52 protein-coding genes, 1 tRNA gene and 4 pseudogenes (1 of these 57 only partly in view) are annotated in these 55389 nt (G+C 70.5%); 30 read left to right on the forward strand and 27 right to left on the reverse strand.

Annotated elements, in window-relative coordinates:
• Positions 1 to 107 precede the first annotated feature (107 nt).
• A complete protein-coding gene (locus tag ACWD3C_RS28760) occupies positions 108 to 3545 on the forward strand; it encodes a S41 family peptidase (RefSeq protein WP_451148910.1) in 3438 nt (1145 codons plus the stop codon).
• A gap of 103 nt (positions 3546 to 3648) precedes the next feature.
• Here ACWD3C_RS28760 and ACWD3C_RS28765 read toward each other — a convergent pair whose 3' ends face one another.
• The 4 genes from ACWD3C_RS28765 to ACWD3C_RS28780 form a co-directional block, all read right to left on the reverse strand.
• Positions 3649 to 3951 (reverse strand): hypothetical protein, encoded by a 303-nt coding sequence (locus ACWD3C_RS28765; protein WP_451148912.1) that lies wholly within the window; start codon positions 3949 to 3951, stop codon positions 3649 to 3651.
• A gap of 127 nt (positions 3952 to 4078) precedes the next feature.
• The gene (locus ACWD3C_RS28770; protein WP_451148914.1) at positions 4079 to 4969 is read right to left on the reverse strand and encodes an SDR family oxidoreductase; all 891 of its coding nucleotides are present in this window, start codon (positions 4967 to 4969) and stop codon (positions 4079 to 4081) included.
• Positions 4966 to 5901, reverse strand: coding sequence for an alpha/beta fold hydrolase (locus tag ACWD3C_RS28775; RefSeq protein WP_451148916.1), 936 nt, complete (start codon positions 5899 to 5901; stop codon positions 4966 to 4968). The genes ACWD3C_RS28770 and ACWD3C_RS28775 overlap by 4 nt, the downstream gene beginning before the upstream one ends.
• Positions 5898 to 7460 (reverse strand): flavin-containing monooxygenase, encoded by a 1563-nt coding sequence (locus ACWD3C_RS28780; RefSeq protein ID WP_451148918.1) that lies wholly within the window; start codon positions 7458 to 7460, stop codon positions 5898 to 5900. The genes ACWD3C_RS28775 and ACWD3C_RS28780 overlap by 4 nt, the downstream gene beginning before the upstream one ends.
• 174 nt (positions 7461 to 7634) lie before the next feature.
• Between ACWD3C_RS28780 and ACWD3C_RS28785 the strand changes: the two genes are divergently transcribed.
• Complete coding sequence (locus tag ACWD3C_RS28785) at positions 7635 to 8264, forward strand: MerR family transcriptional regulator (RefSeq protein WP_451149037.1); 630 nt, start codon at positions 7635 to 7637, stop codon at positions 8262 to 8264.
• Positions 8265 to 8286: 22 nt separating this feature from the next.
• On the opposite strand, the gene ACWD3C_RS28790 is transcribed toward ACWD3C_RS28785, so the two are convergent.
• A complete protein-coding gene (locus ACWD3C_RS28790; RefSeq protein WP_451148920.1) occupies positions 8287 to 9090 on the reverse strand; it encodes an exodeoxyribonuclease III in 804 nt (267 codons plus the stop codon).
• Positions 9091 to 9176: 86 nt separating this feature from the next.
• Between ACWD3C_RS28790 and ACWD3C_RS28795 the strand changes: the two genes are divergently transcribed.
• Entirely contained in the window at positions 9177 to 9653 is a 477-nt protein-coding gene (locus ACWD3C_RS28795) for a GNAT family N-acetyltransferase (protein ID WP_451148922.1), read from the forward strand.
• 21 nt (positions 9654 to 9674) lie between these two features.
• Here the strand turns inward: ACWD3C_RS28795 and ACWD3C_RS28800 are convergent, their stop codons facing one another.
• From ACWD3C_RS28800 to ACWD3C_RS28810, 3 genes are all read right to left on the reverse strand, one after another.
• Positions 9675 to 11189, reverse strand: coding sequence for a family 43 glycosylhydrolase (locus ACWD3C_RS28800; protein WP_451148924.1), 1515 nt, complete (start codon positions 11187 to 11189; stop codon positions 9675 to 9677).
• Positions 11190 to 11770: 581 nt separating this feature from the next.
• On the reverse strand, positions 11771 to 12760 hold the full coding sequence (locus ACWD3C_RS28805) for an NAD(P)-dependent alcohol dehydrogenase (protein ID WP_451148926.1): 990 nt from the start codon (positions 12758 to 12760) through the stop codon (positions 11771 to 11773).
• A 283-nt stretch (positions 12761 to 13043) separates the two neighbouring features.
• Positions 13044 to 13745: a TetR/AcrR family transcriptional regulator C-terminal domain-containing protein gene (locus tag ACWD3C_RS28810; protein WP_451148928.1), complete on the reverse strand. Its 702-nt coding sequence runs from the start codon at positions 13743 to 13745 to the stop codon at positions 13044 to 13046.
• Positions 13746 to 13927: 182 nt separating this feature from the next.
• Between ACWD3C_RS28810 and ACWD3C_RS28815 the strand changes: the two genes are divergently transcribed.
• The 6 genes and pseudogenes from ACWD3C_RS28815 to ACWD3C_RS28840 all read left to right on the forward strand — a co-directional run bounded on the left by ACWD3C_RS28815 (position 13928) and on the right by ACWD3C_RS28840 (position 16536).
• Entirely contained in the window at positions 13928 to 14290 is a 363-nt protein-coding gene (locus ACWD3C_RS28815) for a hypothetical protein (protein WP_451148930.1), read from the forward strand.
• 117 nt (positions 14291 to 14407) lie between these two features.
• Positions 14408 to 14824 (forward strand): annotated as a pseudogene (locus ACWD3C_RS28820) (nucleotidyltransferase domain-containing protein); the annotation flags it as partial.
• A gap of 228 nt (positions 14825 to 15052) precedes the next feature.
• Positions 15053 to 15238, forward strand: a pseudogene (locus ACWD3C_RS28825) (site-specific integrase); the annotation flags it as partial.
• A pseudogene (locus tag ACWD3C_RS28830) lies at positions 15235 to 15471 on the forward strand (helix-turn-helix domain-containing protein); the annotation flags it as partial. The pseudogenes ACWD3C_RS28825 and ACWD3C_RS28830, both read left to right, overlap by 4 nt.
• 583 nt (positions 15472 to 16054) lie before the next feature.
• Positions 16055 to 16180, forward strand: coding sequence for a hypothetical protein (locus ACWD3C_RS28835; RefSeq protein WP_451148932.1), 126 nt, complete (start codon positions 16055 to 16057; stop codon positions 16178 to 16180).
• Positions 16177 to 16536 carry a hypothetical protein gene (locus ACWD3C_RS28840; RefSeq protein ID WP_451148934.1) on the forward strand — a complete coding sequence of 120 codons (360 nt, stop codon included), beginning with the start codon at positions 16177 to 16179 and terminating at the stop codon, positions 16534 to 16536. The genes ACWD3C_RS28835 and ACWD3C_RS28840 overlap by 4 nt, the downstream gene beginning before the upstream one ends.
• A gap of 97 nt (positions 16537 to 16633) precedes the next feature.
• On the opposite strand, the gene ACWD3C_RS28845 is transcribed toward ACWD3C_RS28840, so the two are convergent.
• The gene (locus ACWD3C_RS28845) at positions 16634 to 17293 is read right to left on the reverse strand and encodes a TetR/AcrR family transcriptional regulator (RefSeq protein ID WP_451148936.1); all 660 of its coding nucleotides are present in this window, start codon (positions 17291 to 17293) and stop codon (positions 16634 to 16636) included.
• Between the two features lie 156 nt (positions 17294 to 17449).
• Here ACWD3C_RS28845 and abc-f point away from each other — a divergent pair, with 156 nt between their 5' ends.
• The 4 genes from abc-f (at position 17450) to ACWD3C_RS28865 (ending at position 21527) form a co-directional block, all read left to right on the forward strand.
• Complete coding sequence (abc-f, locus tag ACWD3C_RS28850; RefSeq protein ID WP_451148938.1) at positions 17450 to 19069, forward strand: ribosomal protection-like ABC-F family protein; 1620 nt, start codon at positions 17450 to 17452, stop codon at positions 19067 to 19069.
• 46 nt (positions 19070 to 19115) lie between these two features.
• Positions 19116 to 19808 (forward strand): CatB-related O-acetyltransferase, encoded by a 693-nt coding sequence (locus ACWD3C_RS28855; RefSeq protein WP_451148940.1) that lies wholly within the window; start codon positions 19116 to 19118, stop codon positions 19806 to 19808.
• Between the two features lie 243 nt (positions 19809 to 20051).
• The gene (locus ACWD3C_RS28860) at positions 20052 to 21350 is read left to right on the forward strand and encodes an erythromycin esterase family protein (protein ID WP_451148942.1); all 1299 of its coding nucleotides are present in this window, start codon (positions 20052 to 20054) and stop codon (positions 21348 to 21350) included.
• A gap of 21 nt (positions 21351 to 21371) precedes the next feature.
• A complete protein-coding gene (locus ACWD3C_RS28865; protein WP_451149049.1) occupies positions 21372 to 21527 on the forward strand; it encodes a hypothetical protein in 156 nt (51 codons plus the stop codon).
• Between the two features lie 214 nt (positions 21528 to 21741).
• On the opposite strand, the gene ACWD3C_RS28870 is transcribed toward ACWD3C_RS28865, so the two are convergent.
• The gene (locus ACWD3C_RS28870; protein ID WP_451149051.1) at positions 21742 to 21897 is read right to left on the reverse strand and encodes a hypothetical protein; all 156 of its coding nucleotides are present in this window, start codon (positions 21895 to 21897) and stop codon (positions 21742 to 21744) included.
• 21 nt (positions 21898 to 21918) lie between these two features.
• Here ACWD3C_RS28870 and ACWD3C_RS28875 point away from each other — a divergent pair, with 21 nt between their 5' ends.
• Positions 21919 to 22047 (forward strand): hypothetical protein, encoded by a 129-nt coding sequence (locus ACWD3C_RS28875; protein ID WP_451149053.1) that lies wholly within the window; start codon positions 21919 to 21921, stop codon positions 22045 to 22047.
• A 445-nt stretch (positions 22048 to 22492) separates the two neighbouring features.
• On the opposite strand, the pseudogene ACWD3C_RS28880 reads toward ACWD3C_RS28875, so the two are convergent.
• A pseudogene (locus tag ACWD3C_RS28880) lies at positions 22493 to 22606 on the reverse strand (hypothetical protein); the annotation flags it as partial.
• A 555-nt stretch (positions 22607 to 23161) separates the two neighbouring features.
• On the opposite strand from ACWD3C_RS28880, the gene ACWD3C_RS28885 reads away from it, so the two are divergent.
• The 4 genes from ACWD3C_RS28885 (at position 23162) to ACWD3C_RS28900 (ending at position 27059) form a co-directional block, all read left to right on the forward strand.
• The gene (locus ACWD3C_RS28885) at positions 23162 to 23332 is read left to right on the forward strand and encodes a hypothetical protein (RefSeq protein WP_451148944.1); all 171 of its coding nucleotides are present in this window, start codon (positions 23162 to 23164) and stop codon (positions 23330 to 23332) included.
• A 328-nt stretch (positions 23333 to 23660) separates the two neighbouring features.
• Positions 23661 to 24167 carry a hypothetical protein gene (locus tag ACWD3C_RS28890; protein WP_451148946.1) on the forward strand — a complete coding sequence of 169 codons (507 nt, stop codon included), beginning with the start codon at positions 23661 to 23663 and terminating at the stop codon, positions 24165 to 24167.
• 154 nt (positions 24168 to 24321) lie between these two features.
• Entirely contained in the window at positions 24322 to 25245 is a 924-nt protein-coding gene (locus ACWD3C_RS28895; protein ID WP_451148948.1) for a hypothetical protein, read from the forward strand.
• Positions 25242 to 27059, forward strand: coding sequence for a hypothetical protein (locus ACWD3C_RS28900; protein ID WP_451148950.1), 1818 nt, complete (start codon positions 25242 to 25244; stop codon positions 27057 to 27059). Before ACWD3C_RS28895 ends, ACWD3C_RS28900 begins: the two co-directional genes overlap by 4 nt.
• 229 nt (positions 27060 to 27288) lie before the next feature.
• On the opposite strand, the gene ACWD3C_RS28905 is transcribed toward ACWD3C_RS28900, so the two are convergent.
• The 7 genes from ACWD3C_RS28905 to galU form a co-directional block, all read right to left on the reverse strand.
• Positions 27289 to 27362 (reverse strand) — tRNA-Ala (locus ACWD3C_RS28905).
• A gap of 123 nt (positions 27363 to 27485) precedes the next feature.
• Complete coding sequence (gene sepX / locus ACWD3C_RS28910; RefSeq protein ID WP_451148952.1) at positions 27486 to 28766, reverse strand: divisome protein SepX/GlpR; 1281 nt, start codon at positions 28764 to 28766, stop codon at positions 27486 to 27488.
• A 196-nt stretch (positions 28767 to 28962) separates the two neighbouring features.
• Positions 28963 to 29652, reverse strand: coding sequence for a GNAT family N-acetyltransferase (locus ACWD3C_RS28915; protein ID WP_451148954.1), 690 nt, complete (start codon positions 29650 to 29652; stop codon positions 28963 to 28965).
• A 20-nt stretch (positions 29653 to 29672) separates the two neighbouring features.
• The gene (locus ACWD3C_RS28920) at positions 29673 to 30269 is read right to left on the reverse strand and encodes a MogA/MoaB family molybdenum cofactor biosynthesis protein (protein WP_451149039.1); all 597 of its coding nucleotides are present in this window, start codon (positions 30267 to 30269) and stop codon (positions 29673 to 29675) included.
• 14 nt (positions 30270 to 30283) lie between these two features.
• Entirely contained in the window at positions 30284 to 30763 is a 480-nt protein-coding gene (gene moaC, locus ACWD3C_RS28925; protein WP_356593449.1) for a cyclic pyranopterin monophosphate synthase MoaC, read from the reverse strand.
• A 109-nt stretch (positions 30764 to 30872) separates the two neighbouring features.
• A complete protein-coding gene (gene glp, locus ACWD3C_RS28930) occupies positions 30873 to 32195 on the reverse strand; it encodes a molybdotransferase-like divisome protein Glp (RefSeq protein WP_451148957.1) in 1323 nt (440 codons plus the stop codon).
• Positions 32192 to 33103, reverse strand: coding sequence for a UTP--glucose-1-phosphate uridylyltransferase GalU (gene galU / locus ACWD3C_RS28935; protein ID WP_451148959.1), 912 nt, complete (start codon positions 33101 to 33103; stop codon positions 32192 to 32194). Before galU ends, glp begins: the two co-directional genes overlap by 4 nt.
• Positions 33104 to 33219: 116 nt before the next feature.
• Here galU and ACWD3C_RS28940 point away from each other — a divergent pair, with 116 nt between their 5' ends.
• On the forward strand, positions 33220 to 33825 hold the full coding sequence (locus ACWD3C_RS28940) for a 5-formyltetrahydrofolate cyclo-ligase (protein WP_451148963.1): 606 nt from the start codon (positions 33220 to 33222) through the stop codon (positions 33823 to 33825).
• Between the two features lie 103 nt (positions 33826 to 33928).
• On the opposite strand, the gene ACWD3C_RS28945 is transcribed toward ACWD3C_RS28940, so the two are convergent.
• Complete coding sequence (locus ACWD3C_RS28945; RefSeq protein ID WP_451148965.1) at positions 33929 to 36706, reverse strand: penicillin acylase family protein; 2778 nt, start codon at positions 36704 to 36706, stop codon at positions 33929 to 33931.
• Positions 36707 to 36908: 202 nt separating this feature from the next.
• On the opposite strand from ACWD3C_RS28945, the gene ACWD3C_RS28950 reads away from it, so the two are divergent.
• From ACWD3C_RS28950 to mscL, 6 genes are all read left to right on the forward strand, one after another.
• A complete protein-coding gene (locus ACWD3C_RS28950; RefSeq protein WP_451148967.1) occupies positions 36909 to 38438 on the forward strand; it encodes a potassium/proton antiporter in 1530 nt (509 codons plus the stop codon).
• Positions 38439 to 38820: 382 nt separating this feature from the next.
• Positions 38821 to 40050: an MFS transporter gene (locus ACWD3C_RS28955; RefSeq protein ID WP_451149041.1), complete on the forward strand. Its 1230-nt coding sequence runs from the start codon at positions 38821 to 38823 to the stop codon at positions 40048 to 40050.
• Between the two features lie 199 nt (positions 40051 to 40249).
• On the forward strand, positions 40250 to 40582 hold the full coding sequence (locus ACWD3C_RS28960) for an FmdB family zinc ribbon protein (protein ID WP_451148969.1): 333 nt from the start codon (positions 40250 to 40252) through the stop codon (positions 40580 to 40582).
• A gap of 74 nt (positions 40583 to 40656) precedes the next feature.
• On the forward strand, positions 40657 to 41490 hold the full coding sequence (locus ACWD3C_RS28965; RefSeq protein WP_451148971.1) for an S-methyl-5'-thioadenosine phosphorylase: 834 nt from the start codon (positions 40657 to 40659) through the stop codon (positions 41488 to 41490).
• Positions 41491 to 41673: 183 nt separating this feature from the next.
• Positions 41674 to 42282: a hypothetical protein gene (locus ACWD3C_RS28970; protein ID WP_451149043.1), complete on the forward strand. Its 609-nt coding sequence runs from the start codon at positions 41674 to 41676 to the stop codon at positions 42280 to 42282.
• A 120-nt stretch (positions 42283 to 42402) separates the two neighbouring features.
• Positions 42403 to 42873, forward strand: a complete 471-nt coding sequence (mscL, locus tag ACWD3C_RS28975) for a large conductance mechanosensitive channel protein MscL (RefSeq protein ID WP_451148973.1) — start codon at positions 42403 to 42405, stop codon at positions 42871 to 42873.
• A 133-nt stretch (positions 42874 to 43006) separates the two neighbouring features.
• Here the strand turns inward: mscL and ACWD3C_RS28980 are convergent, their stop codons facing one another.
• Positions 43007 to 43192, reverse strand: a complete 186-nt coding sequence (locus ACWD3C_RS28980) for a hypothetical protein (protein WP_451148975.1) — start codon at positions 43190 to 43192, stop codon at positions 43007 to 43009.
• Between the two features lie 113 nt (positions 43193 to 43305).
• On the opposite strand from ACWD3C_RS28980, the gene ACWD3C_RS28985 reads away from it, so the two are divergent.
• Positions 43306 to 43734, forward strand: coding sequence for a GNAT family N-acetyltransferase (locus tag ACWD3C_RS28985; protein ID WP_451148977.1), 429 nt, complete (start codon positions 43306 to 43308; stop codon positions 43732 to 43734).
• 137 nt (positions 43735 to 43871) lie between these two features.
• On the opposite strand, the gene ACWD3C_RS28990 is transcribed toward ACWD3C_RS28985, so the two are convergent.
• Entirely contained in the window at positions 43872 to 44003 is a 132-nt protein-coding gene (locus tag ACWD3C_RS28990; protein WP_451148979.1) for a hypothetical protein, read from the reverse strand.
• Positions 44004 to 44093: 90 nt separating this feature from the next.
• Here ACWD3C_RS28990 and ACWD3C_RS28995 point away from each other — a divergent pair, with 90 nt between their 5' ends.
• Together ACWD3C_RS28995 and ACWD3C_RS29000 are read left to right on the forward strand one after the other, a co-directional pair.
• Entirely contained in the window at positions 44094 to 45149 is a 1056-nt protein-coding gene (locus ACWD3C_RS28995) for a P1 family peptidase (RefSeq protein WP_451149045.1), read from the forward strand.
• Positions 45150 to 45425: 276 nt separating this feature from the next.
• On the forward strand, positions 45426 to 46184 hold the full coding sequence (locus tag ACWD3C_RS29000; RefSeq protein ID WP_451148981.1) for a DUF6227 family protein: 759 nt from the start codon (positions 45426 to 45428) through the stop codon (positions 46182 to 46184).
• Positions 46185 to 46413: 229 nt separating this feature from the next.
• Here the strand turns inward: ACWD3C_RS29000 and ACWD3C_RS29005 are convergent, their stop codons facing one another.
• The 5 genes from ACWD3C_RS29005 to ACWD3C_RS29025 form a co-directional block, all read right to left on the reverse strand.
• On the reverse strand, positions 46414 to 46668 hold the full coding sequence (locus ACWD3C_RS29005; RefSeq protein ID WP_451148983.1) for a hypothetical protein: 255 nt from the start codon (positions 46666 to 46668) through the stop codon (positions 46414 to 46416).
• 173 nt (positions 46669 to 46841) lie between these two features.
• Entirely contained in the window at positions 46842 to 48854 is a 2013-nt protein-coding gene (locus tag ACWD3C_RS29010; protein ID WP_451148985.1) for a PTS fructose transporter subunit IIABC, read from the reverse strand.
• 229 nt (positions 48855 to 49083) lie between these two features.
• The gene (gene pfkB / locus ACWD3C_RS29015) at positions 49084 to 50031 is read right to left on the reverse strand and encodes a 1-phosphofructokinase (RefSeq protein ID WP_451148987.1); all 948 of its coding nucleotides are present in this window, start codon (positions 50029 to 50031) and stop codon (positions 49084 to 49086) included.
• Positions 50028 to 50789: a DeoR/GlpR family DNA-binding transcription regulator gene (locus tag ACWD3C_RS29020; RefSeq protein ID WP_451148989.1), complete on the reverse strand. Its 762-nt coding sequence runs from the start codon at positions 50787 to 50789 to the stop codon at positions 50028 to 50030. The genes pfkB and ACWD3C_RS29020 overlap by 4 nt, the downstream gene beginning before the upstream one ends.
• Before the next feature lie 229 nt (positions 50790 to 51018).
• Complete coding sequence (locus ACWD3C_RS29025; protein ID WP_451148991.1) at positions 51019 to 52533, reverse strand: MFS transporter; 1515 nt, start codon at positions 52531 to 52533, stop codon at positions 51019 to 51021.
• 62 nt (positions 52534 to 52595) lie between these two features.
• On the opposite strand from ACWD3C_RS29025, the gene ACWD3C_RS29030 reads away from it, so the two are divergent.
• A complete protein-coding gene (locus ACWD3C_RS29030; protein WP_451148993.1) occupies positions 52596 to 53594 on the forward strand; it encodes a helix-turn-helix transcriptional regulator in 999 nt (332 codons plus the stop codon).
• A gap of 542 nt (positions 53595 to 54136) precedes the next feature.
• On the opposite strand, the gene ACWD3C_RS29035 is transcribed toward ACWD3C_RS29030, so the two are convergent.
• A complete protein-coding gene (locus ACWD3C_RS29035) occupies positions 54137 to 55135 on the reverse strand; it encodes a sigma-70 family RNA polymerase sigma factor (protein WP_451148995.1) in 999 nt (332 codons plus the stop codon).
• A 170-nt stretch (positions 55136 to 55305) separates the two neighbouring features.
• On the opposite strand from ACWD3C_RS29035, the gene ACWD3C_RS29040 reads away from it, so the two are divergent.
• Positions 55306 to 55389, forward strand: partial view of an N-acetyltransferase family protein gene (locus ACWD3C_RS29040; protein ID WP_451149047.1) — the 5' end (the start) only. The gene runs 435 nt beyond the window's last position; 84 of the gene's 519 nt are visible here — the first part of the coding sequence; the start codon lies at positions 55306 to 55308; the stop codon falls past the right edge of the window.

A 55389-nucleotide genomic window follows, 5' to 3' on the forward strand; every position in this document is an offset into this window, starting at 1 on the left:
AGGCCGACCCACAGCAACCCCCACCCACCCGCAACCGGCCCACCCACCCCCAGCAGGTCCGGGGGCGCAGCCCCCAGGCGGGGTCGAAGGGGCGGAGCCCCTGGAGGATGGGACGGGTAGGGGCGGCGGGGGCGGAACAAACACGACAAGTTGCCGCAGGCGCCCCCGCGGCAAAGCATGAAGAGGTGACCGACGCAAGCGAGCAGGACAAGGCCCCCGGATACCTCCGCTTCCCTCACCTCAGCGGCGAGCGCCTCTGCTTCGTGGCCGAGGACGACCTGTGGGTAGCACCACTGGACGGCACAGGCAGGGCCTGGCGGCTCACCGTGGACCGTACGAAGGTGGGACACCCACGGTTCTCCCCGGACGGACGGCAGATCGCGTACACGAGCTGGCGGAGTGTCGTACCGGAGATCCACCTGGCACCGGTGGAGGGCGGACAGCCCGGCCGCCGGCTCACCTACTGGGGCAGCGCGGACACGCAGGTAAGGAGCTGGACCCCCGAGGGCGACATCCTCGCCGTCGCCTCCCACGGCCAGCCCTTCTCCTACTTCACCTGGGCGTACAAGGTCCCCACGGACGGCGCCCCCGGCGGCCGCCTGCCCTGGGGCCCCGTCTCCGACATCCAGGTCGCTGACATCGAGGGCGAACGCAGAACCCTCCTGCTCACCGGCACCCCGCCCCACGAACCCGCCGCCTGGAAGCGGTACCGGGGCGGCGCCATGGGCCGGCTGTGGCTGCACGGCGAGCGGCTGCTCCCGGACCTCGACGGCCACCTCCACTCCCCCATGTTCGTCGGCGGCCGTATCGCCTTCCTCTCCGACCACGAGGGCATCGGCAACCTCTACTCCTGCGCCCACGACGGCTCCGACCTGCGCCGCCACACCGACCACGACGCCTTCTACGCCCGGCACGCCGCGAGCGACGGCACCCGCGTCGTGTACCAGTGCGCCGGCGACCTCTGGATCGTCGACGACCTCTCCCCCGACTCCCTCCCCCGCCGCCTCGACGTACGACTCGGCGGCCCGCGCGCCGGACGGCGCCCGTATCAGGTCCCCGCCGCCCAGCACGTCGACGGCATCTCCGTCGACGAGACGGGCCGCGCCAGCGCCGTCGTCGTACGCGGAAGTCTGTACTGGCTCACCCACCGCGACGGCCCCGCCCGCACGATCGCCGACACCCATGGCGTACGCGTCCGGCTGCCCGAGATGCTCGGCCCCGGCGGACAGGTCGCGTACGTGACCGACGCCGAGGGCGAGGACGCGATCGAGATCGCCTACCTCCCCCGCGCCACCGGCCACCGCGAACCCCGCCGGCTCGCCTCCGGCGGCCTGGGCCGCGTACTGGAACTGGTGTCGGACCCCGAGGGCGAACGCCTCGCCCTCGCCTCGAACGACGGACGCCTGCTCCTCCTCACTGTGTCCGATGAAGCGGCTGCCGCCGCGGGGACGGAGGACGGAGCGGGTGAGGTGACGGAGCTGATCACGTCCATCAACGGCCCGGTACGCGACCTCGCCTTCTCCCCGGACGGGACCTGGCTGACCTGGTCCCACCCGGGCATCGGCCGCTCGCTCCGCCAGATCAAGATGGCGCGCATCGAAGGACCGGGGGCCCGTTATATCGTCGACGTCACCAACGGCCGCTTCGAGGACGAGAACCCGGTGTTCACGCGGGACGGCCGCTACCTCGCCTTCCTCTCCTGGCGCGGCTTCGACCCGGTGTACGACGTCCACACCGGCGACCTCTCCTTCCCCCTGGGCTGCCGCCCCTACCTGGTCCCCCTCTCCTCCGCGAGTCCGTCCCCCTTCGCCCTGAACCCCGACGGCCGCCCCGTCGCCGGTGGCATGGACCCGGCGGAGTCCACCGGCGAGGACGACACGGACGGCACGGTGACCGTCGAGGTCGAGGGCCTGGCGAGCCGGGTCACGCCCTTCCCGGTCGCGGCGTCCAAGTACTCGGCGCTGTACCCGGTCGCGGGCGGCGGCCTGGTCTGGCTGCGCTGGCCGATCTCGGGCGCCCTCGGCGAGACCTTCGCGAACCCGGCCGACACCAGCGGGCGCCCGACCCTCGAATACTTCAACATCAGCAAGGCGAAGAAGTCCGAACTCGTCGAGGACCTGGACTGGTTCGCGGTGAGCGGCGACGGCACCCGTCTCGTGGTCGTCGACGAGGGCGACCTGCGCGCGGTCCCGTCCACGGAGTCCGGCGACGCCGACACCACGGTCTGGATCGACCTGCGCCGTATCTTCCACGAGGTGGACCCCCCGGCGGAGTGGCGCCAGTCGTACGCGGAGGCGGGCCGCCTGATCCGCGCGTACTTCTGGGAACCCCACATGTGCGGCATCGACTGGGACTCGGTCCTGGAGCAGTACCGCCCGCTCGTCGAACGGATCACATCTCCCGACGAGTTCGCCGACCTCCTGCGGGAGGTGCTCGGCGAACTCGGCACCTCCCACGCCTACGTGGCGCCCGCGCGCCGCAACGAGGGCCCACCCCACTACCAGCGCCGACAGGGCCTCCTGGGCGCCAACTTCGTCCGCAGGGACGACAGTTGGATGGTCTCCCGCATCCTCGCCGGCGACTCGTCCGACTCCAGGGCGCGATCACCGCTCGCCGGAACCGGTATCCGCGAGGGAGCGGTCCTCACCCACGTCGACGGCCGCCCGGTGGACCCCGTGACGGGCCCGTACCCCCTCCTGGCCGGCGCGGGCGGCACGACGGTCGAGCTGACCTTTGCCCGACCCGTCGCCCACCACCACCCTTCCAAGGAAGGCCCTTCGGGCCCCTCTGATTCGGAGGGCGAGGGCCGCGCGCGCCGCGTCGCCGTGGTCCCCCTCATCGACGAGCGCCCCCTCCGCTACCAGGACTGGGTCGCCAAACGCCGCGAGGTCGTCCGCGAGCTGAGCGGCGGCCGCTGCGGCTACCTCCACATCCCCGACATGGGCGGCTCCGGCTGGGCCCAGTTCAACCGCGACCTCCGCATGGAGGTCTCCCGCCCCGCCCTGATCGTCGACGTACGCGGCAACGCGGGCGGCCACATCAGCGAACTGGTCGTGGAGAAGCTCACCCGCACCATCCTCGGCTGGGACCTGACGAGGAACGCCCAGCCGGTGTCGTACGCCTCCAACGCCCCCCGCGGCCCCGTCGTCGCCCTCGCCGACGAGGCGACCTCCTCCGACGGCGACATGATCACCGCCGCCTTCAAGCTCCTCCAACTCGGCCCCGTCGTCGGCCAGCGCACCTGGGGCGGCGTCGTCGGCATGACCGGCCGCCACCGACTCGGCGACGGCACCGTCATCACGGTCCCCATGAACGCCGCCTGGTTCGACGCGTACGGCTGGACCATCGAGAACCGGGGCGTCACCCCCGACCTGGAAATCCTCCGCACCCCCCTCGACTGGGCCGAGGGCCGCCACGCCCAACTCGACGACGCGGTCCGCCTGGCGCTCGACCTGCTGACCACCCACCCGGCCACGGCTCCCCCGGACTACGGCAACGTCCCGACCCGCACCCGCCCGAAGCTGCCTCCGAGGACGACGGACTGAACACAAGAGAAGGACTGAACCGGACTGGACGCGAGAAAACGCAAGAGTGGGGCGCCCTCACGAACAAGGGCACCCCACTCAACGCTCAAGCCGAGCGCGGCAACTACATGTCGTAGTCCTGGTCGAACCGGTCCTGCTCCTCCTGCTGCGCACGCTCGGTCTCCCGGTCCTGCCGCCCGCGCTCGCCGCGCTCACCGCGCTCACCGCGCTCACCGCGCTCACCGCGCTCGCCACGCTCACCGCGCTCACCGCGCTGGCCACGCTCGCTGCGTTCACCGCGTTCACCGCGTTCACCGCGTTCACGCATCGGCTGAGAACGCTCGTCCGCGTCCTCCCCGGACTGGCCGAGCCTGTCCTTGGCCTGCTGCTTCAGCTGCTCGGCCTTGTCCTGGAACTGGTCCTTCATGCCCATGTGGTTTCACTCCCGTTGTGGGTGAGGGGATCGGGACTCGACCAGGCTGACACGGCAGGACAAAGAACGCATTTCGACCGTTCACGCTCAGTTACAGCACTCGATTACGCACGTCACGCACTCAGTCACGCACAGCGCTCCGCGCCCGCTCATCGGCCGCCCCACCCGCACCCACGAGCCCCTTCGGCACGCCGCCGAGCCGTGAGGCGAACCGCCGTACCTCCCGCTGCCCCACCGTCCCGATGAGCCCCGGCAGATACCCCCGTACGCCCTGCATCCCGCGCAGCCACCACTGCCCGTACACGTGGCTCGCCCGCCGTTCGATCCCGGCGACGAGACGATCGACAGCGGGCCCCAGCGGATAGGTCTTGTTGGCGGGCCAGGGCAACCGCTGCCTCAACTCCCGCATGACGTCGTGCTGATCGGCCCCGCGCACCATGTCCGTGTCGGTCCACGACAGATACGCGACCCCGACGCCCACGCCCCGGTACCCGACCTCGGCCCGCAGACTGTGCGCGTACGCCTCGACGCCCGACTTGGACGCGCAGTAGGCCGTCATCATCGGCGCCGGAGTGATGGCGGCCAGCGAGGCGACCTGGAGCAGGTACCCCCGGCTCTCCAGCAGCCGGGGCAGAAAGGCCCGCGCGGTCACCGCCGACCCGATGAGGTTCACCTCGATCACCCGCCGCCAGGCCTCCGGATCGGAGTCCGCAAAGGGCCCTCCGGTCGCGACCCCCGCGTTGGCGACGACGATGTCGACCATGCCGAAGCGCTCCGCCACCTCCTCGGCGACCCGGCCCATGGCCTGGTGGTCGGTGACGTCGGCGCACCAGTAGCCGCTCTCGCCGTACAGCCGATCCGAGACCCGCTTCAGCTCATCCGGCTCAAGCCCGACGAGCGCGACCTTGGCACCCCGCACGGAGAGCTTGCGCGCAAGCAGCTCACCCACACCCCGCGCGGCCCCAGTAACAACCGCGACCCGCCCCTCCAGACTGCCCCGGCCCCGGCTCATGCGCCCGCCTCCTTCAACTCACCCTGCGTGGACGTCAGATGAGCCGTGGAAAGCTCGCGAATCCGGGCCGTGACCAGCTCGGGTGCCTCCACGGGCGACATGTGCCCGACCCCCGCCAGCTCGGTGACCCCGACGCACTGGGGCAGCGTGGCGACCAGCGCCCGGGTGAGCACCGGCGGGGTCATCCGGTCCGCCGTACCGACCACCACGGCCGTGGGCACCGCCAACTCCCGTACCCCATGGTCGAGATCGAGCAGATCGAGCACCCGCGACCAGGCATGCCGCACCCGCCGCGGACACGCGTGCACGATCCGCGCGCACGCCTCGACCATCACCGGGGACGAACCGGGGCCCATGGTGGCGTACTTGAGGATGCGGCGCGCGACCGGCGTGACGGGCCCGAGCGGTGCGCGGGAGCCGAGGAGCTTCCTGGTCAGCCAGGTCCGCAGCCGCCCGGCACGCAGGGGCACGACGAGCGCCTCGGTGACCAGTCGCGAACTGCCCGTGCTGCACAGCAACACCGCCGCCGCGTGCTCCCGGAACCGGCCCCTCTCCGAGGCCGCCATCAGCGTCATCCCGCCCATGGAGTGCCCCGCCAGCACGGCCCGCTCCCCCGGCCCGAGCGTGGCCGCGAGCACCGCCTCCAGATCGTCGGCGAGGGCATCCGTACTGCACACCTCGGACGCGGGACTACGCCCATGTCCCCGCTGGTCGTACGCGATCACCCGGTGGTCGGCGGCCAGGTCCCGTATCTGCGCCGCCCAGAAAGCCGTCGAACAGGTCCAGCCGTGCGCGAGGACGACCGCCGGGGCGTCCTGCGGACCGTGCACCTCCACATGCACGCGGGCGCCGTCGGCGGAGACCGCGGTCAACTCCCGTACGGGGATGGGCGGGGCGTAGGGCCCATGCTTCACGTGCATCAGTCGGCTCACGCTCCGGCCTCCACCTTCTTCGTCGTCGTACGGTGCTTCGCGCGGGCCTCGGCTGCCCGCAGGACGTCGTACTCGCCGAGGTCGACCCGCCGCGTGGCGCTGCGGAACTCGGTCGTCGTCCCCGGCCAGAGGGTCGTGTTGCGGCCGCCGGCATCCAGGTACCAGCTGGTACAGCCACCCGTGCTCCAGACGGTGCGCTTCATCCGCTCCTGGACCTTCCGGTTCCACGAGGCGACGGCGCCGCGCCGGGCGTCGAGGGCGGTACCGGGGCCCAGGACGTTCAGTTGCCGTACGTAATCCGCCATGTAGTTGAGCTGCGACTCGATCATCAGGATCATGCTGGAGTTCCCGAGCCCGGTATTGGGCCCGATGATCGCCATCCAGTTGGGGAACCCGGCGGCCGTCGCGCCGCGCAGCGACCGCATTCCCTCCGACCACGTCTGTGCGAGCGTCCTGCCCTCCGCGTTCACGACCCGTTCGGCGATGGGCATGTCGGTGACGTGGAAGCCGGTGCCGAAGATGACGGCGTCGGCCTCGGCCGTGCTGCCGTCGGCGGCGACGAGGGTGGAGCCGTCGATCCGGGCGAGCCCGGAGGCGACGACGTCGACGTTGGGGCGGGTGAGCGCCGGATAGTAGGTGTTCGACAGCAGGATGCGCTTGCAGCCGATGCGGTAGTCGGGCGTGAGCTTGGCGCGCAGGGCCGGGTCCTTGACGGCGCGGGCCATGTTCCGCTTGGCCAACTGCTCGACGAGGCCGAGTTCGCCGGGGTGCTTGGTAAAAGCCTGGACCTGCAACTCCCGGATGCCCCACAGGAGTCCGCGCCGGGCGGCGGCCGTGAACGGCAACTGGCGGTGCAGCCACCGTTCGGCTCCGCTGATGGCGCGGTCGACGCGGGGCATGACCCACGGCGGGGTGCGCTGGAAGAGGGTGAGCCGGCCGGCCTCGGGCTGGATCTCCGGCACGATCTGGATCGCCGACGCTCCCGTGCCGATCATCACGACGCGCTTGCCACGCAGGTCGTAGTCGTGGTCCCAGCGGGCGGAGTGGAAGACCTTGCCGGGGAAGGAGTCGAGGCCGGGGACGTCCGGGAGCCTGGGGTCGGAGAGCGGCCCGGTGGCCGAGACGACCATGTCGGCGGACAGATTCCCGCCGCTGGTCTCGATCTCCCAGCGCAGCTTCTCCGCGTCCCACGTCATCATCTTCACTTCGGAGTTGAAGCGGATGTGGGGCCGGAGCCGGAAGACGGACGCCACGTGCTCCAGATAGGCGCGGATGTGCTCCTGCCCGGAGAACGTGCGCGGCCAGTCGGGGTTGGGGGCGAACGAGAACGAGTAGAGGTGGGACGGCACATCACAGGCGCACCCGGGGTAACTGTTGTCCCGCCAGGTGCCGCCCACACTGTCGGCCCGCTCCAGGACGACGAAGTCGGTGACGCCCTCGCGACGCAGCCGTACGGCGGCGCCGAGACCGCCGAAGCCCGAGCCGATCACCGCGACCCGTACATGTTCGCGCACGTCCTGGTGCCCCTCGTGCCCCTCGTGCCCCTCGCGTTCGGCCATACCGACGCCTCCCTTGCCGCCCGACCGTGCCAGTGAACACTGGCGCAATGGGAGAGTAGGGCAGGGCCGTACTGATGGGTAAGGGGCTGGACGAGGAAAGTTACCCGAGGTACGACGTAGGGTTCCGACGTGGCCGAGGGATCAGGAGAGCGAGGCGGGCGGCGCGAGTACCGCATGGCGGAGCTGGCCAAGGAGGCCGGCATCACCGTGCGCACCCTGCGCTTCTACCGAGAGCGCAGGCTGATCCCACCGCCACGCCGGGAGGGCCGTATCGCCTGGTACGACGACACCCATCTGGCCCGGCTGCGGACCATCTCCGCCCTGCTGGAGCGCGGCCACACGCTCAGCGGTATCGCCGAGCTCGCCGAGGCCTTCGACCACGGCCGCCATGTGGGCGAACTCCTCGGCCTCGGCGCCCCCACCGAGGAGGTCCCGGTCCGCCTCACCCCCGAGGAACTCGCCGACGTCTTCGAGGGCCAGTCCACCCCCGAGAACCTCGCCGCCGCGCTCGACCTCGGCTATCTCGCCACCGACGGCAACGAACTCGTCCACATCAGCCGACGGCTCCTCGACGCCTCGGCCGCCCTCGTCCGCGAGGGCATCCCGCTCGCCGAGGTCCTCGCCACGGCCCACCGCGTCCGCGAACACGCCAACGCCCTCGCCGCCCTCTTCGCCGACCTCGTCCTCCTCACCGACGGCAACCGCACGACCGAGGACCTGCGGCGGTTGCGGCCACTGGCGAAGAGCGTGGTGGAGGCGGAGTTGTCGATGGCGTTGGACCGGAAGTTGCGGGAGCGGCGGTAGCGAACGCTTCGCCCGATTCACATCACGTCTCGAAGACCACGGTCACAGGGGCATGGTCCGACCAGCGCTCTTCATAGCTGGCGGCGCGTTCCACATACGCCTTGACCGCACGTTCGGCGAGTCCCGGAGTCGCGACGGCGAGGTCGATTCTCCAGCCCGAATCGTTCTCGAAGGCCCGCCCCCGATACGACCACCACGTGTACGGACCTTCGACGTCCGGATGCAGGCCGCGTACGACATCGACGTACCCGCCCTCCGTCGCGTCGAGGACGCGCCCGAGCCACTCCCGCTCCTCCGGCAGGAACCCGGAGTTCTTCTTGTTGCCCCGCCAGTTCCTGAGGTCGGCCTCGCGGTGGGCGATGTTCCAGTCACCGCACACGACCACCTCGCGCCCCCCGGCGGCGGCCCGCTCCCGCAGGTCCTTCAGGTACGCGAGGAACTCCCCCATGAAGCGCACCTTCTCGTCCTGCCGCTCCGTGCCGACCTCACCGGAGGGCAGGTAGAGGCTGGCGACGGTGACACCCGGCAGGTCGGCCTCGACGTACCGCCCACTGCCGTCGAACTCGGCCGACCCGAAGCCGACCTGGACGCGCTCGGGCGCACGCCGCGTATAGAGGGACACCCCCGCGCGCCCCTTGGCGGCGGCGGGCGCGTGCACGACATGCCAGCCGTCCGGCTCCCGGACCCCCTCCGGCAGCTGCTGGGGCTCGGCCCGCACCTCCTGCAGGCACAGCACGTCCGCGGAGGTCCCCGCGAGCCACTCCACGAAGCCCTTCTTCGCGGCGGCCCGGAGTCCGTTCACATTCACAGAGGTCACAGTGAGCACCCCGGCACGATACCGGCACCAGGAATACTGAAAGGGCCACACCCACCGCCTACGACCGGCCGCCGCATAGACGTACGATGTTCCGCATGGATATACGTCGCGTCCCCTTCGACCACCCCGACGCCGTCAAGCTCAACGACCAGGTCCAGGCCGAGTACGCCGCGCGCTACAACGACGACGGTGACGCCACCGTCGTCGAGCCGGCGGACTTCGCGCCGCCGCGGGGCCTGTACCTGATCGCGTACGACGAGCGGGACAGACCCGTCGCGACGGGCGGCTGGCGTGCCCAGGAGAAGAACGACGAGGGATACGCGGACGGCGATGCCGAGATCAAGCGGATGTACGTGATCGAGGAGGCGCGCGGCCGGGGTCTGGCCCGCCGCATCCTGGCCGCCCTGGAGGAGGACGCCCGCGCGGCGGGCCGTACCCGCATGGTGCTGGAGACCGGCCAGAAGCAGCCCGAGGCGGTCACCCTGTACACCTCCAGCGGCTACGAACCCTGCGCGAAGTTCGGCCACTACCGCTTCCACGAGCTCAGCCTGTGCTTCGCGAAGCCGCTGTAGGGGCTTCTTACCAGGTGCTTATTACGTGGTGGGCCTCAGCTGCCACTGCTGGCAGTTGTTGTTGAGCCAGGACCACTGGCGTACGTCGGTGCCGTCGGCGGCGGAGCAGTTGGCCACGTCGGCGACCTTGCCGCTGTTGGCGTTGACGAGCCGTACGTAGTCACCGGTGGCCGTATAGACGAGGCGGAAGCGCTGGCAGCTGTTGTTCAGCCACGACCACTGCTGGATGTTGGCGCCGTCGGCGGTGTCGCAGTTGGAGACGTCGAGCGCCTTGCCGGTGGCGACGGAGACGAGGCGGCTGGTGTCGTTGGCGAGGTCCTCGATCCGCCACTTCTGGTTGGCGCCGCCGTTGCACGTCCACTGCACGACATCGGTGCCGTCGGCCGAGTTGCCGCCCACCACGTCCAGGCACTTGCCGCTGTTGCGGTTGACCAGGGTGTACGCGGTCGGGGTGGCCGCCGTCTCGCCGGAGGGACCGGCCAGGGTGACGCCGGTCGCCACCGGGGAGCCGAAGTTCGGGGTGCCGTCGGCGTTCCAGGTGAACTTCTGGGCGCGGGTGGTGCGGGAGTTTCCGCAGCCGTCGGAGGCCGACGAGTTCCCGTGGTAGACGATCCAGCTCTCGGTGCCGTCGGGTGAGGTGAAGAACCCGTTGTGGCCGGGCCCGTACACCCCGGCGGCGTCATTCCGCTGGAAGACCGGCGTCTGCTTCTTCGTCCAGGCGGCCGGGTCGAGCGGATCGCCGCCGGTCAGCTCCAGCAGGCCGAGCTTGTAGTCGGGTGTCTGGCAGTAGCTCGCCGAGAAGGTCAGGAACGTACGGCCGTTCCGGTACAGCGGCTCGGGCGCTTCGTTGACCGGCGCCCCCATGGTCTCCCAGCTCAGCGTGGGCTTGGAGATGACGGTGAAGGTGGAGCCGGCGAGCGTGTACGGGTTGCTCAGCGGCGCGATCACGAGACTCTGCCGGCTGTCGCCGATGGACGCGCTGCCGAGCAGGTACAGGCGGTTGTTGTGCTTGAGCACGCTGGCGTCGATGAGCCAGCCGTTGGTGTTGAGGTTGGAGCCGGTGAGGATGTTCCGGTAGGTGTACGGCCCCATGGGGTCGGACCCGGCGCTCTCCAGCACATGCGTCCGCTGGGTGTCGCAGCAGGCGGCCCCGGCCTGCGCGGCCGAGTAGTAGAGGTACCACCTGCCGTTGAGGAAGTGCATCTCCGGCGCCCAGATGTTCGCGTTCCGGCCCGGGGTCGTGTCCGACCACACCTGCACGCTGGCGGCGGTGGCCAGGCCCGCGAGGGTGGGGGACTTCCGCATGAGCAGTTCGTTCGTGAACGTCGTCGAGATCAGGTAGTAGTTCCCGTCGTGGTACTCCAGCCAGGGGTCGGCGCCCTTCTGCGCCTTGACCGGGTTGGTGTACGGCCGTCCTTCGGCGGCGACGGCCTCCTGGCCGGGCCGGGCGAGGAGCGAGCCGAGGAGGGCGAGCAGGGCGGCACTGAGCAGAAGCCAGTGGAAGTGAGGGTGTCTGGGGGTGCGGGTGCGGAACACGGTAAGTCCCTTCCGGCAGCAGTGAGTTCGAGATGTCGAACACTGTGCGTAACTTCGGCCAGAAGGTAGGGGCGAGGCCGCAGGGGCGTCAATGGATACGACGGATACAACGGATACGACGCGAGGGATACGGCCAAGTTGCCCGGCCTGACGGACTATGACCGGTTGTTGAGGCAGGCGAGCACGGCAGGCACGGCGAGCAGCCGGCGGTGCCCGCTGTCGCTGGGCGGCAGCCGAGCTTCAGCGTGTTCTTGCGAGGAACCCCGGGCGTTCACGCCCGGGAGGAATCGCATCCTCGGGTGGGGGTCGAGGGGTGAGTCGCGGCGGCAGGTGAGGATCCCCGAGGGGATGCCCGTGCTCGTCGACGACGACTTGTGCTTCGAGGATGGTCCGCGCCACGTGCGACGGCGGTGGTGAACCGGTGGCTGCGCGAGTTCCCGGCCGGCGGGGCGCCGGCGCCGAGCTCGTGGGAGAACTACGCGCGGGCGGTCAAGGAGTGGATGGAGTTCCTGGCCGAGCACGGGTGGGGCTGTTCGACTCGTGTGAGCGGTTGAAGGCGGGGCTGAGCCGGTACAGCGCGCTCACGGCACGGTGACCACGGCCTTGCCGCGGGCGTGGCCCTGCTCCACATGGCGCACGCCCTCGGCCGCGTCGGTCAGGGGGTAGGTCCGGTCGACCACCGGGGTGAGCTTGCCGGCCTCGATGAGGGCGGTGACGGCGAGCAGGTCCTCGTGGGTCGGCCCGGCCGGGGCCGCCGGGAGGATCATGCGGAGCTGCTGCCGGACGAACGCGTTGACCGCGATCAGCCGCAGCATGGAGCCGATCGCCCCGAACACGTGGCCGGGCGAGCCGCCACCGTTGGCCACCAGGGTCCCTGTCGGGGTGAGCGCCTGGCGCAGCCGGCTCAGCGGGCGGTTGCCCACGTTGTCCAGGATCACGTCGTAGTGCACGCGCCCGTCGGTGAAGTCCTCCCGGGTGTAGTCGACGACGTGGGCGGCGCCCAGTGAGCGCACCAGCTCGACGTTGCGGGCGCTGCACACCCCGGTGACCTCCGCGTCCAGGGCCGCGGCGATCTGTACGGCGAACGTGCCCACGCCACCGGCGGCCCCGTTGACCAGCACCCGCTGACCGGCCTGCGCCTGGCCCACGGTCCGGATGCCACGCAGGGCGGTCACCGCCCCCATCGGCACGGCTGCGGCCTGCTCGAAGGTCAGGGTCGCGGGCTTGGGCACCAGCAGGTCCGCGGTGGTGCGCGCGTACTCGGCGAAGGAGCCCGGGCAGAAGCCCAGGACCTCGTCGCCGGGCTGGAGCCCGCGCACGTCGGCGCCGACCGCCTCCACCTGTCCGGCCGCGTCGATCCCGGCCACCCGGGACTTCGGCCGGGTCAGTCCCACGCCTCCCATCAGCCGCGCCACGTACGGGTCGCCGCGCATCATGTGCCAGTCGTAGGGGTTGAGCGCGGCGGCGTGTACCCGCACCAGCACCTGATCGGCCCCGACCTCGGGCCGGTCGGCATCCACCAGTTGCAGGATGTCCGGCGGGCCGAACCGCTCCTGAACGATCGCCTTCATCGGGTCTCCCCATCACCTCGTGATCGATTGCCGCTCGCTGTCTTCTCCGGGTACGGCACCGACCGACCAGCAGATCACTGAAGGTGTACGGCGTACACCCTTAATGCGCAACGTAGGTGTACGCCGTACACCTGTCAAGGGTGAAGAGGCACGAGTTCGAGACGCGGGGCTCGCGGCTCGCGGCTCGCGGCTCGCGGCTCGCGAGAACGAGTGGGCTCTGGGTGACGGTGACGGCGACGACTGAAGACCTCAGACCGGTGCCGCCGACCCCTTCACCGGTGGGTCAGATCGTGCCCCGGAGCCGCTCAAGGCCGTCCAGTGTCAGGTCCAGAGCGAACTCGAACTCGAACTGGTCGTCGCAGCCCGAGCCGACGACGGACTCGTTGTCGTGGGCGACCGCCATGGCCAGTTCGGTGATGTGGGGGTAGCGCGCGGCCATCTCCTCGGGCGGCATCGCGTCCGGATCCGGCTCGCGGTCGGAGTTGTCCTCGAACAGCTCCTGGGAGAAGCCCAGCAGGCGGCTGCCCATCACGTGCATCGCGTGATGGACCAGGTCGATCGAGAACCCCCCGGCCCGGAAGATCCCGATCATCGAGTCCAGGTACTCCATCACCACAGGGGTGGGGGCGGTCCGCGCCTTGCTCCGCGACTCGATGACCCCGGACGCCCACGGGTGACGCAGCAGCATGCGGCGGGCCGACAGCACCCGTCGGCGGATGGCGGTCTTCCAGTCGACGTCGCCGGCCGGCGGATCGATCTCACCGACGAGGACATCGATCATGCCGTCCAGCAGCTCGTTCTTGTTGGCCACATGCTTGTACAGCGCCATGGGTACGACGCCGAGCGCCTGCGCGATCTTGCGCATGCTGAGCGCGTCGACCCCGCCTTCGTCGGCCAGGGCGACGGCGGCGTCCAGAACCCGCCTTTTACTCAGGGGTGCGCGGGGCTGCGCGGCGGCGTCGGCCTGCGTGGCTATCTCCACCATCCCCTCTCGTACTGGGCAAGGCCCGGAGCCGGCCACCCTTCCTCTTGACGGGTGTACGGCGTCCACCTACTGTATTCCCACCATTAGGTGTACGCCGTACACCCTTCCTTCGTCCGTGTTCGAGACCACCGGAACGATCGGATTGCCTGATGCCGGAAACCGGAAAGGCTGGCGCGCGAGCCATGGTAGCTCCCGACCTCCACGACGAAGCCACCGCGGCGTACGAGGCCCGTAAGGAACTGGGCCCGGAGTACGAGCGCGCCGTGCTGGAGTCCTTCGTCGCCAGCGCCACGGAATCGATCGACCAGCGGGTGGACGCCCGGCTGGCACAGCAAGGGATCGACGGGGCCCCGCAGAAGCAGCAGGGGCAGCAGCCCGACAACTCGCATCTGGCGGTGCCGGTCTTCTCCCTGCTCTTCGGGGTCGGCGGCTCGATCTGGCTGACGGCCGGTGCGGGCGCGGACTCGGATACCGTGTTCGCCATGTGGCTGGGGATCGTCCTGGTCAACCTCGTCTCCGCGCTGCTGTTCAGGAAAGCGCGGTGAAGCGGAGCCCCATCCGGGGCCCGCGCGGCACTTGGACATGGCTGCGCGCCCGCGGCGCTGGACGCCGACAACCAGTTGTCCCGGGTCACGGGCCTGAGCGCTGCACACGTCCTTGACGTGGCATCTGTTCCGACGAAGGCAGGCACGACCGCCTGGGCCGACGGCGGTTGGGGCATCGACGCCCTCCTCGGAGAGGCCACACGAGAGCATTCAGACCTTGATCTCGTCGTGTTCCTCCCCGACCTGCCAGCAATACGGGCCCGCCTCGACGAAGCGGGCTACCGCACCACCCTGAGGGACTGACGCCCCACCGCACTCGCCTTCGCCGATGGCCACGGTCGCGAGATCGACCTGCATCCCGTCGTGCCGACACCGGACGACGGCGGAGGCCGAGCGCTACCGGACGGCGAGAACTTCCACTGTCCGTCGCCTGCAGCCGGCGCCATCGAGGGCCCGGCAGTCGGTTGCGTCGACGTGGTAACCCAAATGCGCTGTCACCTGGACTACGAGCCATCCATGAAAGACCAGCAGGACATGCTGCGGCTGAGTGAGCGGTTCAGCGTCGAGCTCCCCCGCTTTATCACGACGGCGTCCACGGCTGAAAAGGGGCAATTCAGTCAAACGTGTTCTCCATCACGGAATGACTGGTCGGAATACAACACGTCCGATCATCGGCTTCGCAAACACCTCCCACAACGACTCGCCTGTTCAATAGCCACACGCTCCCGACTGCACACGCTCACTGCGGACACAAGCCGGACCTGCGCGACCCACAACTACGAGCGTGGGATGACGTTGTGGGAGGTGCAGAAGGTCCTCGGACACGACTGGGCAACGACGACCTTGCGGTACATGGCGGCCGCGCACGCCGATCCGGAGCTGGCCAACCTCGCCGCGAGTTCCCGGGCGGCTCAGCGACTGGTGACGGACAAGGGGAGCCTGCGGTGAAGTGGAACCTGCGCATAGTGGCCGCCCAGCAGGACCTGTGGCGGCCGACCGAGGTGCTGGCGGCCTTCAAGGAGGTGGGGTTCACTCCGTCACTGAGCAAGGTCGCCGCCATGTGGGGCGGCAAGCCGGTCACCGTCCGGCTGGACGATCTCGACATGATCTGCTCTGCCCTGGACTGCACGGTCGGCGACCTGCTCCAGGCCGAGCCGGTGGCCGACGCGCGGGCGGTGCCGGCACGCGAGCTGCCATGAGGTGGCTCCGCGCACTTGCGAGTGCAGGCGAGTGCTCGCCGTCAGGTGACCGGAGCCACGAAATCGTCATGTCCGAACGCTTCTTGCGTTCGACCAGGCGCGAATCGAGGCTGTCGTATCACCTGTTTCTTTCGTTTCTGACAGTTCGAGGCCACAGGGAGGCTCCGGCGGCGGCGCCGAGCCGGGCGACGGTGGCGACGTCGGGCCAGGACGTCCGGCCAGCAGGTCGGCGATAGCCTGCCGGTTCACCCCGGAGGTAACGCGCGGCATGCCCGCCACACCGCCCCGCTACCCGCACCCAGACCTCCCGCGCAGTCCAGAAACGCCGAGATCCCGTCCGATCGAAGTGATCGGACGGGATCTCGTGAACTGTCTACGAGTTGACTCGTGAACGGCGCTGCGTGGGGCGTTCACGAGTGGGGCTGACGTGCACCGATGAGGGCTCGTGAAGATCGTTCCCCGATCAGCTGGAGATCGTTCCCCAGCTGGGGGGACACAACGGGTTGCCGGCGGACGTGCACTCGCGAGGTACTCAAGGCCGCTCGCGCTGCACCGCGCCTCTCTTTTGGGCGATGGCGCCGAGGAGAGTTTCACCGCCGAGGTCTACTCCGACCCCGAACTACTGGCGGCGCTGACCAGGGACCACGGCGAGGACTACGGCCCGGTACCGGACCCGCGGGATGCCGCATGACCGCGGGTCGCGGCGACCTCGCCGCGCCACCGGCGCCAGACGGCCACTGGGAAGTCCGCTTTGCGGACGCGGCCTCGGCCAAAGGGTGGGAGAGCCTCGCCCAGCAGGCCCGGGAGAACACCTACCGCGCCTGGATCACCATGCGCACGAACCCCAGACCGTCCACCGAGACACCCCGGCACCACCGGCTCAAGGGCAGTCTGGCGCACGGCACGCACCGCGGACAGACCTGCGAGCAGTGGCAGATCGAGGTGACCGGCGGCGGCCGCGTCCGGTACCTCCTGGACACCGCCCGCGACACCTGCTGGATCACCTTCGCAGGCACCGGGCACCCGCGAGCCACAGACCGACGCTGAGCCGACACAGCCACGGGTCGTCTACGGCGCGGAGACCACCGCCTATGAAACGAACCGTGCGAGCCTTCGAAGGAGTGCGGAACTGGTGAAGTCCCACTCAGTTTTCGCCCGCTGACGGAGGCTCGGCGAATGCGCCAGCGGCTGCGGCGAGGGCGGCGGTTCTGGCTGCATGGCCGGGCAGGTGCGGGTCGGGGTGCGTGCGGAGGAGTACCAGCTGGTGGTACAGCGGCGCGGTGGCGGTGATGAGCAGTCGCCGAGCGGCGGTGTGCGGCGGGAGTTCGCCGCGCCGGACAGCTCGGCTGACGATGATCTCGCAGCGGGCGTACCGATCCTCCCAGAGCCGCTGTTGGGCGTGGGCGGCTTCCTCGGAGCGGAACGAGGCGGCGATCAGAGCTGCGACGATCGGCGGCTGTGCAGTCAGGGCTGCCTGGATCTCCTGGTTCAGTGCTGCCAGGTCGCCTTCCAGTGAGCCGGTGTCCGGTGGCTGCCATTCGTCGTCGCTCGCCGCGTCGAGAACGTCGGCGAGCAAGCCGCCGACATCCCCCCAGCGCCGGTACACCGTTGTGCGGTGCACGCCCGCGCGGGCGGCGACGGCGTCCATGCTGAGCCCGTCATAACCGTGTTCGCCGAGCTCCGCGCGGACCGCGTCGAGCACCTGCGTACGAGTACGGGCGGTGCGGCCTCCAGGTCGGCGTCGCGTCGGCGTCGGCGTCGGCGTCGGCCGGGTGCCTTCCGGTCCTGGGGCTTCGGGAGTCATCGCTGGTAATCCGTTTGCTCAGAGGGACGGCGTTATGGCAGCATCTTAATGCATCAGTTGTCGCATTAGTGGAGTGATCGATGCTCTTCCGAAGTGTTCGCCCGGCCCTGCGGCCCTTGGCTGCCGCCTCGTCCTCGAATGCTTTGGAGTTCCCGCATGCCTACACAGATCACCGCGCTCGCCGTCAGCAAGTCCTTCAACGGCAGGCTCGTCCTTGACTCGGTGAGCTGCTCGCTCGCCGCGGGCGAGCGCACCGGGATCATCGGTGAGAACGGATCCGGCAAGACCACCTTGCTGCGCCTGCTCGCCGGGCGTGAACGGCCCGATCAGGGCGAGGTCGTCGTCCAGGCCGCCAACGGCGTCGGCTATCTCGCCCAGGACGAGCGGCTCGCCCCGCAGGCGACCGTCCAGCAGATCATCGACCGGGCGCTGAGCGATCTACGCGCCGTCGAGCAGCGAATGCGCCGTCTGGAGGCCGCGATGGCCGATGGCGACGAGTCGGGCATGGCCGAGTACGGCGAACTGATGACGGTCTTCGAGCTGCGCGGCGGCTACGACGCCGACGCCCGTGTGGAACGTGCCCTGCACGGCCTCGGCCTGGGGCTGGTGAACCGTGACCGTACCGTTGGCAGTCTGTCCGGCGGAGAACAGGTCCGGTTACGGCTGGCGGCCGTCCTGGCGGCCGCGCCGGAGGTGCTGCTGCTGGACGAGCCGACCAACCATCTCGACGAGGGTGCCCTGAGCTGGCTGGAAGAGCACCTGCGCACCAGGCGGGGCACCACGGTGACGGTCTCCCACGACCGCGTCTTCCTCGAACATGTCGCCACCAGCCTGCTGGAGGTGGACGCCGACCGGCACCGCGTCGTCCGGTATGGCAACGGCTACACCGGCTACCTCGCCGAGAAGACGGCTGCCCGGCAACGCTGGGGCCAGGCGCACGACCAGTGGCGGGCCGACGTCGACCGGCTCCGCGATGCCGCCGCGACCACCGCCCGCCAGGTGGCCCCCGGCCGTCCGATGAAGGACGGCAACAAGATGGCCTACGACCGGGCGGGCGGCCGAGTGCAGCAGTCGCTGGCCAGCCGAGTGCGCAACGCCGAGGAACGGCTGCGCCGCCTGCTTGCCGACCCGGTCCCGCCCCCGCCGGAGCCGCTGCGCTTCACTCCCGTACTGCGGGCCCGCCGCCTGCAGGGCGTTGTACTCGACGCCGCAGACATCGCCGTCACCGACCGGCTCGACCGCACGAGTCTCACCGTCACGGCGGGCGAACGCCTGTTGATCACGGGGCCGAACGGAGCGGGCAAGAGCACCCTGCTCGGCGTCCTGGCCGGAGAAGTCGCCCCCGACGGCGGGAGCGTCACCCGCCGCGGCAGGATCGGCTACCTCCCCCAAGAGCCGCACCCCGGGGAACCGGAGGAGACCGTGCTGGCCGCCTTCGCCCGTGGACGGGCGGGGGAGGCCGCCGGGTACACCGAACGGCTGCTGTCCCTCGGTCTGTTCGACCACGACCAGCTCACGGTGCAGGTCGGCCGGCTGTCCACCGGGCAGTTGCAGCGTCTCGCCCTGGCGCGATTGCTCAGCGAGCCATTAGACGTCCTGTTGCTCGACGAACCCACCAACCATCTGTCGCCCGCCCTCGTCGAGGAGCTGGAAACCGCTCTGACTGGGTACAACGGCGCCATCGTCATCGTCAGTCATGATCGCCGGCTGCGTCGGCGCTGGCGGGGCGCCCACCTGGCCATGCGCGCGACTTCGACGTCCGCCACCAAGTGCTGAGGTCCTCCAGACCCGCAGACATCCCTTCAGAAGGAAGCAATTCGTGATGCCACCTGTTCCCGCCGACCCGACCGTGGTCCATCCGATGCCCGAGCAGCCGCGGGTGGTACTGCTGAAGCCACTGGTCACCTCGCCGCTGATCGAGGTCGGGGAGTTCTCCTACTACGACGATCCCGATGATCCGACCGCCTTCGAGACTCGCAACGTGCTGTACCACTACGGGCCGGAAAAGCTGGTCATCGGGAAGTTCTGCGCGCTGGGCGAGGGCGTGCGGTTCGTCATGAATGGCGCCAACCACCGCATGGACGGCCCCTCGACGTTCCCGTTCCCGATCATGGGCGGTTCCTGGGCCGAGCACTTCGACCTCGTCACTGGCCTGCCCGGACGGGGTGACACGGTGGTGGGCCATGACGTCTGGCTCGGTTATCGGGCCATGGTGATGCCCGGCGTCCGCATCGGGCACGGAGCGATCATCGCTTCCGGCTCCGTCGTCGTCGACGACGTCCCCGACTACGGCATCGTCGGCGGCAACCCCGCCCGTCTCATCCGCCACCGCTACAGCGATGCCGACATCGACCGTCTCCTGGCCCTGGCCTGGTGGGACTGGTCGCTCCAGCACATCACCGAACACATCCGCACGATCATGTCCGGCAGCATCGAGGACCTGGAGAACGCGGCGGCCGGGCACACGGGAAAGGCACGTCAAGACCCACCGCCCCGCAGGGCGACGGGCCGTTGAACGGTCCCGGCACAGCACGACCGAATCTGCGGAGGTCGGCCAGCGACCTGCGAAGATCTTCGCGCCCGTCGGCTCCCGTATCCAGCCCACTCCACGGCCCCTTCTTCGGGAGACGCTACGCGCAGTGAGGCTGAGCGGCTTCACCGCCATGTCGCCGAACTCCGGTGGTTGCCCTCCGTGCGGTGCCCCGCTCCCGTACGGGCCATTCATCCACATTCCAGCACCGAGAATCGAGCTGTCAGCATGCCTGCTTCGTCCCAGCACAACCCCTTCGCCGACTGGCTTCGCGCCCATGCCGTCCCGCTCACCCACCACGACCGTGAGGCGCCGCTCGATGACCTGGAGCCGCTGCGCGCCATCATCGGCGAAGCCCGCGTCGTCGCGATCGGCGAAAATTCCCACTTCATCAAGGAGTTCGCACTCATGCGCGAGCGCATCCTGCGGTTCCTGGTCGAACGCTGCGGCTTCACCGTCCTGGCCTTCGAATACGGCTTCAGCGAAGGCTTCTCCCTCGACGCTTGGGCCCAGGGCGAGGGGACGGACGATGACCTGTCGGCCCACCTCGCCGCAGCGATCCCCGTGGGACTCGATGAGCCGCTGCGCTGGATGCGCCGGCACAACCGCACAGCCTCACCACCGGTGCGTTTCGCCGGCATCGACATCCCGGCGGCCGGTGGGTCCTTGCTTCCCGCCTTGTCCCCGGTCGCCGACTACTTGCGCCAGATCGATCCGGAAACCCTGCCGGCGGTCCAGACGGCGATGCGGATCGCCGAATCGTTCGCCGGTGGCTCCGGGGCCGTGGCCGCGCCCGCGTGGGCACGCCTGGCCACCGCCGAACAGGACGCCCTCAGCGCGATCCTGATGCGCCTGCTCATCCGGTTCCGCTCCGTCGAGCCGCTGTACGTCTCCCACGGCGACCAGCAGAGCTACGACATCGCCTTGAGACGCCTCGAAGGCGCCTGCCACGCCGACTACACCTTCCGCGCCATGGCCGACCTTTTCGCCGGAAAGGGGCTGCCCGCCGACACCTCGGCCCGGGACATCTACATGGCCGGGTCGGTCCTGTGGCACCTGGAGCGCTTCGAACCCGGGACCCGCGTCGTGCTGGCGGCTCACAACGCCCACATCCAGAAATCACCGATCTCCTTCAACGGCGACCTCACGACGCTCCCGATGGGACAGCACCTGCACAGCGTGCTCGGCGATGAGTACTTTGCGCTCGGCCTGACGAGCACCAACGGACACACCGCGGACATGCGCCGCGACGAGAACGCACGCTTCGGTTTCACCATCGACACCACCGCGCTGGAACCGCCCGAGCAGGGAAGCATCGAAGCCGACCTCGCCGATGCCGACCTCGGGCTCAGCATGACCGATCTTCACCGGGCACGCCGCGAGGCCCCCGACAGCGCCGGCCTTGCCCCGGGCCCCGACCGCATCCGGATACAAAGCGCCTACCTGCACACCCCCGTCCTCGACGCGTTCGACGCCATCCTCAACACCCCGATCTCCACCGTGGCCGACGACCTCGAAAACACCTGAGATAGGCCAATGACCAGGGCGATGAGAACCAGAACACACACCCGACTCCAGCGCCGGACCTCCCTCACCGTCTCGGGTGCCGAGCCCGCCGCCGACTGGTCGGCAGTCCTGAACGCGCCCGGTGATCTACTCGCCGTGACCGACCCTGGTGGAGCGCCCTTCACACGGGCGGACTGAGCAGCTCGAAGGCGTGGCGGCACCTGGCCCGCCGGCACAAGGTGTTCATCGCACTCGCGAGTGACATCGCGCACCCGGCCGACATCCCAGCTTGCCCAGGACCGCGGCCAGGTGTACGCCCTGCTGTGCCACAGACCGACGCTGAGCCGACACAGCCGGGTAGGAGGCGGAACGGGACGGCGGGAATCGACCGCCCTGTTCCGCTCCTGGTCGTTCACCGCGGTCGGTAGACCGATACGAGGAAGGACGCAGTCGCCTGGAAGGGTGTGCCCAGTAAGGCGATCCGCCGGCGCAGTACGTCGGGGTTGATGTGGCGGGCGGTGGGGCCCATGAAGGACAGGGCTTCGATGTCCTGGGCGGTCAGGGCCATGACGTACTCCAGTGCTTCGGTGTGATCGGGTTGGAAACGGGCGGAGAGCGTGCGGCGCAGGCGCTCTTCCTTGGCCGGGTCGACCGACAGCAGGCCGAGGTGCCGCTGGAGTTCGCCGAGGTGTTGCGGTGCGGGGGTGACGATCAGTAGCGCACCGCTCGGCTGGAGGATCCGGTGGAATTCGGGGCCGTTGCGGGTGCGAAGACGTTGAGACGAAGTCGACGGCGTGGCTCCGTACCGGAAACGGTTGCCAGATGTCCCAGCTGGCGGCTCCTGCGCGGGCGTGGGACCGGGCTGCCCTGCGGAGAGCGTACGGGGATGTGTCCAGCCCGAGGCCGACGGCTGCGGGGAGGGTCTTCAGGACGGCGGCGAGGTAGTAGCCGGTGCCGACCCCGGCGTCCAGGACGGTGCTGTCGGGCGGGCCGAGCGCCGCGGTGAGACGGGCGAGAGTACGCGCGAGCGGTGCGTAGTGGCCGGTCTGCAGGAAGAGGGTGCGGGCCTGGACCATGGAGGCAGTGTCCACGCCGGTGGAACGCCGGCTGCCGGTCAGGAGGCTGGCATAGCCCTGCCGGGCGATATTGAAGGAATGTCCGCTGGGGCACCGCAGCGCCTGGCCGGCAGGCTTGAGGCGGTCGTGACACAGCGGGCAGAGCAAGATGTCGAAGGGCCTGTGCTGCGCTTGATGGCGCGCGTTGGGCGGGGTAGGCATGGTTGTTCCTCAGCAGCGGTGGGCTGCGTGGTCGGCGGAGCATGGATCCGGAGCCGTTGGCGTGCGTCGACCGGCCGTGATGCCTGCAGCGCCGCGCTGAGTGGGCGCCCCGTTCACCTGGCCACTGCCCAGCGGAGGACCGCAGGACGGATGTGTGGTTGGGGCATGGGGAGTGACATCAGCAGGCGATGGTGGGCACGCCAAGGGAAGCGACGTGGTCAGAACTCTCCGGTTCGGGCCGGATGGTCAACGCCGCTGTCGTCTCCGCCGTTTACAGAAAGACGTGCGGGATGCTGGTACATGCCATGCCCCGAGGCTACAGCGAATCGGTAGCACAACAGCTGTTGGGAGGAGGGACCGACAGATCCGTCGGCGTCGTCGCTCTGGTTTCCACCGCGTCGCCAGACGGGCCGCCGACGCCGTTCACGCTCCTCGTTTCCCAACTGCCAGACGTGGTTTGGTGTTTGGGTGTCGGGGACGTGTGGCGCTCCCTACGGTGTCTGGCGTCAAGACTGTGGCGCTGTCGGTCGGCCAGGGCGGATGGGTTTCGCTGGCATGAATGAGGCCGCTGCGACGCCGAGGTTGCGGACGGCCGCGGCCTTCTGCACTCGCAAGGCCGATCACCTGCGGCAGCGCGACCTGACGGCTGAAATCGCCGCTATGCAGGCCGAGTTGACCAAGGCGTGCATCATCCGCGACCAGCTTGGACGTCGTGTGCGGCGTTGACCTTCGGGATCTCGAGGAACGTTCCCTCGTGCGCTCAGCAACCGCCCCCCTATGTCCGGCGGTGTCTGCTTCTGGCACGTGACGAGCTCGCACAAGATTGGTCGTGGATGCTCGATCCTTTCGCTGTGATGTGGCGGTATGCCCACTCAGCCTGCACACCAACTATCAGCGGATGCACGCGAGTTGTCCTTTGCGGTCGTTGGCGGACAGCTCGTGCGATCTTGTGACTTTGGCTCCTACCGTGTGCTGAGGCACTGAGGGGGCTGCAGGGTCTTTCTAGGGTGTCGGCGGGAGCCGGGGGCAGATCGTGGCGTCGTACTTTGAGCGTTTGGACCGGGAAGAGTCGACCGTGCGTGACCGGCTGTCCGGGCTGCACGAGGAACTTGAGCGGATCCACAAGCAGATCGGCGAGGCCGAGGAGCGGCTGCGCCGGTTGGCTATCACCCGGGAGACCCTGGAGTCCTTGCCGCCCGCCACCGCTCCAGGCGGTTTTAGGGCTTCGGAGGCGGAAGAGGCGGCAGGCCCATCAGCGCTGGCGCCTGAAGGGCCTTCAGCCCCGACAGCCTCCGAGTCTCCGCAGGGGCCGCTTGAGTGGGAGGAGAGCCGACGGCGGATGCTGTCGCTGCTGGCCACCGCGGGGCGGGCGATGAAGGCGAGGGAGATCGCCGCGGCGGTCGGGGAGGACGTGTCGACTCCGGCCCGGGTGGAGACCACCCGCGGCCGCCTGAAGAGGCTGGCAGAAGAGGGCCATGTGGTCGAGGGCCCGGTCGGCTGGTTCGCCATCGCCGTAGAAACCACCGCTGGTGGCGGAGAGGAGACGGCTGGAGAGGGCTGAACACAGGCTCCTGCGCTGCCCCGCGAGGGGCGGGCGGCAGGAGAGGGTCGGCACCGCCGGTGTTCATGCCTCCGACCATGCAGATGCACTCCTTTCCGTGAAGATCGGCTTCAACCCCTTCACCGGCTGCTTGACCAGCCGGTGGGCTTGGTCTGTGACGTTGAGTTCGGAGATCTCCGGCCGGATCCGCGACTACTGCCCGCGCCTGCCGCACCGGCGGTGGGCGCCGGTGGCCGACCAGGTGCGGGCCACGGTGACGGCGGCCGCCCCGGCCACCTGCTATGAGACACGGCGGCTTCTTTATGCCGTGGGTCGCCTGGCCGTGTGGGCCGACCAGCAGGGCCTGCCACGGGACCCGGGAGTGTGGCTGCGCACGGAGACGATCGACGCCTTCGTGCTGTCCGGCTGCACCGGCCTGGACGGATCGACGGTCCAGACCTGCCGCACCTGGCTGCGGCGCACCCGCGAGGCGCTGGTGTGGGTACAGCGCGGGGAGGCTCCGCCCGTGCGGATCTCGTCCCGAAGGAACCCGCAACCGCCTTACGACAAGGGCGAGCTGGCCAGACTGCGCAACTGGGCCGGGCACCTGCCGGGCCAGGCCCGGCAGGACGGCCTGGCGTTGACGGCGCTCAGCGCCGGCTGCGGCCTGGCACCCGGTGAACTCGCCAAGGTCCGCGGTCATCACATCGATGCCGCCTGCGGGGTGCCCGTGCTGGACGAGGCCCTGCTCGGGCGCCTGGTGGCCTGCCGTGCCGACTGGGCACCGGTCCTGGTGGAACTCGCCGACGCGGCAGGGGCCGGCTACGTGTTCCGGCCGGGCCGGAAGGTGGCCGCGGCGAAGAACCTGGTGTTGTCCTGGCCGACCCGCCACCGGCCGCCCGGCGGCCTGCCCCGGCTGTCGGCCCGCCGTCTGCGGTCGACATGGATCGTGGGCCTGCTGGCCGAGGGCATCAGCCCGGCCGTCGTCGCCACGGCAGCCGGGATGACCTCGCCGGCCGGGCTCGCCCCCTACCACCAGTGGGTCCCTCCGCTGCCGCGGAAGGAGGTCATCCGGCTGCTGCACGGGCACCGCCGATGATGCCCCGTCCGGCGGCGGACGAGGAGGCCGCCCGCGCCCTTCGGCCCCGCATCCGCCCGGGAAAGATCACCAAGATCGAGGACTCGAAGGTCGGACAGCTGCTGACGCTGCTGGACCGCTCCGGGGTGCCCCAGCACCTGGAGGAACTGCTGCGGGGACGGCCGGGGCCGGCGGGGGTGCGTCCGCGCACGGTGCTGGCCGGGCTTCTGCTGGCGGCGTACTTCACGGGCAGGGCCAGCATCGCCGAGGCGTGGCGGATCCTGCACTTCCGCCTGGAGCCCAGGGCCCGCAGCTGGCTGGGTGTCCCTCAAGAGCCGCCCGCAACGGTGCGGGAGAGCATCGCGGCCAGCCGCCGCCTCTACCGGGGCTTCGATCGCATCACCACCGTGCTGGACCCGGCCCGGTGCAACCGCCGTTCCCGTCTTCCCCGGGAGATCGCCGACGCCTACGCGAAGGCATGGAACGTCCCTTCCGGCAGGCAGGCCGCCGAGCGGCTCCAGCTGCTCGCCAACCAGCTGGTTCTCTCCCCGGTCCGCCTTGCTCAGGACCGCGGTTACCTGCGCGGCTGGCGCGGGGACGTGGGCGTGGACGCCACCCCCATTCCGGTCCTGGCGCGTCCCTCCAGCGAGCGCACCCAGACCGCATCCGTGGAGATCACGGCCGGCTGGCACTACAGCGCGGGCTCGGACGAAGGCACCTTCGGCTACAGCGCCACCTTCGTCGTCGCAGCCCACCGCCGCCGCCCCGGCGAGAGCGCTGGCAAGCCGACGGCCTACCCGCAGATGTGCGTCGGCCTGGTGCTGGACACACCCACCGTCCGCATCGGCCGCAACGCGATCGTCGCGCTCCAAGAAGTCAGCAACCTCCGCCTGCCCACGGGCACGTGCGCGGCCGACCGCGCCTACACCGGCTGCTCCCCCGAGCACTTCCAGATCCCCGTACGCCGCCTCGGCTACCGCCTGGCCCTGGACTACAAGGTCGAAGACCGAGGCCCGCAGGGCAGCTGGCAGGGCGCCCTGCTCATCGACGGCTGCCTCGCCTGCCCCCACATGCCTCGCACGCTCGCCCACGCCACAAAGGGCCTCGACGACAAAGCCGTACGCGAAATCCGCGACAACCAGCAGCTCATCGAACACATCGCCGCCCGCGAGCCGCACTTCCTCAAAACCAAGCAGGGCCCCGACGCCCGAGGCGCCATCCGGCTCCAGTGCCCGGCCGCCGGACCGTCGCCGTCGGTGAACTGCGCACGCCGCGACCGGCTCCGCCCCCGCAAGCCCCGCACCTCGGGACCGCCGTCGGCGGTGGTCGACTTCACCGATCACCGCAAGCGTGCTGCCCACCCCGCCGCCCGGCCCACCGTCCAACTCCCCCAGGACGAATGGCTCACCCTGCCACCGGCGGACGAACTGCCCCCGGTCTGCAGCAAGTCCGACATCACCGTCCCCGCCGCCGGCGACCTCAAGACCGCGAAGTTCCGGCAGGACAGCCACTACCTGTCCGACGACTGGATCGCCGTCTACAAGCCCATCCGCTCGCACAACGAAGGCATCCACGGTCGCCTCAAGGGCGACGAGATCGACATCGGCAACCCCAAACACCGGCCAGCCCCGGGCCAGGTCGCCCAGACGCTCCTCGTCGCCATCCTGGTCACCGCAGGAAACCTCGACATCCTCGAGACCTGGCTCTACCAGCGCACCGGCGCCCAACTCAGCCGCCTGGACTACGACTACGCCGATCCCCAGCCACCAACACGGCCAGAAGCAGAGCCGCCCGCGCAGACCGGACGGCCACCGCCGTCCACCACAGATCGCTGAGCGGGAAGAACCACATAGGACCTCAGTCAGCCCCGGCAGCCCGGAGCTGACAGTGATGGGCGCGACAGAGAAATACAGCACGGCGGCGCGGCCACCCCCAGGGATCGCCGCCATCCATCACCCCGAACAACCTCGAACAGACCCCGGAAACGACGACGATCCCGCACGATCATCATGATCGCCGGGATCTCGTCAACCGACCCTGAGCTAACTCAAGAACGGCCGTGCGTGGACCTGAGGGGATTTGAACCCCTGGCCCCCTCGATGCGAACGAGGTGCGCTACCGGACTGCGCCACAGGCCCTTGCAACGAGTGAAACTCTAGCATCCCCGTCCGGGTGCTTGGAAATCCGTTCCGTGCTGGTCAAGGAGGGCTCTGTGGCGGCCGACGGACGCCCTGTTCGTGAGGCGGGGACGGCAGTCGGTGCTACTCGTTCGCCGCGCGTGGACGGTCGCCGTCGTCGTACTGGTCGAAGAGCGGAGTGCGTCCGCGTTCGCGGGCGCGGCGAGCGGAGGCGGCGCGGCGGGCGTCGGAGCGGCCGCCGTCGGGGGGGTCGGCGGCGGCAGCCGGGGGCTCCTCGGCGGCGGCCTCCGGCTCCCGCTCCGGGGGGCACGCGCCGGGTTCCGCCGCGCTGGAGCGGGCGGAACTCCACGCGTCCGGTGCGCCCAGGTCGACATTGGGTGTGGCCCGGGGGGCGACCGGGGCGGTGACGTAGGTCGGGAGGGGAACCGGGACCGGGTCCCAGCTGTCGCCGTGGCCGGGGCGGCGCTGGCGTTCGCGCTGCTGGTCGACCCACTCGGCGTGGTCGGTCTGCTCGACGAGGGCGCGGCGGTCGGCGGCGAGGGCGGACAGGCCGGGGTTGGTCGCGGTCTCTGGCGCGTCCTCCGGTTCGTCGCTGTCCGGGTCGGGGGTCGGCCGCCGCCGGGGCTGCCGTTCACGCAGCCGCTGCGCCGCCGCTTCGGCCCGCCTCCGGTCCATCGTGTACGTGAACCGCTTGCGCTCCTGCGCCCGCAGGTACGCGATGTACACGCTCAACAGCACCGCCGGCACGCCGGGTGCCCACAGGAGCGCGAGGCCGCCGACCGCCGCGACGATCGCCCCGAGCGTGAAGGCGAGGAAGAGCATCACCGTCGTACGCCGTCGGCGCGCGAGCACCTTCGAGCGCCGGGCCCGCGCCGCGGCCTCCGCCGAGGCACCGCTCCGCGCCCCCGGCCGCCGCTTCGCGGAAGGCTGGGGCGCCGACTTGGGCACTGGCTTCTTGGACGCCGGCTTCTTGGGTGACGGCTTGGCGGCCGCCTGCTGCGGCACCGGCCGCGCACCCGCACCAGCAGCCCCCGCGCTCGCACCCGCGCCTGCACTCGCACTCGCACTCGCCGAAGGGCCCTGCTTCGACTCGCCCCGCTCCTTCGGCAGCTCCGTCTTCACCCGCGGCCCCGTCGGAGGCATGGCGAAGGCCCGGACGTCCACCGAGTCGGTGACCGCGTCCGGGTCGGCGCTGTACTCCCCCTCGTCGGTGGAGCGCGCCCGCAGGTCCTTGGCGTACCGGCGCTCCATGCCCGCCCGTCCGGACAGGAGCCGGATGGCGGTGCTGAAGCGTTCCGTCGGACGGGCTTCGTTCAGCTCGTCCTGCCTACGGAGCCACATCGGCACCAAGTAGGCGGCCCAGGCCCCGACGATGACTGCGTAGATGAGGCCGCTGCTGCTCACGCCTCACACGGTAGAGGGGTTTGCGTGAGGCCATCCGCCAATTGAGCCGGTGTGTCGCACGATCTGGCTGATATTTCGAGCTTTTTTTGTGACCGATGTGATCAGCAGGCCACCGGGAGCGCGAAATTAACGCTCCGAGAACGTCTCAACACGATCGCCGACCGTTAATTTCGAACAGGTATTTCGAACACGTATTTCATTTGCTGGGATTGCCCGGCGCGCTCGTGTCCTGCGAGAAGCCCGGCGAGAAGCCCTGCGAGCGGCCCCGCGAGTGGTCCTGCGGCCGGTCCCGCAGACCGGCGCTCTGAGTGCGCCGCCAACGGCTCAGGAGCCCTTCGGGCACCTCTTCGGCGGTGAGGGCGAAGACGAGATGGTCGCGCCAGGCGCCGTCGATGTGGAGATAGCGTGGACGAAGCCCTTCCTCGCGGAATCCGAGTTTCTCGACGACCCGCCGGCTGGGCCGGTTCTCCGGGCGAATACAGACCTCGATGCGGTGCAGACCGACGGTCCTGAAGCAGTGGTCGGCCACGAGCGCCACCGCCGTCGGCATGACGCCCCGCCCGGCGACCGCCTCGTCGACCCAGTAGCCCACGTGCCCGGAGCACATGGAACCCCAGGTGATCCCGGCGACCGTCAACTGCCCGGCGAGCCGCCCCTGGTACTCGATCACGAACGGCAGCATCCGGCCCGCGTTGCCCTCCGCGCGCAGGTGACGGACCATCTGGCGGTAGGTCGGCCGGTGCACGGCCGGGCCGCTGGGCGCGGGCGGCGGGATGGTCGCCTCCCACGGCCGCAGCCAGTCCCGGTTGCGCCGGTTGACCTCGCGCCAGGCCCGCTGGTCGCGCAGCTTTATCGGCCGGAGGACGACATCTCCGTCCACCAGCACGACGGGCCAGGATGGGCTGTTCAGCTCGCACCCCCGGGGGATCTGGAGGGGTCCTTGTCGGTTGTGGAATCGGTTGCGGAGTGGGTTGTGGAGTCGGTCGCGGAGTGGTCGCCGCCGGATGCCGGGCGGTCCCCGGCGGGCCTCGGGTGGTCGCCGCCGCGGATCTGATCGACGGCGTGCACCAGCAGGGGCTCCAGTACGGCCAGGCCGTCCTTCACCCCGCCGGTGGAGCCCGGCAGGTTGACGATCAGCGTGCCTCCAGCGACTCCGGCGAGCCCCCGGGACAGCGCCGCCGTCGGCACCTTCTCTCTTCCGAACGCCCTGATGGCCTCGGGAATGCCCGGCACCTCGTGATCGAGGACCGCGCGGGTCGCCTCCGGGGTGCGGTCGGTGGGCGAGATGCCCGTGCCGCCGGTGGTCACGATGACGTCGTACCCGGCGTCGACGCCCGCACGCAGCGCCGCCTCCACGGGGTCACCGTCGGGGACGATCTGCGGGCCGTCGACGGCGAAGCCGAACCTGACGAGCCCCTCGGCGATCAGGGGTCCGCCCTTGTCCTCGTAGAGCCCGGCGGCGGCCCGGTTGGAGGCGGTCACGACCAGGGCGCGGTACGGCATGCCCGTCTTGCCCGTCATGCCCGGCTCCAGTCGCCCGACTTACCGCCCGTCTTCTCCTCCACGCGTACGTCCGTGATGACCGCCCCCTTGTCGACCGCCTTGACCATGTCGACCACGGTGAGCGCGGCGACGGAGACCGCCGTGAGGGCCTCCATCTCCACGCCCGTACGATCCGTCGTCTTCACGGTGGCCAGGATCTCGACGGCGTCGTCGGCGACCGACAGATCAAGCTTGACACCCGACACTGACAACGGGTGGCAGAGCGGGATCAGGTCCGGGGTCCGCTTGGCCCCCATGATCCCCGCGATGCGCGCGGTGGCGAGGGCGTCGCCCTTGGGCACTCCCTCGCCGCGCAGCAGCTCGATCACCCGCGGCGAGACAAGGACCCGGCCGCTGGCGCGGGCGGTGCGCGCGGTCACGTCCTTGCCGGATACGTCGACCATGCGGGCGGCCCCCGCCTCGTCGATGTGCGTCAGTCGGTCCTGCGTACTCATGTGCTGTGGCGCTCCCGGTCAGGGCCTGGTCGCGGTGCGGCGCGCGACCTCGTTGTGCGCGACACGGTACTCCCAAGCCGGAGGCCCGACCCGGCCAGCCCGGGCTGCCTCAGCCGAGCAGGACCACCTCGACCTCGGTGCCGGGTTCGACCGACTCGGCGTCCTCGGGGACGACGATCAGCGCGTCGGCCTGGGCGAGGGCCGCGACCAGGTGCGATCCGGCACCCCCTACGGGGGTGACCCTGCCGTCGGCGTACGTGCCGCGCAGGAACTGGCGCCGTCCCGCGGGCGAGGTCAGCGCCTTGGCGGTGTCCAGGGTGGCGCGGGTAGTGGGCCGGTGGACGTCAGTCAGGCCCATGAGGGTGCGGATCGCGGGGCGGACGAAGACCTCGAAGGAGACGTACGACGACACGGGGTTGCCCGGGAGCGCGAGCAGCGGCGTGTGGTCGGGGCCGATGGAGCCGAAGCCCTGGGGCTTGCCGGGCTGCATGGCGAGCTTGCGGAACTCGATGCCGCTGCCCGCCTCGTCCTCGTCGCCGACGGACTCCAGCGCCTCCTTGACGACGTCGTACGCCCCCACGCTGACCCCGCCGGTGGTGACCAGCATGTCGGCGCGGACGAGCTGGTCCTCGATGGTGGAGCGGAGCGTCTCGGCGTCGTCGGCGACGGCGCCGACCCGGTAGGCGATGGCTCCGGCGTCGCGGGCGGCGGCGGTGAGGGCGAAGCTGTTGGAGTCGTAGATCTGGCCGCCGCGCAACTCCTCGCCGGGCTGGACGAGTTCGCTGCCGGTGGACAGGACGACCACGCGCGGGCGCGGGCGTACGCGTACCGTGCCGCGGCCGATCGCGGCGAGCAGGGCGATCTGCGGCGGGCCGAGGACGGCGCCCGCGGCGAGGGCGCGATCGCCGGCCTTCACGTCGCTGCCCTTCGCGCGCACGTGCGCGCGTGGCCCGGCCGGGCGGTGGACGTGGACCTGTCCGGTGGCGCCCTCGGGGGACGCGCTGTGGGCGCGCATCCCGGTCACGGGACCCTCGCCGAGGCCGCCGTCGGTCCACTCCACGGGGACGACGGTCTCGGCGCCGGGCGGCAGCGGAGCGCCGGTCATGATACGGGCGGCCTCGCCGGGGCCGACGTGGGGCTGCTCGCCCTGGCCGGCCGCCACGTCGCCGATGACCGTCAGGACGGCGGGGAACTCCTCGCTCGCGCCCGCGACATCCGCGACCCGTACCGCGTACCCGTCCATCGAGCTGTTGTCGAACGGCGGCAGCGACAGCGGCACCGTGACGTCCTCGACCAGGACGCAGCCCTGGGCGTCGAGGAGTTGCAGCTCGATGGGTTCCAGGGGGCGGACGGTGGCGAGGATGTCCTCCAGGTGTTCGGTCACCGACCAGAGGTGGTCCCGGCCGGTGTCGCGGGTCGCGGCGGTACTCAAAGTCCCTGCATCTCCTCGGCTACGTAACTGCGAAGCCAGGTCCGGAAGTCCGGGCCCAGGTCTTCACGTTCGCATGCGAGTCGGACAATGGCACGCAGGTAGTCGCCTCGGTCACCGGTGTCATAGCGGCGGCCCTTGAAGACGACGCCGTGCACTGGTCCGCCGACCTTCTCGTCGGCGGCGAGCTGCTGGAGGGCGTCGGTGAGCTGGATCTCGCCGCCGCGGCCCGGCTCGGTCCGGCGCAGTATGCCGAAGATGCTCGGGTCGAGGACGTAGCGGCCGATGATCGCGTAGTTCGAGGGGGCGTCGGCCGGATCCGGCTTCTCGACCATGCCGGTCACGCGGACGACGTCGGCGTCCTCGGTCGTCTCGACGGCGGCGCATCCGTAGAGGTGGATCTGCTCGGGCGCGACCTCCAGCAGCGCGATGACGCTGCCGCCGCGCTGCTCCTGGACCTCGACCATGCGCTGGAGGAGCGGGTCGCGCGGGTCGATGAGGTCGTCGCCGAGGAGGACGGCGAAGGGCTCGTGGCCGACGTGCGGGGCGGCGCACAGAACGGCGTGGCCGAGGCCCTTGGGGTCGCCCTGGCGCACGTAGTGCATGGTCGCGAGGTCGCTGGACTCCTGGACCTTGGCGAGCCGGTTGGCGTCGCCCTTCTTCTGGAGGGCCGATTCCAGCTCGTAGTTGCGGTCGAAGTGGTCCTCCAGGGGACGTTTGTTTCGACCGGTGATCATGAGGACGTCGTCGAGCCCGGCCGACACCGCTTCCTCGACCACATACTGGATCGCCGGCTTGTCGACGACCGGCAGCATCTCCTTGGGAGTGGCTTTGGTGGCCGGAAGGAACCGGGTGCCGAGACCGGCTGCGGGGATGACAGCCTTGCTGATCCTGGGGTTCGACTCAGTCATGGCGGCAACCTTATCCGGTGCCTATGTGCGGAATCTGTGGCTCCCGTTAAATCGTTCTCATATGAGCACATTGCAGTCAGTTACCGACACAGTACGGGAGCAGCCCTGTGGGTCCCATGAGACGTGACACCGAGCCTGCCAAGCGCTCGTTGCGGCGAGAGCTTCTCGCGGTGAGAGGCAGGTTGACGGCCGATGACGTCCGGAAAGCGACGACCGCTCTTGCCGACCGCGCCCTGGACCTCCCCGAACTGGCGCACGCGCGCACGGTGGCGGCGTACGTCTCCGTCGGGAGCGAGCCGGGCACCCTCGCACTCCTCGGCACACTGTACGCGCGCGGGGTGCGCGTCCTGCTGCCGGTCCTCCTGGAGGACAACGACCTGGACTGGGGGGCGTACGCCGGACCGGAATCGCTCGTCCGCGTGCGGCACGGCGGGAGGATGGCCCTCCTGGAGCCCGCGGGCGAACGGCTGGGGCCGGAAGCCGTGACCGACGCCGACGCCGTCCTGCTGCCCGGTCTCGCCGTGGACTCCCGCGGCCTGCGCCTCGGCCGCGGCGGGGGCTCGTACGACCGCGTCCTGGCCCGGCTGGAGCGCGCGGGGGCCGGACCGGCGCTGGTGGTGCTCCTGTACGACACGGAGGTCGTCGACCGGGTCCCCGAGGAGGCGCACGACCGCCCGGTGCACGCGGTGGTGACGCCGTCGGGGGTACGGCGCTTCCGCTGAGCCCGGACGCCCGCCGGCCCGGACAGGGAAACGGCCTCCACACGCGTGCGTGGAGGCCGTCTTCCGTCAGGGGATCACGGTCAAGGGATCGCGGTCAGGCGGGTCACGGCTTCAGCAGCAGCGTGTCGCTCGTGCTGTCCTCGACCGCCTTCTCCGAGAAGGACCAGGTCAGCAGCTCGCCCTCGGCCCACTTGTCCGTCTGGTCGGTGTAGTGGGCGCTGTAGGCGTGCCCGGAGGCGCCGGTGAGGTTGATCCACTTGGACTTGTCGAGGTCCGCGAGGTTCACCACCATCCGCATCGACGGCACCCAGATGACGCCGTAGCCGCCCGCAGCGTTCCAGCCGGTGGCGTTGACGGTCGCCTCGCCGCCGTCGAGCTTCCAGGGGCCGCGGTTGAGCATGTGCCGCAGGAAGCCGGGGCCCTCGGTGCCCAGGGTCTGGTTCTTCAGGAACAGGCGGTGCAGCCGGCCCCAGTTCCAAGTGTCGATGTCCTTGCCGAGCCTGGCGGTCAGCTCCCAGCGGGCGTCGGTCATGGCGCGCTCGAACAGCTCGTCCCGGTTACCGGCGTCCTCCCGGATGCGGGTCCCGGGCGCCGACCACCAGTCGTTGTCCTCGTCGTCGACGATCCTGCGGACCACCTCGAACCAGCGGTCGCCGCCGTCCGGCTGCGCCTGGTCCGCGTCGCGCCGGCCGCACTCGCGCACGCTCTGCTCCGCATCCGCGGGACCGGTGGTGTTGACCGACTTCACCCACAGGCACTGGCCCTTGACCCGCACCTCCCTGGGCAGCTTGTTGCCGAAGGCGAGCTTGAGGATGTTGCGCCAGACCGAGTTGAAGTACGCGGCCGCCGCCGAGTCGGTGTCCTGGGTGTAGTCCCAGCCCTCCAGGAGCTTCTGCGCCTCGCGTACGTCCTTGTCCTCGACGTCGATCTTGAGCAGCAGGGGCACCAGCAGCTTGGCGATCTCGCTGCTGTTGTCGAGCTGCATCTGGCGCATGTCCTCGGTCGAGATCTTGCCGCCGCCGTCGATCTTCGACTTGATCAGATCGGTGATGCGCTGACTGCGCGCGCCGTAGCCCCAGTCCGTGGTGATCGTGTAGGGGTACTTGTTCTTGCCGACGACGGCCTGGTTGGCGGTGACGATGTAGCCGCGCTTCGGGTTGTACTCGTACGGCAGCTCGTCCTGGCCGATGTAGCCGGTCCAGCGGTACGTGGAGTCCCAGCCCGGCACGGGGAGCGAACCGTCGCCCTTGGCGCGGATCGGTATCCGGCCGGGGAGCTGGTAGCCGATGTTGCCCTCGGTGTCGGCGTAGACGAGGTTCTGCGAGGGCACGTCGAACAGGGCGGCCGCCTCGCGGAAGCCGTTCCAGTCCGCGGCCCTGTTCATCGCGAAGACGGCGTCCATGGAGGTGCCGGGGGTGAGCGCGGTCCAGCGCAGCGCGATGCCGTAGCCGTCGCCGCGGTCGGGGGCGGCGCTGTCGACGGTGGCCTTCTGGCCGACCTTGACGAGTTCGTCGGAGCGGTCGGACAGCAGGGGCATGCCGTCCTTGGTGGTGCGGACGACGATCGTCTTGGACGAGCCGCCGGCGACCTCGATGGTCTCCTCGCGGGTCTCGAACGGCACCACCTTGCCGTCGTACTCGTAGCCGTCGCCGGTGAGCTTCTCCAGGTACAGGTCCGTGACGTCGGCGCCGGAGTTGGTCATGCCCCAGGAGATGTCCTGGTTGTGGCCGATTATCACACCGGGCAGGCCCGCGAAGGTGTAGCCGGCGACGTCGTACCGGCACTTTTCCGAGACGCTGCGGCAGTGCAGGCCCATCTGGTACCAGACCGAGGGCAGCGAGGCCGACAGGTGCGGGTCGTTGGCGAGGAGCGGCTTGCCGGTGATGGTGTGCTCGCCGCCGACGACCCAGGAGTTGGAGCCGATGCCGTTGCCGTTCACGCCGACGGCCTCGGGCAGGTCCTCCAGGACGTCGTAGAGGCCGTCCAGCTGGCTCTGGAGACCCGCGGGGGCCGCGATGCCTCCCGCAAGGCCCGTGCCCGCCGCGTCGGTCCCCGAGGAGCCGGTGGAGGTCCCGGTGCCCGAGCCCTGCGACCCTTGTGCCCACGTCTCCGTGACCTCGTCGTACCGGCCCTCCTGAACGATCGCCTTGTTCCGGCCGTACGGGTACTGCGGGTACAGGTCGGCGATCTGCTGCGGGCCCAGGCGGCTGGTCAGCAGGGAGCGGTCGATCTCGTCCTGCATGTTGCCGCGCAGGTCCCAGGCCATCGCCTTCAGCCAGGAGATCGAGTCGACCGGGGTCCACTCCTCGGGCCGGTAGTCGTTGGCGAAACCGAGGGCCGCGTACTCCAGGGAGATCTCCTCGCCCTCCTTGCCGTCCAGGTAGGCGTTGACTCCCTCGGCGTAGGCGTCGAGGTACTTCTTGGTGGAGTCGGACAGCTTGGTGTCGTACTCCTCCTGCGCGATGTGCTCCCAGCCCAGGGTGCGCAGGAACTCGTCGTTGCCGATCTGGCCCTTGCCGAACATCTCCGACAGGCGGCCCGCGGTCATGTGGCGGCGCACGTCCATCTCGTAGAACCGGTCCTGCGCCTGGACGAAGCCCTGCGCCATGAACAGGTCCTCGTCGGAGGCTGCGTATATCTGCGGGATGCCGTTGCCGTCGCGCTTGACGTCGACCGGCCCGGACAGGCCCTCCAGCGTGATGGAGCCCTTGGTCTGCGGGAAGGAGGCGCGCACGGTACTGATGGACCAGTAGCCCCCGTAGCCGACGCCTCCGACGAGGGCGAGCACCAGGACGATCACGATCAGGCGGGCTCTGCGCCCCTTCTTCCTGCCGGACTTGCCGGGCTGCTGACCGGAAGAGGCGGTGGTGGTGGGGGGCATCGCTGTCCTTGCTGTCCTTACGCGAGCGGCAGGGCGGGCTGTGCTTTCGTGCTTTCTACTGAGCGCTGGAGCAACCATAGGCGCAGGGCCCACTGGTACTTGACTCGGAGTCGGCAACCAGCCTGTACGGGAGTTCGATCACGCCAAAGGGAGTGCCAAGAAAGCGTCAAGAGTTAGATAAGGTAACGAATTACTTGTCCTGATGGCCCAGAAGGGAACACAGCCGCTGACCGTCCACGACCTCAACCAGCTCCTGCTCGTCTGCTCGCTCGTTCTGCTCGTCGCGGTGGCGGCGGTTCGCGTCTCTTCGCGCAGCGGGCTCCCCAGCCTGCTCGTCTACCTGGGCATCGGCATCGCCATGGGCCAGGACGGCATCGGAGACATCCACTTCGACAACGCCGAACTGACCCAGGTCATCGGCTACGCCGCCCTCGTCGTGATCCTCGCGGAGGGCGGCCTCGGCACGAAGTGGAAGCAGATCAAACCGGCCCTGCCCGCGGCGAGCGTGCTGGCGCTGGCCGGGGTCGCGGTGAGCGTCGGGATCACGGCGGCGGGCGCGCACTACCTGGTCGGGCTGGAGTGGCGGCAGGCACTCATCATCGGGGCGGTGGTGTCCTCCACCGACGCGGCCGCCGTCTTCTCGGTACTGCGGAAAATCCCCCTCCCCGCGCGCGTGACGGGCGTCCTGGAGGCCGAGTCCGGCTTCAACGACGCCCCGGTGGTCATCCTCGTCGTCTCGCTCTCCACGGCCGGGCCGGCGGAGCACTGGTCCACCCTGGTCGGCGAGATCGCCCTGCAGCTGGCGATCGGCGCCGCCATCGGCCTCGCCGCTGGCTGGCTCGGCGCGTACGGCCTGCGGCGCGTGGCACTGCCCGCCTCCGGCCTCTACCCGATCGCCGTCATGGCCATCGCCGTCGCCGCGTACGCGGCCGGGGCACTCGCCCACGGCAGCGGCTTCCTCGCCGTGTACCTGGCCTCCATGGTGCTCGGCAACTCCAAGCTGCCGCACTGGCCCGCCACGCACGGCTTCGCCGAAGGGCTCGGCTGGATCGCCCAGATCGGCATGTTCGTGCTCCTCGGTCTGCTGGTCACCCCGCACGAGATGGGCGACGACATCCTGCCCGCGATCGTCATCGGCCTGGTGCTGACCATGGTCGCGCGACCCTTGAGCGTGGTCCTCGCGCTGCTGCCGTTCCGGATGCCGTGGCGGGAGCAGACCCTGCTGTCCTGGGCCGGGCTGCGCGGCGCCGTGCCCATCATCCTGGCCACCATCCCCATGGTGAACGGCGTGGAGGGCAGTCGTCGCATCTTCAACATGGTCTTCGTACTGGTCGTCGTCTACACCCTCGTCCAAGGGCCGACGCTGCCCTGGCTGGCCCGGAAGCTCCGCCTGGGCAAGCCCGGGGAGGCCGCCGACCTCGGGATCGAATCGGCGCCCCTGGAGCGGCTGCGCGGACACCTGCTGTCCGTGACCGTCCCGCACGGCTCGAAGATGCACGGCGTCGAGATCAACGAACTGCGACTGCCCCCGGGCGCCGCCGTCACCCTCGTCGTCCGCGACGGCACCTCCTTCGTGCCGCTGCCGACCACCGTGCTGCGCCGCGGCGACGAACTCCTCGTGGTCGCCACGGACCCCGTCCGGGACGCGGCGGAACGCCGCCTGCGGGCCGTGGGCCAGGGCGGCAAGCTGGCCGGGTGGCTGGGGACGACGGGGAACGGGACCGCCGAGTAAGGGGCGCCAATTCGTTGCGGGTATGTTTCATGTCGTACGGTTGGCCGGTTCGCCACCCTTCAGGATGAGGTGGCGCGCTTTCCGCACGAACCGCCCGCAGGAGCCGATCATCACCGGTAAGTTCAGCTTGTCCGACAGCGAGATCGTCGGACCTACCGCCGGACGGGCGGAAAGTAACGCCTGTGGAGGCTCGTGTAAGACCAGTCCCTCTCGGGGGGCGGCTGGGGCCGATGAAGCAGGAACCCGCGGTGGCGCCGTACAGCGGTGCGGACCAGAATCGTCTGCCGAGCAGGCGAGGGCGTCAACAGGCGGCAGAAAGGCCAGGGCCGCCGCATCCACGGTCACTCCCGACCAACAGGGTGATCGCCCGGGGTACAGGAACCTGCTGTGCACCCCGGGCGCCTGGCGTTTCCTTCTCCCCGGCTTCGCCGCACGCCAGCCGTTCGCGATGCTGACGCTCTCCATCGTGCTGCTGGTGCAGCACACCACCGGCTCGTACGGGGCGGCCGGCGCCGTCGCCGCCGCGACCGGTGTCTCCATGGCGCTGTTCGCCCCGTACAGCGGCCGTCTCGCCGACCGCCACGGCCAGCGGGCAGTGCTGCTCCCCGGCGTCGTCCTGCACGCCCTGGCGGGCCTGACGCTGACGGCGCTGGCGCTGATGGACGCCCCCTTGTGGGCGCTGTTCGCCGCCGCCGTGCCCACCGGAGCCTCGGTGCCGCAGATCGGGCCCATGGTGCGGTCCCGTTGGGGTGTGAAGCTCCAGGGCTCGCCCCTGATGACGACCGCGGCGGCCTTCGAGTCCGTCACCGACGAGCTGACCTTCGTACTCGGCCCGCTGCTGGCGACCGCGCTGTGCACCACCGTGGACCCGGCGGCGGGCCTGGTCGCGGAGGCCTCGCTGACCCTGATCGGCGGCCTGCTGTTCGCCGCGCAGAAGAGCACCCAGCCGGCGCCCGCCGTCGAGGGGCACGCACGCGTGGAGCACGCCTCCGCTCTGTCCGTCCCCGGGGTACGCGTACTGATCGTGGCCTTCCTGGGCATCGGCTCCGTCTTCGGCGGCATGCAGGTCTCGCTCGCCGCGTTCTCCGAGTCGATCGGCGAACCCGGCATCAACGGCGTCCTGTACGGCGTCTTCGCCGCGGGCAACATGCTCTCCGGGCTCGCGTGCGGCGCGATCGCCTGGAAGGCGGCCCCGCAACAGCGGCTGGTCATCGGGTACGCGGCCCTCGCGCTGGCCGCCGCCGGCCTGTGGACCGCCCACTCCGTGGTGGTCCTCGCCGGGCTCGGCCTGCTGGTCGGCATGTGCATCGCGCCCGCCCTGATCACCGGCTACACCCTGGTCGACAGCCTGGTCCCGGCGGGCGCCCGCACCGAGGCCTTCACCTGGCTGACCGGCGCGGTCGCCCTCGGCCAGGCGGCCGCCGTCACGGCCGCCGGACAACTGGAGGACCGCCTCTGGGACGGCGCCGGATTCCTGGTCCCGATGGCCGGAACGGCCCTTGCCCTGGCGACCGTCGTAGCCCTGCGCTCGCGGCTGGTGCCGCCGCGCATGGCCAGAGTGGTCACGCGCGGCGCGGCCCATCGCGAGCCTGTCGCGATCGGTGAGATGTGACCCGCAAATTTCCAGGAACAGGTCACTGTGACTCCACCGCTTGAGCGGCTTCCCACTTGGGCGCGAAGGCCTTCGTGGCGGTCAAGCCCTGACCGCTGCCCGTAGGCAGGTGACGCACGTTACTCCAACGTACCGACAGCGCGGGTTAGTATTGACGATCGTTAGCACTCATCGAGTGAGAGTGCCAGGAGGAAGACCAGTGCCGACGTACCAGTACCAGTGCACCGAATGCGGTGAGGGCCTCGAAGCGGTGCAGAAGTTCACCGACGACGCCCTGACCGAGTGCCCCAGCTGTAGTGGACGCCTGAAGAAGGTGTTCTCCGCGGTCGGCATCGTCTTCAAGGGCTCCGGCTTCTACCGGAACGACAGCCGTGGCTCCTCGTCGAGCAGCAGCCCGGCGTCGTCCACGAAGTCGTCGGACTCTTCGTCCTCGTCCGACTCGAAGTCGTCGTCGACCTCTTCTTCGTCGTCGGCCTCGTCGTCGTCCTCGTCCACGGGCTCTTCCTCCTCCAGCAGCAGCTCGGCCGCGTAAGGCTTTTCTTACGAGACCCTGTCGTCGTACGGCGGCAGGGTCTTCCGTGTTCCGGGCACGGTTAGGGTGCGGGCATGGCGAACGCAGAGATAGGTGTCATCGGCGGCTCGGGCTTCTACTCCTTCCTCGACGACGTGACCGAGATACAGGTCGACACCCCCTACGGCCCTCCCAGCGACTCCCTCTTCCTGGGCGAGATCGCCGGGCGACGGGTCGCCTTCCTCCCCCGTCACGGGCGCGGCCACCATCTGCCGCCCCACCGCATCAACTACCGCGCCAACCTGTGGGCGCTGCGGTCGGTCGGCGTGCGGCAGGTCCTCGGGCCGTGCGCGGTGGGCGGGCTGCGGCCGGAGTACGGGCCGGGCACCCTCCTCGTACCGGACCAGCTGGTGGACCGTACGAAGTCACGGGCCCAGACGTACTTCGACGGCCTGCCGCTGCCCGGCGGCACCATCCCGAACGTCGTGCACGTCTCGCTGGCCGACCCGTACTGCCCCATCGGCCGCAAGGCCGCGCTGGAGGCGGCGCGCGGTCGGGACTGGGAACCGGTGGACGGCGGCACGCTGGTCGTCGTGGAAGGGCCGCGCTTCTCCACCCGCGCCGAGTCGCTGTGGCACCAGGCGCAGGGCTGGTCCGTGGTGGGCATGACCGGCCATCCCGAGGCGGCGCTCGCCCGGGAACTGGAGCTCTGCTACACGTCGATGACCCTCGTCACCGACCTCGACGCAGGCGCCGAGACCGGGGAGGGCGTCTCGCACGAGGAGGTGCTCCAGGTGTTCGCCGCCAACGTCGACCGGCTGCGTGGGGTCCTCTTCGACGCGGTGGCCGCGCTGCCGGGCAACGGGACGCGGGACTGCCTGTGCTCGAAGGCGCAGGGCGGGATGGATCCTGGGTTCGAGATGCCGTAAGCGGGGGGTGTGAGGGGTTCGCGGTGCCATGGGCGGCGATGGGGCCGTAGGGGGTTCGGTGGGGTGGAACTTCCCGTTCGGGTGAGGGAGTTGTCCACAGGCCCGGCGGTCGTCCACAGGCGTCGGCGGGATTCACCGCGAGGCCTCATCGTGGGAACGCAATCCGATCTCACGCAGCAGGTGGTGGTCCCTGTGTCCCTCCCGTTCTCCACGTCGTCATCGTCATCGTCCGCGTCCGCGTCCGTCCCTTCGCAGCCGTCCGCACTTTCGCAGCCGTCCGGCTACCGCCCGCCGGGTACGGACGCGCCGCCCACCTGCGAGGTGCCCCACTTCGCTCCGCTGCGGGTGCGCGCGGGCCGGTATCAGTTGCGGCGGTTCCTCCGATGCCGGAGGCGGGCCGTGGCCGTGGGGCTGGCCGTGACCGCGGTGGCCCTGGTGGCGGCGGGGCCACGGGACGCCGAGCGGGTACGGGGGCATCCGGTGGCCGACCCCGTACGGGAGCGCCGGGCCGCTGAGACGGTGGCGGCGCCGGTGCGGATCGCCGACGGGGCGACCGTACGGCTGCTGCGGCCCGGTGACCGGGTCGATGTGATCGCCGCCGAGGAGTCGGTGGCGGGCGGCGGTGATGCCCGGGTGGTCGCGCGCGGGGCCCGGGTGACGAAGGTGCCGGTGGCGGACGTGGCCGAGAGCGGGGCACTGGTGGTCCTGTCCGTGCCGCGGACCACGGCGGCACGGCTGGCGGGCGCCGGTGCGACCTCGCGGTTGGCGGTGACACTGTGCCGAGTCTGCTGAGTGCCGGCGCCGAGCCGGCGTCAAGCCCCTCGTTCGAGGGACCCGATTGGACAGCCCTGTCATGCCCTGCCGTAGGTTGCGGAGTCGTTTGTTCCACAACTTGTGCAGAGGGGCCTCGTGGTGAGCCAGAAGAAGGAGCCGAACGTTTGGGAGGGCTTCAAGGCCTTCCTGACGCGGGGGAACGTCGTCGACCTGGCCGTCGCGGTGGTCATCGGTGCGGCCTTCACCAACATCGTCAACTCGGTGGTGCAGGGCATCATCAACCCGCTGGTGGGGGCAGTCGGCACGAAGGACCTCGACAACTACACCTACTGCCTCAAGGACCCCTGCACGGGCAGCGGCGACGACGCGACCGGCATCCAGATCATGTGGGGCTCCGTGCTCGGCTCCACCCTCAGCTTCGTGATCACCGCGGCCGTCGTCTACTTCCTGATGGTCCTGCCCATGTCCAAGTACCTGGCCCGCCAGGAGGCCCGCCGCAAGGCCAAGGAAGGCACCCACGAGGCCATCGAGGTCACCGAGCTGGAGGTCCTCAAGGAGATCCGCGACGCCCTGGTGGCCCAGCGCGGCTCCGGCCACGACCGCGGCTAAGCGCTCCGCTGGCTGTGTCGATATGCGGCTCCGCCGCGGGGCCGCATCTGTACACAGCCCCGCGCCCCTTTGGGGCGCGGCCCAACCGCAGCGGACTTCGCCCGACCTGCTTAGGCAGGGTCCTTCGGGGGTGTCAGAGGTGGTGGGGCGGCTTCTCGTCGAGGAAGCGCTTCAGGTCGGCGGCGCCGTCGTTCTCACCACCGCCGCTCCACTCGCCCCACCCGTGGTCCGTGTCGTCCGACGACGACCGGCCAAGCGGGTCGTCGAAGACCAGCGCGGCCTTGGGATCGCGCGATTCGGGGGCGGGAGCGGTACTCATGGGTCCAGGGTACGGGTCCGGGGCGGGGAGGGTGGCGAGGCCGGAACTGGTGATCATTTCCGGGTCCTGCTGTGGGGGAGGCCGGGGCGAGGGTGGCGGTCTACGCTCGCGCCATGACGATCACGTATGAGTGGCGGGGCGACTTCGACAACGCGGCCGTCGATGCGCTGCACGCAGCGGGCTTCAACCATCGGACCTCGGATGCCGATTGGCTGGCTCGGGTGCACCGCCACAGCCTCGGCTGGGTCTGCGCACGCCATGACGGTGACCTCGTCGGTTTCGTGAACGTCGCGTGGGACGGCGGCGTCCACGCGTTCATCCTGGACACCGTGGTCGCAACGGGCTACCGCCGCTCGGGGATTGGAACCGGGCTTGTCGCAGAGGCCGCACGACAGGCCCGTACGGCCACATGCGAATGGCTGCACGTCGACTTCGAGGACGACCTGCAGTCGTTCTACTTCGACGCCTGCGGGTTCAAGCCGACGCCCGCGGGTCTCATCGCGCTCCGAGGCGGCCTCGCCGCAGTGCGCCCCGGGCCATGAACAGCAGTGTCGATCCGGAGAGTCCTGCCGGTCGCGTCGTCAGTTTCCTCGCTGTTGGAGGGAACGCGACCGGTCCGCCGCACGCCCCTGACACGCGAACGGCCCGTCACTGCCCGCCACTTCAAGGTGGGTCCGGCTCAGCAGGCCATGCCGCCCGCCGCCGTGCCGACGGTGATCGCGTGGACGTTCCTGGGCCACTGGGCGGTGCCGACGGTGCCGGCGGTGGGGATCGTGATGGCGCCGACCGTCGCGACCGGGACGACGGTCACGGTACGGATGGTGACGAGGGAGGAGGCCGCGCGGAGTCGCGAGGGAACATTGGCCCCATGACGAACGACGCGATTGCCTCCCCAACGCCCATGGAACCCACGGCGCCCAAGCGGTCCAGGAAGGTCGGCGCGCTGACAGACATCGCCGGCCTGCGGGTCGGGCACGCCACCCGGATCGGCGGAGGCCGGCTCACCGGGACCACGGTCGTGCTGGCGCCGGAGGGTGGTGTCGTGGCGGCGGTGGATGTGCGGGGCGGCGGGCCCGGTACCAAGGAGACGGACGCGCTCGATCCGCGGAACGTGGTGCAGAAGGTCGAGGCGGTGGTGCTGACCGGGGGCAGTGCGTACGGGCTGGACTCGGCGTCGGGGGTGATGGCCTGGCTGGAGGAGCGCGGGCGCGGGGTGCGGGTGGGGCCCGATCCGGCGCACGTCGTGCCGGTGGTGCCCGCCGCCTGCGTCTTCGACCTGGGCCGGGGCGGTGACTTCCGGGCCAGGCCCGACGCGGACACCGGCCGGGCCGCGGTCGAGGCGGCCGCCGCGAGCGAGCCGGGCGGCGCGGTCGAGGAGGGGTGCGTGGGCGCGGGTACGGGCGCGGTGATCGAGCACATCAAGGGCGGCGTCGGCACCGCGAGCGTCGTGCTCGGCTCGGGGATCACGGTTGCCGCGCTGGTGGTGGCCAACGCGGCGGGGTCGGCGATGGATCCGGAAACGGGGGTGCTGTACGGGGAGTTGCTCCAGGGAGGGCGTGCGGCGTATCCGGCGGCCGAGGTCCACGAAGCCGCGCGGCAGCGGCTCGCCGAGGTCGCCGCGAGGAACGCCCCTCCCCCGCTGAACACGACCCTCGCCGTGGTCGCCACCGACGCCGACCTCACCCGCGCCCAGGCCCAGAAGCTCGCGGGCACCGCCCACGACGGCATCGCCCGCGCCGTACGCCCGGTCCACCTTCTCCACGACGGCGACACGGTCTTCGCCCTGTCGACCGGCGCCCGGCCCCTGCCACCGGAGGGCCCACTAGCCCTGAACGGCGTCCTCGCGGCCGGCGCGGACGTGGTGACCCGGGCGATCGTCCGGGCGGTACGGGCGGCCGAGTCGGTGGAGGGGCCGGGCGGCGTGTGGCCGTCGTACGGGGAGCTCTACGGGGGCTGAGGCATGCTGCGCTTCCGGCCCCAGGGTGAAGGGAAAACTGGTGCTTTCCCCAGCAGCACGGTCGCGCCCGGCGGGGATCGGGGGATCGGCAACCGGTTCGGCGTCAACTGCCGTCTGACCAAAGGGTTCTGTGAGATTCGTCGGGCCGTGCGGGAACTTTCCGTGCGGCCCTCGCGTTTTCCCGGCGTACGTTTTCTCGGTTCCCGGACATGATGTCCTACCGAGGGGCTACGGTATGCACCCACAAGGTGACATGCAGCAACGCCGGGAGAAACCTTGAGCGTTCCGTACGAGACGGCAGCGTACGAGCCACCCGAGTCGCCCGAGTCTCCGGAGGAGCACCTCGCGCGACTCCTTGGCCGCGCCCTGAACTCCTTCGAGCTGCCCGACGAGACGATACGGCAGCTCGACTGCGCGCTGGCCCATGACAGTTCGCTGCACTCCGCGCACTACAGCACGGGGCTGCACCGAGCGACGTACCGGCACACCTGGCTGCTCGCCGACGGCTCGGCGCTCACGCTGTGGGAGCTCGCGCACAACACGGCGTCCGGCGGCGAGACCCAGCACGAGGTGTACGCGGACGAGGAGGAGCTGCGGATCGCCACCGCGCGGCTGCCGCTGCCCCCGGACGCGCCGGACTTCGAGCTGCCGGTGACGGTGGAGCTGGAGCCGGTGCCCGAGCCGGGCCACGAGTACGTCGCCGACGACTCGGCGGACCACGCGCGGCGGCTGCTGCGGCGCGCGGAGAACCCGGACCCGCCGGGGGACGACCTCGCCGCGCTGCTGCTGCGGACCGCGTTCGCGCACGAGATCACCCAGGCCTTCGGCCGCCCGAACAGCCGTCCCGGCCGCCCCGGGCCGAACTTCTCGCTGTACGAGCACGCGTTCCTTCTCGCCGACGGGCGCGAGATCTCCCTGTGGGAGGTCGAGCACACGGCGACGCCCGACGGGCGGCACATGTGCGAGGTGTATGTGACGGAGGACGCGGCTCGGGACGCGATGGAGAGGCGGGCGTCGAGGCTCGGCCTCGGCTGAGAGTCCCCGGACGGGACTGAGGGTTCCTCGGCCTCGGCTCAGAGTTCCGCGGCCCCGGCTCAGAGTTCCGCGGCCCCGGCTGAGGGTTCCGCGGCCCCGGCTCAGAGTTCCGCGGCCCCGGCTGAGGGTTCCGCGGCCCCGGCTGAGGGTTCCGCAAACGGCTCTCGCCGAGTTCTGCGAACACCGCGTTCTTACGACCGGCCCCGTCGAGTTCCGCGAACGCCGAGTTCTACGACCGGCCTTCGCTCAACCGCCGCACCAGCCCCGCGAACGCGTCCCGCTCCGCCGGAGTCAGCTCGACGCTCTCCACGTGCGGAGCGGAGCGGCGGCGCTGGTGGGGCAGGGCCCGGAGGGCGGCGAAGCGGCGGCGGTGCAGGTCGCTGTCGCGGCGCAGGATGCGGACCAGCACGGCGACCCAGATGGCGGCCGCCGCGGCGAGGGCGACCACGCCCACCACTTGGAGGATCGACACGTGCTCAGGCATGGGCCCAGTAGACACCACGGTCCGGGCCTTTGAGGGCGGACCGTGACGCATCTCGCAGGTGAGGCGAACACCTCACAGCGGATGTAAAGGTACAGCGGACGTAAAAGTACGCGACGGCCGCAGCCCCCTGTCACGAAGACACGAGGACTGCGGCCGTCGTAACGGTCACGGGTTCAGGCCGCGACCGGCTCCTTCGACTCGGCCTTGGCTGCGGAAGCGGCGGGACCGCCCGCCGCGCCGCCCGGCTGGGTCTTGCGCATGCCCTTCAGGACGATGACGAGCCCGGCCGTAACCGCCGTACCGACCGCGATGGCCAGCAGGTACAGGAACGGCTTGCCGATCAGGAACGTGACCCAGATGCCGCCGTGCGGAGCACGCAGCGTCGAGCCGAACGCCATGGTCAGCGCACCGGTGACCGCGCCGCCCGCCATGGAGGCCGGGATGACCCGCAGCGGGTCGGCGGCCGCGAACGGGATCGCTCCCTCGGAGATGAAGGAGGCACCGAGGACCCAGGCCGCCTTGCCGTTCTCGCGCTCGGCGGTGGTGAACAGCTTCTTGCGGACCACCGTCGCGAGGGCCATGCCCAGCGGGGGAACCATGCCGGCCGCCATGACCGCCGCCATGATCTTCATCGCGGAGTCGCTGGGTGCCGCGACCGCGATGCCGGCCGTCGCGAAGGTGTAGGCCACCTTGTTGACCGGGCCGCCGAGGTCGAAGCACATCATCAGGCCGAGCAGCACGCCGAGCAGGACGGCGTTGGTGCCGGAGAGGCCGTTCAGCCAGCTGGTCAGGCCCTCCTGCGCCTCGGCGATCGGCTTGCCGATGACCACGAACATCAGGAAGCCGACGGCGATCGACGAGAGCAGCGGGATCACGACCACCGGCATGATGCCGCGCAGCACCGGTGGGATGTTGACCCGCTGGATCGCGAGGACCACACCACCGGCGATCAGACCGGCGGCGAGACCGCCGAGGAACCCGGCGCCGATCGTCAGGGAGATCGCACCGCCGACGAAGCCGGGCACGAGACCTGGCCGGTCGGCCATGCCGTACGCGATGTATCCGGCGAGGACCGGGACGAGGAAGCCGAAGGCCGCCGCGCCGATCTGGAACAGCAGGGCGCCCCAGCTGTCGATCTGGCCCCAGTCGAAGTGCTCGATGACGGACGGGGCCTCGTTGATCTGGTAGCCGCCGATCGCGAAGCCGAGGGCGATGAGGAGACCACCGGCCGCGACGAACGGAACCATGTAGCTCACGCCGGACATCAGCCACTTGCGCAGCTTGGTGCCATAGCCCTCACCGGGCTCGCCGGCCCGCTCCACCGGCGTACCGCCGGGCTTGGCGGCCGTGGCCTCGCCGCGCTCGGCCTTGGCCCGGACCTCGGCGATCAGCGCGGCGGGCTTGTTGATGGCCGCCTTCACGCCGGTGTCCACGGTGGGCTTCCCGGCGAACCGGTCCTTCTCCCGTACGGCGACGTCGTGCGCGAAGATCACGCCGTCGGCGGCGGCGATGACTGCCGGGTCGAGCCGGGTGAAGCCGGCCGAGCCCTGCGTCTCGACGACGACCTCGACGTCACCGGCCTCGCGGCCCGCGTTCTCCAGCGACTCGGCGGCCATGTAGGTGTGGGCGATGCCGGTGGGGCAGGAGGTGACGGCGACGATGCGGAAGGGGGCCGGTGCGTCGTCGGTGCCCGCGGCGGCGTCGGTGGAGGCCGTTCCGGCCGACGCCGCCGCGGAGTCTGGTACGTCCTCGCCCCGGATGAGGGCGGCGGCCGTGTCCGCGTCGCCCACCGACCGCAGCGCGGACGTGAACTCGGCGTCCATCAGCTGCCGGGCCAGCGAGGACAGGATCGTCAGGTGGGCGTCGTCGGCGCCCGCCGGGGCGGCGATCAGGAAGATCAGGTCGGCGGGACCGTCGGCCGCGCCGAAGTCGATCCCGGCCGCGCTGCGCCCGAAGGCGAGCGTGGGCTCGGTGACGTGCTCGCTGCGGCAGTGCGGGATGCCGATGCCGCCGTCGAGGCCGGTCGGCATCTGCGCCTCGCGGGCGGCCACGTCGGCGAGGAAGCCGTCGAGGTCGGTCACCCGGCCCTTGGCCACCATGCGCTCGGCGAGGGCACGCGCCGCCGCTTCCTTTGTCTCGGCGGACAGGTCGAGGTCGACCAGATCCGCGGTGATCATCTCGCTCATCGCGGGCTCCTTCGCACGCGTATCGCCCGGGGGAAGTCGTGGGCGTGGGTGGGGACGGGGGTGCTGCACCCGACGGGTGCGTGGGGGGTACGGGCTTGGGGGAACCCGGTGGGGACAGGGGTGAAGGCGGAGGCGGGGCCGGGGTAACCCCGCCTCCTGGTGGCTGCGGCGGGGCCGGGGAAACCCCGCCGCTTCAGGGCCGGTCCAGTACGGCCGGTGGTCAGTAAGGTCATGACACCGGCTCCTTCAGTACGCGGTCCACGGGCACCTCGGCCGTGACCGTCACCGCCGAGGTGTCGAGGTCGTCCGGCGTCGGCATCACGCTGCCGGGGAGCTGGACGGCCGCGGCGCCGTGGGCGACGGCCGAGGCGAGGGCGTCGGGCCCACTGCCGCCCGCGATCAGGAACCCGGCGAGCGAGGAGTCGCCGGCGCCCACGTTGCTGCGTACGACATCGACGCGGGCGCTGCCGAACCAGGCGCCCGAGGCGTCGACGAGCACCTGCCCGTCGGCGCCCAGGCTGGCCAGTACGGCGCCGGCGCCCATCGCGCGCAGTTCCTCGGCGGCCTTGACCGCGTCGCCGACGGTGGCGAGGGGGCGGCCGACGGCTTCGGCGAGCTCCTCGGCATTCGGCTTGACGACGTCCGGGCGCTCGCGCAACGCCGCCAGCAGGGCGGGCCCCGAGGTGTCGAGCGCGATGCGGGTGCCCGCCGCGTGGGCACGGGCGACCAGGGCGGCGTACCAGGAGGGGGCGAGGCCGACCGGGAGGCTGCCGCAGCAGGCGATCCAGTCGGCTTCGCGGGACTGCACGCGCACGGTTTCGAGGAGCAACTCCTCCTCGGCGGAGGTCAGTTCGGGACCGGGTGCGTTGATCTTCGTCAGCACGCCGTCCGCCTCGGCGAGGGCGATGTTGGAACGGGTGGCCCCGGCGACCGGCACCTGCGCGACCTCGATGCCCTGCGCGTCGAGCAGATCGGCGACGAGCGCGCCCGGCGCACCGCCCAGCGGGAGCACGGCCACGGTCCGCCGTCCGGCGGCGGAGACGGCCCGCGAGACGTTGACGCCCTTGCCGCCCGGGTCCATGCGCTCACCGGTGGCCCGGATCACCTCGCCGCGGTCGAGCGAGGGAACCTCGTACGTCCGGTCGAGGGAGGGATTGGGGGTCACGGTGAGGATCATGCGCGCACTACTTCCGTACCGCCGCGCTCGATGGCGGCCGCGTCGTCTTGGTTCAGCCCGATGTCAGTGATCACCAGGTCCACGTCGGTCAGGTCACCGAAGCGGGCGAAGTGCTCCTGACCATGCTTGGAGGAGTCGGCGAGGAGCACCACCCGGCGGGCGGCGGCCACGGCCGCGCGCTTGACGGCGGCCTCGGCGAGGTCGGGGGTGGTCAGGCCGTGCTGGGCGGAGAAGCCGTTCGCGGCGATGAACAGCACGTCGGCGCGGATCTCACCGTACGCGCGCAGGGCCCAGGCGTCGACGGCGGCTCGCGTACGGTGCCGGACCCGGCCGCCGACCAGGTGGAGCTGGATGCCGGGGTGGTCGGCGAGGCGGGCCGCGATCGGCAGGCTGTGCGTCACTACGGTGAGCGACACCTCCAGCGGGATGGCCCCGGCGAGGCGGGCGACCGTCGTACCGGCGTCGAGGATCACCGTGCCGTCGTTCGGCAGCTCGGCCAGCGCGGCCTTGGCGATGCGGTCCTTCTCGTCGGCCGCCGTGGTCTCGCGCTCGGCGAGGTCGGGCTCGAAGTCCAGCCGTCCGGCCGGGATCGCGCCGCCGTGCACCCGGCGGACGAGTCCCGCGCGGTCCAGGGCCTTCAGGTCCCGGCGGATCGTCTCCGCCGTGACCTGGAACTCCTCGGCCAGCGACACCACGTCCACCCTGCCGCCGTCACGGGCGAGCCGGAGGATCTCCTGCTGCCGCTCCGGTGCGTACATGTCCGTTCGCCTCCGACTCAGTGCCCGATGATGCCCGAACTTGTGGTTTCAATCGGGAGGCTACGCCTGGATTTCCGGAAAGTAAACAGGTTCGGGCACACGCCAGACACAATCGGGCCTTACGGCCCAGGGGTATACGTAAAGTCGGGCCCTACGGCCCAGTCGTATGTGTAAAGCAGCAGGGGCCCACACCTGTTGATGTGGGCCCCAGCTGCTTTTGAACCGGCCGTCAGGCCACCGGCTCCAACTCCCGCTCCTCGACCGCGGGTTCCGCCTCCGCCCCCTCCACATGCTGGGCGGGCCGCTTCGGCAGGGCGAACATGAGGAGGAAGATCGCGGCCATCACCACGGCGACCCACCCGAGCGCGTTCTGGAAGGCGTCCACGAAGGCCGGACCGACCTCGGCCGGGACGAGGTCGTCGCCCATGGTGCCGAAGAAGGCGACGGACACCAGGCCGAGCCCCAGCGCGTTGCCCATCTGCTGGACCGTGTTGATCAGGCCCGACGCGGAGCCCGCGTGTTCGCGCGGAACCTCGGAGAGGATCGCGTCGGTCAGCGGGGCGACGATCAGGCCCATGCCCACGCCCATGACGACCAGCGGGAGCGCCATCTGCCAGGGAGCGATGGACAGGCCGTACCGCTCGGACTCCCACATATAGAGGAGGACGCCGAGCCCCAGCACCAGCGCGCCCGCCTGGAGGACCTTGCGGCCGAAGCGCGGGACGAGCTTCTGGACGGAGAGGCCGGCGGCCGTCGAGACGGCGAGGGAGAAGGGGATGCCGGTCAGGCCGGCGCGCAGGGGGCTCCAGTCGAGGCCGGTCTGCATGTAGAGGGTCCAGACCAGGAAGAAGATGCCGAGGCCGACGCCGAAGACCGTCTGTACGGCGATGCCCGCGGCGAAGCTCTTCACCTTGAACAGGGAGAGTTCCACGAGCGGGGAGCCGTCCCTCGCCGTCTTCCGCTTCTCGTACGCCACCAGCGCCGCGAACACCACCAGCGAGCCCGCCATCGAGACGTACCCCCACAGCGGCCAGCCCAGTTCTTCGCCGCGCGTGAGCGGATAGATCAGCATCAGCAGACCGAGGGTGACCAGGGCGACGCCGACCAGGTCGAGACGGAGCGCCCGGGGCGCCTTGGACTCGGTGATGAAGCGGCGGCCGAGGATCAGGCCCGCGATGCCGACCGGGAGGTTGATCAGGAAGATCGGGCGCCACTCCAAGCCGAAGAGGTTCCACTGGGTGAGCAGCGCGCCGAGGAGCGGACCGGAGACGGCCCCGAGGCCCACGACCGCGCCGAACAGCCCGAAGACCTTGCCCCGCTCGTGCGCCGGGAAGGTGGCGTGCACGATCGACAGCACCTGCGGCACCATCAGCGCGGCCATGGCGCCCTGCAGGATGCGCGCGGCGACGAGCATCTCCGGGTTCGCGGCGAAGCCGCACAGCGCCGAGGCGATGGTGAAGCCGCCGATGCCGACGAGGAACAGCCGCTTGCGGCCGTGGATGTCGCCGAGCCGGCCGCCGGTGATGAGTCCGGCGGCGAAGGCGAGCGCGTATCCGGCGGTGATCCACTGGATCTGGCTGAACGTCGCGCCCGCGTCCCGCTGGATCGACGGGATCGCGATGTTGACGATCGTGACGTCGACCAGGTCCATGAAGGCCGCGGTCATCACGATGGCGAGGGCGATCCAGCGTCGCCGGTCACCCGCGGCGGGCTGTGCGGTGGGATGGGGCTCGGTTGAGGTCATGTCGCGAAGCTAGGGGCCTATTAGGTCAGATCATGTCCTAGTGTTACGGCATCCTCGAACGCATGACGACGGACACTCCGGCCCGGCTCCTCCAACTCCTCTCCCTCCTCCAGACGCCCCGCGAATGGCCCGGCGGCGAGCTCGCCGGCCGCCTGGGCGTCTCCCGTCGCACGGTCCGGCGGGACATCGACCGGCTGCGCGAGCTCGGCTATCCGGTACAGGCGACCAAGGGCGCCGACGGCGGCTACCGGCTGGTGGCCGGAAAGGCCATGCCCCCGCTCGTGCTCGACGACGAGGAGGCCGTGGCGATCGCGGTCGGCCTGCGGGCGGGCGCGGGTCACGCGGTGGAGGGGGTGGACGAGGCCTCCGTACGGGCACTCGCCAAACTCGAACAGGTGCTCCCTTCCCGTCTACGGCACCGGGTGTCGACCCTCCAGGCCGCGACGACACCCCTCACCAGCGGGGACGGCGGGAGCATCGCCCCCGAGACGCTGACCGTGATGGCCTCGACGGTGGCGGGGCAGGAGCGGCTGCGGTTCGCGTACCGCTCCGGGGACGGCACCGAGTCACGGCGCCTGACCGAGCCGTACCGCCTGGTGTCGACCGGCCGCCGCTGGTACCTCGTCGCCTACGACCTCGACCGCGCCGACTGGCGCACCTTCCGCGTCGACCGGGTCAGCGACCCGTTCGCGACAGGCGCGCGGTTCGCGCCGCGCGAGCTGCCGACGGGGAGCGCGGCGGAGTATCTGCGGCAGTCGATGTACCGGCGGCAGGAGATGTACGACTTCGAAGTCACCTTCGCCGCGCCCGCCGAGTTCATCGCGGCCCGGCTGCCACGCTGGTTCGGCACCCCCGAGCCCCTCGACGAGCACAGCTGCCGGCTCCGGGCCACCGTGGGTGACTCCGTGGAGTGGCTGGCGGTACGGATCGCTCTGGTCGACTGCGAGTTCACGGTGCACGAGCCGCCGGAACTGGTGGGGTACGTACGGGAGTTGGGGGCGCGGCTGATGCGGGCGGTGGACGGTACCGGGCGCGGGGCGGGGCCCGAGCCGACCGTCTGACGTACGCACGTGCGCGTCGGACACCCTGTACGGCGAGCCGTTCCCCTGTGACACAATCTGCCGTTCGGGTCACCCCGGGGTTCAGGTCCGGGGTGACCCTTCAGTCTGCTGAGCCCGGTCTGCCCAGCCGCGTGTGCGTGGACGCCCCCGGCAAAGGTCGAGCCGAGCTCCGGCGCCGGGGGGAGACGCCGAAGCTCGGCTCTGGGAGGGTCCCGGCGCCGGGGGGAGTGCGTCGGGACCTGGCTCTGGTTGTTTCCTGCGGTTGTTGTTGTTTCTTGCGGCCGCCGCCGGTGGCACACGGGCAGCACAGCCGGCGTCCGTACGGTGGTCGTCCGGACCCCATGAGGTCCCGGGCCGACGGCTCCGGGCCTTGCCGTGTCGCGGGCCCAGTGGTCTTGTGCCCGCGGACCGCCGGGTTGAAGCGGCACAACACGGCCAACTCTGGGCGGCCCCGGGCCGGTTGGGCCGGGTGGGCCACCACCGGGTGGGCCGCCCGTACCCATGCGTGTCGGGCGCCCGTGCCGACGTGCGTCGGGCGACTGTCAGGCCGCCGCGTCGAACCCCGTGTCCCGTGCCAGCTTCTTCAGCTCCAGCAGCGCGTGCTTCTCGATCTGGCGGATGCGCTCGCGTGTGAGGCCGTGCTCCTTGCCGACCTCGGTGAGCGTGCGCTCCCGGCCGTCCTCGATGCCGTACCGCATCTTGATGATCGAGGCGGTGCGCTGGTCGAGCCGTCCGATCAGGTCGTCGAGCTCCTCGCTGCGCAGCAGCGTGAGCACGGACTGCTCGGGCGACACGGCGGACGTGTCCTCCAGCAGATCGCCGAACTGGGTCTCGCCCTCGTCGTCCACCGACATGTTCAGCGAGACCGGGTCGCGCGCCCAGTCGAGCACGTCCGCCACGCGCTCGGGCGTGGAGCCCAGCTCACCGGCGATCTCGGCGGGCTCGGGATCGCGCCCGTGCTCCCGGTTGAACTCGCGCTGCACGCGGCGTATCCGGCCGAGCTCCTCGACCAGGTGCACGGGCAGACGAATCGTCCGCGACTGGTCGGCGATCGACCGGGTGATGGCCTGCCGGATCCACCAGGTCGCGTACGTCGAGAACTTGAAGCCCTTGCGGTAGTCGAACTTCTCGACCGCGCGGACCAGGCCGGCGTTGCCCTCCTGGATCAGGTCGAGCAGGGGCAGACCACTGCGCGGGTAGCGCCGGGCCACGGCCACGACGAGCCGCAGGTTCGACCGTATGAAGATGTCCTTGGCGCGCTCGCCCTCCCGGACCAGCGCTTCGAGCTCTTCGCGGGTGGCATCCGCTGTGGCCTCTGCCTCGCCGTCGAGGATCTGCCGCGCGAAAACACCCGCCTCGATGATCTGGGACAGCTCGACTTCCCTGGCGGCGTCGAGCAGCGGCGTACGCGCGATCTCGTCGAGGTACATGCCGACCAGGTCGCGGTCGGCGATCTCGCCGCCAGAGGCGCGAACGCTGTTTGCCGCGTCGTTCCCGCCGGAGGCGGACGTACGACGGGTGGCGACGGCACGGGTTGCCATGCGTGCTCCCTTGCGATGGTGGGCTAGCGGATGGTCCTGTGACGCTGGAATCACCTTGTCGGGTGCCCTGCATCCGATGGAAACAACGACTGGAATCCGGACAGAATTCCCAACCCGCCCCTCGATTTTTCTGATCATGCAGTATCCTGTCCCGCCACGAAGGGGGCCAGATATCGCCGAAACGCACAGAGGTGCAGGTCAGACCAGGAGTCGAGTCCGATCTCAACGCCCTCACCGCCATCTACAACCACTAC

The sequence above is a fragment of the Streptomyces sp. NPDC002845 genome (assembly GCF_053591955.1).

Excerpts from the sequence above, each read along its gene's own strand:
- ACWD3C_RS29030 (WP_451148993.1), top strand. The coding sequence starts at position 52,596 with ATGACGACGGACACTCCGGCCCGGCTCCTCCAACTCCTCTCCCTCCTC.
- ACWD3C_RS28815 (WP_451148930.1), top strand. The coding sequence starts at position 13,928 with ATGGTAGCTCCCGACCTCCACGACGAAGCCACCGCGGCGTACGAGGCC.
- ACWD3C_RS29020 (WP_451148989.1), bottom strand. The coding sequence starts at position 50,789 with ATGTACGCACCGGAGCGGCAGCAGGAGATCCTCCGGCTCGCCCGTGAC.
- ACWD3C_RS28805 (WP_451148926.1), bottom strand. The coding sequence starts at position 12,760 with ATGAAGGCGATCGTTCAGGAGCGGTTCGGCCCGCCGGACATCCTGCAA.
- ACWD3C_RS28760 (WP_451148910.1), top strand. The coding sequence starts at position 108 with ATGGGACGGGTAGGGGCGGCGGGGGCGGAACAAACACGACAAGTTGCC.
- moaC (WP_356593449.1), bottom strand. The coding sequence starts at position 30,763 with ATGAGTACGCAGGACCGACTGACGCACATCGACGAGGCGGGGGCCGCC.
- ACWD3C_RS28945 (WP_451148965.1), bottom strand. The coding sequence starts at position 36,706 with ATGCCCCCCACCACCACCGCCTCTTCCGGTCAGCAGCCCGGCAAGTCC.
- abc-f (WP_451148938.1), top strand. The coding sequence starts at position 17,450 with ATGCCTACACAGATCACCGCGCTCGCCGTCAGCAAGTCCTTCAACGGC.
- ACWD3C_RS28965 (WP_451148971.1), top strand. The coding sequence starts at position 40,657 with ATGGCGAACGCAGAGATAGGTGTCATCGGCGGCTCGGGCTTCTACTCC.
- ACWD3C_RS29010 (WP_451148985.1), bottom strand. The coding sequence starts at position 48,854 with ATGAGCGAGATGATCACCGCGGATCTGGTCGACCTCGACCTGTCCGCC.
- ACWD3C_RS28885 (WP_451148944.1), top strand. The coding sequence starts at position 23,162 with ATGAATGAGGCCGCTGCGACGCCGAGGTTGCGGACGGCCGCGGCCTTC.
- ACWD3C_RS28840 (WP_451148934.1), top strand. The coding sequence starts at position 16,177 with ATGACCGCGGGTCGCGGCGACCTCGCCGCGCCACCGGCGCCAGACGGC.
- ACWD3C_RS28900 (WP_451148950.1), top strand. The coding sequence starts at position 25,242 with ATGATGCCCCGTCCGGCGGCGGACGAGGAGGCCGCCCGCGCCCTTCGG.
- galU (WP_451148959.1), bottom strand. The coding sequence starts at position 33,103 with ATGACTGAGTCGAACCCCAGGATCAGCAAGGCTGTCATCCCCGCAGCC.
- ACWD3C_RS28950 (WP_451148967.1), top strand. The coding sequence starts at position 36,909 with ATGGCCCAGAAGGGAACACAGCCGCTGACCGTCCACGACCTCAACCAG.
- ACWD3C_RS28780 (WP_451148918.1), bottom strand. The coding sequence starts at position 7,460 with ATGGCCGAACGCGAGGGGCACGAGGGGCACGAGGGGCACCAGGACGTG.
- ACWD3C_RS29005 (WP_451148983.1), bottom strand. The coding sequence starts at position 46,668 with ATGCCTGAGCACGTGTCGATCCTCCAAGTGGTGGGCGTGGTCGCCCTC.
- ACWD3C_RS28810 (WP_451148928.1), bottom strand. The coding sequence starts at position 13,745 with ATGGTGGAGATAGCCACGCAGGCCGACGCCGCCGCGCAGCCCCGCGCA.
- ACWD3C_RS28765 (WP_451148912.1), bottom strand. The coding sequence starts at position 3,951 with ATGAAGGACCAGTTCCAGGACAAGGCCGAGCAGCTGAAGCAGCAGGCC.
- ACWD3C_RS28845 (WP_451148936.1), bottom strand. The coding sequence starts at position 17,293 with ATGACTCCCGAAGCCCCAGGACCGGAAGGCACCCGGCCGACGCCGACG.
- ACWD3C_RS28770 (WP_451148914.1), bottom strand. The coding sequence starts at position 4,969 with ATGAGCCGGGGCCGGGGCAGTCTGGAGGGGCGGGTCGCGGTTGTTACT.
- ACWD3C_RS28980 (WP_451148975.1), bottom strand. The coding sequence starts at position 43,192 with ATGAGTACCGCTCCCGCCCCCGAATCGCGCGATCCCAAGGCCGCGCTG.
- ACWD3C_RS28865 (WP_451149049.1), top strand. The coding sequence starts at position 21,372 with ATGAGAACCAGAACACACACCCGACTCCAGCGCCGGACCTCCCTCACC.
- ACWD3C_RS28995 (WP_451149045.1), top strand. The coding sequence starts at position 44,094 with ATGGAACCCACGGCGCCCAAGCGGTCCAGGAAGGTCGGCGCGCTGACA.
- ACWD3C_RS28785 (WP_451149037.1), top strand. The coding sequence starts at position 7,635 with ATGGCGGAGCTGGCCAAGGAGGCCGGCATCACCGTGCGCACCCTGCGC.
- pfkB (WP_451148987.1), bottom strand. The coding sequence starts at position 50,031 with ATGATCCTCACCGTGACCCCCAATCCCTCCCTCGACCGGACGTACGAG.
- ACWD3C_RS28985 (WP_451148977.1), top strand. The coding sequence starts at position 43,306 with ATGACGATCACGTATGAGTGGCGGGGCGACTTCGACAACGCGGCCGTC.
- ACWD3C_RS28920 (WP_451149039.1), bottom strand. The coding sequence starts at position 30,269 with ATGCCGTACCGCGCCCTGGTCGTGACCGCCTCCAACCGGGCCGCCGCC.
- ACWD3C_RS28940 (WP_451148963.1), top strand. The coding sequence starts at position 33,220 with ATGAGACGTGACACCGAGCCTGCCAAGCGCTCGTTGCGGCGAGAGCTT.
- ACWD3C_RS29035 (WP_451148995.1), bottom strand. The coding sequence starts at position 55,135 with ATGGCAACCCGTGCCGTCGCCACCCGTCGTACGTCCGCCTCCGGCGGG.
- ACWD3C_RS28795 (WP_451148922.1), top strand. The coding sequence starts at position 9,177 with ATGGATATACGTCGCGTCCCCTTCGACCACCCCGACGCCGTCAAGCTC.
- ACWD3C_RS28855 (WP_451148940.1), top strand. The coding sequence starts at position 19,116 with ATGCCACCTGTTCCCGCCGACCCGACCGTGGTCCATCCGATGCCCGAG.
- ACWD3C_RS29025 (WP_451148991.1), bottom strand. The coding sequence starts at position 52,533 with ATGACCTCAACCGAGCCCCATCCCACCGCACAGCCCGCCGCGGGTGAC.
- ACWD3C_RS28870 (WP_451149051.1), bottom strand. The coding sequence starts at position 21,897 with ATGGCCCTGACCGCCCAGGACATCGAAGCCCTGTCCTTCATGGGCCCC.
- ACWD3C_RS28860 (WP_451148942.1), top strand. The coding sequence starts at position 20,052 with ATGCCTGCTTCGTCCCAGCACAACCCCTTCGCCGACTGGCTTCGCGCC.